Raw genomic sequence first — 57,671 nt, 5'->3', positions numbered from 1 at the left:
CGTGCGCTGATCCCGCGTTGGCGCACCAGCAGCACGGTGACGGCGAGCAGGCCGGCGGCCAGGCACCAGGACACGGCCTCCGGTATCCGATCGGTCATGGTCCTCAAGTCCTTTTGCGCGACGACGCATTACTGGGGCAGGAGCAGGAAAAGTGAGGGATGGGGCGCGAGTTGGCGGGGCGGATGACGGTAGCCGCGCACCGGCCTTCACGCTTTCCCTCGCGCGCAAGGAAATTGCCCCCATGCGCACCGGCTGTGTGCACTAGGCTGACACCGCGTAACTGCCCTCACCCGTACGGGAGTCGATGGTGGCCTTGCCCACGGGGAACTACCTGGTGGAAGTCCGGTCGACGGGCGCGGTGGAGCCGTCCGAGCGCGCCGACTTCTGGAGCGAGCACATCGGGTCGTACCAGTCCCGGATGGGCTACCGGTACGGACGCGCCGAGGACTTCCACGGGCGGACGGTCCGCCAGCGTACCGATGCGTACCAGCTCGTCAGGTTCCGGTCGGACGAGATCGAGTACAGCAGGACCGCGCGGCAGATCCGCGAGGACCCCGACGGGGACTACCGGTTACTGCTTCCGCTGACCGGACAGATCGTCCTGCGCCAGGACGGCCGAGAGGCACGGCTGACGCCGGGGACGGGCACCCTCGTCTCGTTCGGATCGCCCTTCCAGTGCCTCCAGGACGCCTCCACGCAGGCGTTCGTCCTCACGATCCCGGCCCGCGAACTGGACGGGCCGCTGAACCGCAAGTCGCCGCTGGCCGTCGGCCTCGACCTGAGCAGGGGCCTCGGCCGGGTCGTCCGCTCGATGCTCGACGGTCTGCACGCCGAGCGCGACGACCTCACCGACTCCCAGTTCAACGCCGTCGCCGACCGGGTGGTGGAGCTGCTGTGCATGCTCACCACCGGCGACGACCGTCCCGACGGCGGCCGTCATCTGACCGACGTGGAGGCGGTGGTGCGCCGCCACGTCCGCGAGCACGCCGCCGACCCCGGCCTCACCGGTACGTCCATGGCCCGCGCCCTCGGCTGGTCGCTGCGCCAGATCCAGCTGGCCCTTCAGCGCGCGGGCACCACCCCCCGTGACCTGATCCGCGAGGAGCGGCTGCGACTGGTCCGCGAACGGCTCCGGTGCGGGGACTGCGAGCACCTGACGATCACCGACCTCGCCTACGCCTCGGGGTTCTCGTCGGCGAGCACCCTGAGCACCGCCTTCCGGCAGCGCTTCGGGGTGAGCCCCCGCGAGATGCGCAACGGCGTCCGCGGAACGTGACCCGGGGGCTCCGTCCTCCGGGCGCCGACGGCCCGATCAGGCCGGGGCCGCGGGACGGCCGGCCGGGTGGGCCGGCGGCTGGGGGGTCAGCCGGTCCAGGCCCTTGCGGTCGTAGTAGCGGGTCATCGCGAAGCCGAAGACGAGGGCGAGCACGGCACCGACGCCGATCATGAGCCAGGCGCGGCCGAGCCCGGCGTCCGCCCGGGCGTCGAAGAAGAGGATGGCGCGCACCCCGTCGCTGAGCTGGCGCATGGGCTCGAAGACGGACAGGAAGCGGTAGAAGCCGGGGACGGCCTGGAGCGGGACGGTGGCGCCCGAGGACGGCAGGCCCAGCACGATGAACACGAACATGGACACGAGCTGCCCGATCCCGCCGAACGCCGCGTTGATCGCCTGGACGCCCAGTCCGACGGCGAGGCTCGCACAGTAGGAGTAGATCCACAGCAACGGCAGGTGGGTGGCGTCCATGCCGAGGATCGCGACGGTGGCCACCATGACCAGGGAGACCGTGAGCACGGTGATCCCGGCGGTCATGGCCATTTTCAGGAGCAGGGTCTGGGTGCGGCTGATCGGGACGGTCGGGCGGCGGGTGTGCCAGGGGCCGATCTCGTTGTCGGCGTAGCCGAGGGCCGTGTCGACGCCGGTGCTGATCAGGTTGCCGCCGAGGAAGCCGGCCAGCACCAGGAGCAGGGTGTAGTAGAACGCGCTGAGGCCGAGACCGCTGTGCGCGCCGATGGGGTGCCCGATACGGGTGACGACCTGGACGGGGTCGGCGAGGAGCAGCCGGGTGGTGGAGTCCGCCCGCGCGGTCACGGGCGACGCGGTCAGCTGCTTGCCGATGGTCGCGGAGGTCTGCTGGGCCGCGGCCGTGGTGATCCGGCCGGCCAGCGACGAACCCAGGCTGCCCATACCCGGGTTGGTGAGTACGGTCATGGTGGGCCGGACCGTGGCGTTCGCCGTGGTCAGCGCGGTCAGGGAGGCCGTGAAGTCCGCGGGCACGACGAGGGCGCCGTAGATCTTGCCGGAGGACAGCTCGTCCTGGGCCTGCGCGCGGGTGAGTCTGCGCCAGCTCGCCGTACCACCCGTGTCGTTCGCGACGATGGCCGCCGTGACCTGCGTGCCCGCGTTCTGCCGCTGTCCGGGCGGCGGTTTCCCGGTGTCCTCGTTGACCAGCCCGATCGGCAGATGGCGCAGATGGCCGTTCGGGTTGACGATGCCGCCCATGTAGAGCAGCGACAGCAGCAGCGCGAGCAGGCCGGTCAGCACGGTGGGCACCAGCCACAGCTTCGGACGGCGCAGGAGCACGGCGGCGCGGGCCTGGGCGGGGGGACCGGAGAGGCCGCCGCCGGCGCCCGCTGCGCCCACGGGCTTCTCGGCGCCGTCGTCCGCGGGGTGATTGCTGTCGGCGTCCATGGTTCTCCGTAGGTTCCGGGATGGCACGGGGCGGCGGTGGTCGCGCGGCCCCCGGCCGGGGAGTCCGGGGCCGCACGTCAGGTCAGGATCGGGGGTGCGCGCGGGTCACGGACGACGACTCGCCGTACCCGGGGCGGCGGCCCACGGCTTCACCCCCGGCGGCGGTGCACGACCCCGCTCCGGGCGGCGGTCGACGGCCTCAGCTGAAGCGGCGGCCCGCGGAATCGCACAGGGCCGAGGACGAGGACGCGATCTCCACGCCCACCGGCGCCCCGACCGGACTCCCCCGGGCGTGCCCCTCGGCCCCGGGTCCGGATTCTGCGGTCGCGGGGGCGCCCTGCGGGTCGTACGTTCGTCAGCGCGGTCGGCGTCTCCGGCCGTGTCGCCCACACGGTGGTCCCGCTTCCACTCCCGGACACCGTGGCGTCACACCGAACGGGAACGTTCTCCCCGTCCCCGTTGCATCGCCTCGGATCCGTCCGTCCGTACCCGGGCGTGACGCGGAAGGACGACGTGCGCCGTGTCCCTGCCCCCGCTCGAGAGCCTCCCCACACCCGCCCCGGCCACCGCCACGGCGACAGCCGCACCCGTACCCCCACCCGCACCCGGTCACGGGCCGTGCGTCACCCGGTCGGGCGCCGCCACCCGCCTGACCTCCCTCACCCGTGTCACGTCGCTCAACCGCCCCGCCCGTCTGGTGCTCGCGCTGCTGCCCCTGCTGGTCATCGGGACCTGGGCGGCGCTGGACCGGAGCGCCTGGCGCGGCGGCGCCGCACGACTGGCAGGCGCCGACCCCTGGTGGCTGCTCTCCGGGGTCTTCTTCACCCTGCTGGGCTGGGTGGTGGCCGCGTGCATCCGGCAGGGCGCCCTGCCCGAGAGACTGCCGCCCGGGCTGCTCCTGGCGTCACAACTGGCCGCGGGGGCCGCCAACCTGGTGCTCCCGTCGAGCATCGGCGCCCACGCGGTCACCCTGCGCTTCCTTCAGGGCCGAGGCATCCCGCTGGCGCGCGCCACCGCGTCGCTCGCCCTGTACTCGCTGGTCAAGCCGGTGGCGAGGATCCCGGTGCTGATCCTCTTCCTGGTGGCGCTCGAAGACACCCGCAGACTCGGCGGACTCGTCCCGGACAGCCGGACACTGCTGCCGGTGGCGGGGGGCGTGGCACTCGCCCTCGCGGCCGCCTGCCTGCTCCTGACCCTCGTCCGCCCGCTGCGCCGCCCGTCCCTCGGCTTCCTGCGCACCGCGCTGACCGACGTACGGATCCTGCACACCCGGCCCAGCCGTGTCCTCGCCCTCTGGGGCGGCTCGGCCGCGGCCCCGGTGCTCCAGGGGACCGTGATCGCCTCGGTCGGCTTCTCGCTCGGGCTGCCGTTGTCGTGGGCGCAGGTGGTGTTCGCGCTGCTGGTCGCCAGTACGGCCGCCGGTGCCGTACCCGCGCCGGGCGGCATCGGCCCGGTGGACGCGGCCATGGTCTTCACCATGGCCGCGCTGGGTGCCCCGATGGGTCTCTCGACGGCCACCGTCATCACCTACCGCGTGCTGACGGTCTGGATCCCCCTGATCCCGGGCACCCTCGTCCTGTCGGCCCTGGTGCACCGCAAGGTGCTGTGAACGGGGAAGGGGCCCGGGGGCCCCTCCCCGCGGTCAGCCCTCGTCCGGCGTCAGCCGCAGCGAGATGCTGTTGATGCAGTACCGCTGGTCCGTCGGCGTCGCGTAGCCCTCGCCCTCGAAGACATGGCCGAGGTGCGAGCCGCAGCGGGAGCAGCGCACCTCCGTGCGCACCATGCCGTGCGAGCGGTCCTGGATCAGCTCGACGGCGTCGGAGTCCTTCGGGTCGTAGAAGGACGGCCAGCCGCAGTGCGACTCGAACTTCTCCGTGGAGGTGAAGAGTTCGGCGCCGCAGGCGCGACAGGAGTAGACGCCCTTCGCCTTGGTGTCGGTGTACTCGCCGGTGAAGGCGGGCTCGGTGCCCGCCTTGCGCAGCACCGTGTACTCGGCCGGGGTCAGCTCCGCGCGCCACTGCTCGTCCGGCTTTTCGATGTCGTACGACATGAAGCTCAACCCCTCACGTTCAAGGAGGCCCGCTGGGGGCCACGGTTCACTCGGTCACTCGGCCAGGCGGGCGAGGATCTCGGGTCCGAGATCGGTCACGTCGCCTGCGCCCATGGTGAGAACGAGATCACCGGCCTTCGTCATTCCCGCGACGACGGACGGGACCTCGGTCTTGTCGTGGACCGGCGTCACCTCGGCGCCCGCGGTCCGGGCGGCCTGGATGATCAGCTCGCTGGTGACACCGGGGATCGGGTCCTCGCGGGCCGGGTAGATGTCCAGGACGACCGAGGCGTCCGCCAGTGACAGGGCCTCGCCCATCTCCTTGGCCAGCTCCTGGGTGCGGGAGAACAGGTGCGGCTGGAAGACCACGAGGATGCGGCCCGAGGCCCCGGCGCGCATGGCCTCCAGGTCGGCCGTCATCTCGGTCGGGTGGTGCGCGTAGGAGTCGACGACCTGGACGCCGGCCGCCTCGCCCTTGAGTTGGAGGCGGCGCTTGACACCGGTGTAGGAGGCGAGTGCGGGGGCCAGCTCGGCGGCCGGGATGCCCAGGGCGGCGCCCGCGGCCAGCGCGGCCACCGCGTTGTGCGCGTAGTGGCGGCCGGGGACGGAGACCGTGAAGGTCAGCTCGGCGCCGTCCAGCAGGACCGTCACCTCGCTCTTGAGGCCGTGCGGGACCACGGACAGCACCCGGACGTCCGCGTCGGCGGCGTCGCCGTACGTCACCACGCGCACGGAGCGGCCGGCGAGGCGCCGGGTCAGCTCGCGGGCGCCCTCGTGGTCCGCCGAGATCACCAGCGTGCCGCCCTCGGTGACACGGTCCACGAACGTCTCGAAGGACTCGTAGATCTCTTCCATGGACGCGTAGTTGGCGTGGTGGTCGAGCTCGACGTTGAGGATGATCGCGACTTCGGGCGCGTACTTGTGGAAGCTGCGGTCCGACTCGTCGGCCTCGGCGACGAAGATCTCGCCCTCGCCGTGCAGGGCGTTCGAACCGGGGGCGTCGAGGTCGCCGCCGATGGCGTACGACGGGGCGAGGCCGAGCGTCGACAGGGACACGGCCAGCATCGAGGTGGTGGTCGTCTTGCCGTGGGTGCCGGCGACCGCGATCGGGCGCAGTCCGTCCATCAGGCGGGCGAGGGCGTCCGAGCGGTGGACGACCGGGATGCCGAGCTCGGCCGCGCGGGCGAGCTCCGGGTTGTCCGCCCGGATCGCGGAGGAGACCACGACGCAGGTGGCGTCCGGGGCGAGGTGGCCGGCCGCGTGGCCGATGTGGACCGTCGCGCCCAGCGCGCGCAGCGCCTCGGCGGTGGCGGACTCCTTCGCGTCACTGCCCGCCACGACGGCTCCGCGCTGGGCGAGGATCTTCGCGATGCCCGACATCCCGGCGCCGCCGATGCCGATGAAGTGCGGTCGGTCCATCGCGGTAGGAAGGCCGGGTGCCATGCGTGTTTCTCCCCAAGATCCGGTACGAAGGTGGGCGCGTTCTCCCGAAGGGAACGCGGGCCCAGCCTATTGGGTACGCGGGACGGCGCCTCACAAGGGACACCGGGGCGCCGTGCGCGGGGCCGGGGACCGGGTCACGCCTTGCTGTGCGAGAACAGCTTCAGGACCGGAACGCCCACCTTGTGCCGGGCCCGGGAGGCCCAGTCGCGGTGGAAGAACTCCTCCACGTAGTGCGGGTCGGTCAGCACGATGACCTCGTCGGCCTCCACCTGGTCGACCAGGCTCTTGAGCGCGTCCAGGGGATGGTCCTCGATCAGCCGGCCCTCGGCGGTGCTGCCGGACGCCCGCAGCGCCACCAGCGACACCTCCAGCGCCCGCTCGCCCTGGCCCGCGGCCTCCTCGCCCTCGGGTGTCTCGCCCTCGCGGGCGGCCTCGTCGATCTCGCCCATCGCGACGTCGTCGATGGCCCGCAGCAGCCGGTCCGCCTGGTCGCCCCGGGGCTGGAGCAGCACGTGGAAGGCGACCGTCTCGTCACCGTGCAAGGTGGTGACGAACTCCACGTCGGCGGACGTCAGGGCCTTCTCGATCATCAATACGCTCGTGAACACGACAGGCGCCCTTCTCGTCCGTGGGCCGTCACGGCCCCCTGCGGAAACCATCCTGCCCCGTAACAACACGGGTACTGCGCGAATTAGTGTGCCCGGGCGAAGAGAAACGGAATCTAGGATTCCGACTGCCGGTCAGGTCGACGGTAGCGGCTGTAGAGGAACCCGGCCTCTTCCAGCAAGGACGTCAGTTCGAACCGCTGGGGAACCGGCACCGAGGGCCCTCCGGCGATCCGCTGCGCGCCGCCCGCCACGAGCATCGGGGACAGCGTCACGCACATCTCGTCCAGGACGCCCGCCGCGATGAACTGGCCGAGCAGTCTGGGCCCGCCCTCGGTCAGCAGCCGGGTGTGCCCGAGGCCGCCCAGGGCCCGTACGGCACGGGCGGGATCGATCCCCGCGCCGTCCCCCGCGACCACCACCCGCGCCCCCGCCCGCTCGGCCGCGGCGACCCGCTCCGGGGCGGCCGCCGCGCCGGTCAGCACCAGCGTGGGCACCAGGGGCGAGGTGAACAGCGGCAGCGAGAAGTCCAGGTCGAGGCTCGCGGTGACCACCGCGATCGCGGCCGCGGGACCCTGCCCGGCGGCCTCCCGCCGGGCCGCGAAGGCTTCCCGCGCACGGGCCGGACGGTAGCCCTCCTGCCGGACGGTCTCCGCCCCGACGACCACGACGTCCGCGAGCCCCCTGAGGACTCCGAAGATCCTCATGTCGGCGGCGTTCGAGATGGGCTGCGAGCGCCCCTCGTGCTGGGCCGCACCGTCGAGCGTGGACACCATGTTGGCCCGCAGCCAGGGCGAGCGGACGTCCGGGTAGGCGTAGGCCTCGGCCAGTTCCCCGAGCTCCCACTCCCGCTCCGTCCCATCCGTCCCGGAAGCCTCGGCGGAGGCCTGGGCTGCTGTTTCATAGGTCACAGGGAACAGGCGTCGCATGACGTGCAGTGTGGCACGGCGCATAGAGTGGGTAACCGTGTCGTCCACCTCCACCGCCTCCGCGATCGACCCGATAGCCGAAGCGGCCCCGCTGTCCCTGTGCGCCCGCGAGCCGCACGTCCCCGCCGACCGGCTCGTCGCCGAGATGGTGCCGCCGCCACGCTTCGACTCGGTCCGCTTCGCCACGTACATCCCGGACCCGAACCAGCCCAGCCAGACCGAGGCCGTCGGTGTCCTGGAAGGGTTCGCGGCCGGGCTCGGCGGAGCGCACGCCGTGGGCGCGCCCAGGCGCAGGCTCTTCGGCTTCGGCAAGGCCGCGAAGACACCGGCCGGCCCCCGGGGCGTCTACCTGGACGGCGGCTACGGCGTCGGCAAGACCCACCTCCTCGCCTCCCTGTGGCACGCGACCCCGGCGGAGCCCTCGCTCAAGGCGTTCGGCACCTTCGTGGAGCTGACCAACCTGGTCGGCGCGCTCGGCTTCCAGAAGACCGTGCAGACCCTCTCCGAGCACCGTCTCCTGTGCATCGACGAGTTCGAGCTCGACGACCCGGGCGACACGGTCCTCGTCTCGACCCTGCTCGGCAAGCTGGTCGACGCGGGCGTGGCACTCGCCGCCACCTCGAACACCCTTCCGGGCAAGCTCGGCGAGGGCCGGTTCGCCGCCGCCGACTTCCTGCGGGAGATCCAGGGCCTGTCCGCGCGGTTCCGTCCGCTGCGCATCGACGGCGACGACTACCGCCACCGCGGCCTGCCCGAGGCGCCCGCCCCGTTCTCCGACGAGCAGGTCACCAAGGCCGCGTACGCCACCGACGGCGCGTCCCTCGACGACTTCCCGCATCTGCTCGGACACCTGGCACGCGTCCACCCCAGCCGGTACGGCGCCCTGACCGACGGGGTCGAGGCGGTCTGCCTCACCGACGTCCAGGCCGTCCCCGACCAGTCGACGGCGCTGCGGCTCGTCGTGCTCGCCGACCGGCTGTACGACCGCGAGGTGCCCGTCCTCGCCTCCGGAATGCCGTTCGACCGGCTGTTCAGCGAGGAGATGCTGAACGGCGGCTACCGCAAGAAGTACTTCCGCGCGATCTCCCGGCTGACCGCGCTCGCCCGCGACGCGAAGGGGCTCGTGGAGGGCCGGGAAGCCCAGTAGGCGCGCCTGGCACCGCGCACCGCCATCGGCCTCGGGAACCCTTCCGCACCGGCCGGTAACAACCGCGCCCCCGCGACGTAGAGTGGAATGGCCAGACTTGTCAGGCGGCTCGGAAGGGGGTCGTCATGGTCCAGGAACTCATCGTGGCGATCACGGCGGCCTGTTCCGCCTCGGTGATCTACGTCGCGGCCGGCGCCAAGGTCGTCAAGCAGTACGAACGCGGGGTCGTCTTCCGCCTCGGACGGCTGGCCGGCGAGGTCCGCTCTCCCGGCTTCACCATGGTCGTGCCCTTCGTGGACCGGCTGCGCAAGGTCAACATGCAGATCGTGACGCTGCCCATCCCGGCCCAGGAGGGCATCACCCGGGACAACGTCACCGTCCGCGTCGACGCCGTCGTCTACTTCCGGGTCGTCGACGCGGCGAACGCCATCGTCCAGGTCGAGGACTACCGCTTCGCCGTCTCGCAGATGGCGCAGACCTCGCTGCGGTCGATCATCGGCAAGAGCGACCTGGACGACCTGCTCTCCAACCGCGAAAAGCTCAACCAGGGGCTGGAGTTGATGATCGACAGCCCGGCGATCGGCTGGGGCGTGCAGATCGACCGGGTGGAGATCAAGGACGTGTCCCTGCCCGAGACGATGAAGCGGTCCATGGCCCGGCAGGCCGAGGCCGACCGCGAGCGCAGGGCCCGGATCATCAACGCCGACGCGGAACTTCAGGCCTCCAAGAAGCTGGCGCAGGCCGCCGAGGTGATGTCGGAACAGCCGGCCGCGCTCCAACTGCGCCTGCTCCAGACCGTGGTGGCCGTGGCCGCCGAGAAGAACTCCACCCTCGTCCTGCCCTTCCCGGTCGAGCTCCTGCGCTTCCTGGAACGCGCCCAGTCCGGACAGCAGCCGGTCCAGCCGCAGCCCGAGCGGCCGCAGGCCGCACCGCCCGCCGTCGACCGGCAACCCGGGGTCGACCCCGTCGAGCCTCCCGTCGCACCCGACCGGCTCGGCAGGACGCTGGAGGCGCTGGGCCTCCCTGAGGCGCTCGCCGACACGGACGGGCTCGGGATCCCGGACACGTTCGGGATCCTCGGTGAGCCCAGGGTCCCGATGGAGCCGGACGGGCCGGAGAGCCCGGCGGACTCCCGGAACCCCGACGGATTCGGGAACGGCGCGGACCCGTCCGGGAACGGAGCGGCCCGGTCCGGGACCGGGAACGCGGAGGAACGCGCGAAGCCGGAGTCACCCGCGGGCTAGACCCCGCGCACCTCACCGCAGGCCTCGCGCCCCGCCCCGCCCCGCACGACATCGCACGCCTCGCGCCCGCGGCGCACGACACCCCGCACCCCGCACCCCGCACCGCGTCAGCCCGTCACCGGCCCCGTGCGGGTGACGTCGGGGCCGTGTGTGGGCGGCACACCCGGCAGAAGCCCGAATCATCACACTTATTTACCTATCGTCACACGATGACCCTCTCTGTACGGAGCATCGTCGCGACCTGCGCCGTGGGAGCCCTCGGCGCCGCGCTCGCCGCCTGTGGCGGCCCGGCCGGCCCGGACCTGGCCCGTCGCGGGCACCATGCGCCCGCCACCGCCTCGGCCAGCTCGACCACGGGCACCGGCACCGCACCCTCGCGGCCGCCCACCCTCGCACCCGGCCCGGCGGGCCTGACGCCTGTCTTCGCGAACGGACCCCGCACCCGGGACAGGACGGTCGCCCTGACGTTCGACGCCGACATGACCGCGGACGAGGGGGCGCGGGCGGCGGGCGGCGAGCACTTCGACAACCCGCAGCTCATCGCCACGCTGAGAAGGCTCAAGGTGCCCGCGACCGTCTTCATGACCGGCCGGTGGGCGGACGAGTACCCGCGGGAGGCCGGGGACATCGGACGGGACCCGCTGTTCGAGATCGCCAACCACTCGTACAGCCACTACGCCTTCACGAGCGACTGCTACGGGCTGCCGACGGTGCCCGAGGACCGGATGCGCGCCGACGTGGAACGGGCGTACGCCGCGTTCAGGAACGCGGGGGTGCGGGACGCCATGCCCTACTTCCGTTTCCCCGGCGGGTGTTACGACCGGCGCTCGCTGCGGGCGCTGAGCGCGGCCGGGATCACCGCTGTGCAGTGGGACGTGGTCAGCGGGGACGCGTTCGCCACGGACGCGGACGCCGTCGCGCGACAGGTCCTGGACGGTGTCCGGTCCGGGTCCGTCGTCGTCATGCACTGCACGCGCAGCGCGGCGCCGGTGACGGAGCGGGCGCTGCGGACGATCGTTCCCGAACTACGCCGCAGGGGCTTCCGTCTCGTGAAGGTGTCCCAGCTGATCGGCGCCGCCGACCGGCTGCACGGGCCGTCCCCGCGGCCCGCCGGCGCCTCCCTGTCTCCGGGCCCCCGCTCCTCGTAGGCTGGTGGCATGAGCGAGGACGACCGCGCGAGCGATACGGACGGGCCGGCCGGGGAGTCCGGGGCGGACCCGGCGGGGCTGGGCGGGCCTCCGTACGCGGAGTGCGTGCTGTGCCGTGAACCGACGGAGTACCCGGAGTCGCACAAGGGGATCACGCTGTGCCCCGTCTGCGCCTGGCAGGAGGCACAGCGCACCGCGTGTTCGGGCTGACCGGCCCGGGCCTCCGTCCGCCCGGCCGCCCCCGTCCACCCGCCGCCCGTCCGTCAGGACCGGATCTTCCGCCTGGCAGACTGGGGGCGTGAGCAGCGACGACCCGCCCCCCGCCGACGGCAGCCCCTTCCGTGACGAGCCCACCGCACGCGACGAGGCACCGCAGTTCGTGCTGCCGCTGGTGGTGCACATCGAGAAGGCCGCGCCCCCGGAGCGCACCGACGCGCTGGAGACCTCGGCCCGGGCCGTGCTGACCATCCTGAGCGACGAGCGTTCCCTCGGGGACGGTGTCTGGGCGCAGGCGATGCGGGACTGGCAGGACGCCCGGATCCGCAAGGTCGTCCGGCGGGCGCGGGGCGCCGAGTGGCGGCGGGCCGAGGCGCTGCCCGGCATCACCGTGACCGGACGGTCGGCGGAGGTGCGGGTCTTCCTGCCGGTTCCGCTGGACGGCTGGCCCAAGGACCTGGCACGGCTCCAGGTGTCCGGGACGGACCTCGACGATCCGCGGCCGCCCGCTCCGGCCGATCCGCGGGCGCCCGTGCTGTGGCTCAACCCGGAACTCGACATGTCGGCCGGGAAGACGATGGCGCAGACGGGCCATGGCGCCCAACTGGCCTGGTGGGAGATGTCGGAGAAGGAGCGGATCGCGTGGCGCGAGTCGGGCTTCGCCCTGTCCGTGCGGACGGCCGATCCGGACCACTGGCGTGAACTCAGCGTCTCGGACGTGCCGTTGGTCCGTGACGCGGGATTCACGGAGATCGCCCCCGGACTGACGGTCGCCGTCGAGGGGCACGACCGCGTCGGCGCCCTGGCGCGGCGCGTCGCGGATGCGGCGGGCTGACGGAGGTCTCAGTCGGCCAGGGTGGTGGCGAGTTCCGCCGTGACGCGGACGAGTTCGGTGTCCGGCTCGGCGAGCAGATGCTGGAGGGTGCCGCGCTGGGCGCGTACGGCCTGGCGGGCCTCGCGCTCCCAGCCCACCCAGTTCTCACGGCGGTTGAGGAGTTTGGGGTAGGCGGCGGCCGTGCGTTCCCACTGCCGGGCCTCCGCGATGTCGCGCAGCAGCTGGATTATCTGAACACGGCAGGTGACCTGCGGGAGTTCGGCGAGTTCCCACAGGAAGGGGACGGTCGCGGCCGTCGCCTGCTCCACCACGAATCCGAACTGGCAGATTCGTTCCCTCAGGTCCTGAAGCGCCGCCCGAGCCGTCGCGGCGTCACCCCAGGCGACGGTGTTGAGCAGGAAGGGGATGGCTTCCGCCGATCCCTTGGAGTCCTTGATCTCGTCCCATGAGACGCGTTCCAGGTTCCTGAGTGGTGTTGCCATTTCCGCTCCCTCCGCAGGCGTCGGACAGTGCAGGTGCGCGGGCGGGCCACCGGCCCCTCCCGGACGATCACGCTCCTCGCGGGAGCGGCTGAATCGACGTCAGAACGGGCCTCTGGTAACGAGGTTGACGCCACGGCTATTATCCACGCTGACAGCGTCTTCGTGCAATTGCACGAGAAATTGCATGAAGCCGGAGAGAGTCATGGGCCGCGTGAGGTCCGGCCGGGACCGCGACCGGGGCGGCAGGCCGGGCGCGCACCTGGTGGAACGTCAGCAAGGAGAGTGCGTTGGTGCCATCAGTGCCGAACGGAGTGCGGGCCAGCTCGCTGGGCGCCTCCTGGATCAAGAGCAGGCACAGCAATGCCGAGGGCAACTGCGTGGAGGTGGCCTCCCTGGGCGAGGGAGGCATCGCGGTGCGCAACTCCCGTGATCCCGACGGTCCGGCCCTCGTCTACACCCCGGCGGAAGTGGCCGCGTTCCTGGCCGGGGCGAAGGACGGGGAGTTCGACCACCTGCTCTGAGCACGTCCTTCGCGGCCCCGAACTCCGTTGAAACGGAAGGACAGTTGCCCACTTCTGTCTCCCGCTGCGGCAGAGTGCGGAGCAGTGCGATAATTTTGGCTGCCTTCTGCCGTTCGACAGGGAGTCAGGATGTCCGTCGAGTCACCCCGCACCTCCCGCCTCGAACCGTATCTGAGCCGGGAGGAGCCCGCTCCCACTCTGCTGAAGATGCTGGTCGGCGTGCAGCTGGCCGGTGCCCGCGAGGACGCGGGTCTCTCCCAGGAACAGGCTGCGCGCTCCCTGGGGTTCAGCGGGGCGAAGCTCTCGCGCATAGAGGCCGGCAAGGGCCGCAGGCCGCCCACGGAGGCCGACGTCCGCGCCCTGCTCGGCCTGTACGGCACCGAGGACTACGAGGTGTCGGTCCTGCTCAGACTGCTCAAGCGCGCGGGCGAGCCGGGGTGGTGGCAGCGCTACGACAAGCGGCTGATGCCCGAGTGGTTCGACCGGCTGGTCGGGCTCCAGGAGGCGGCCACCACCATCCGTACCTTCGAGATCCAGTACGTTCCCGGCCTGTTGCAGACTCCCGAGTACACCCGTGCCGTGGTGGAACGCGGACTGCCGACGGCACCCGCCACCGAGGTGCAGCGCCGGGTCGAGCTGCGGATGCGCCGGGCCGAGCTGCTGAACCGGGCGGATCCCCCGCATCTGTGGGCCGTCGTCGACGAGTCCGTCCTGCTGCGTGTCCTCGGCAGCCGTGAGGTGATGCGCGCCCAGCTCGAACACCTGATCGCGATGGCGCAGCGTCCCCATGTGGTCGTGCAGATCGTGCCGTTGGACGTCACCAACGCCTCGGCGCCGGCGATCCCCGTCACCTATCTGCGCTTCGGCGGCGTCGAACTGCCCGACATCGTCTATCTGGAGCACATCAGGAGCGCCAACTTCCTGGAGGACCGCGACGAGACGGAGGAGTACCGCGTGGTGCTCGACCGCCTCGCCGACGAGGCCCTCAGCCCGCGCGCGTCCCTGGCACTGCTGCGCGACACGGTGGAGCAGCGCTACAGCGCATCCCGCTGACGGAGCCGGCGCCGCGCGGAGGGGGAAACCGGCGGACGCGGTCTAACGGATCCGGCCGACCCCGCCGAACTCGATCCACTCCTGGGTGAGCTGGCGCGGCACGACGTCGCTGTCCGGACGCCAGGTGGACACCTCGACCAGTCCGGGTTCGAGGACGTCCATGCCGTCGAAGAACGCCTCCACGTCCTTCTCCTGGCGGACCCTGCCCCAGTGCCCCTGCGTGGCCTTGTCCATGAAGCCGGTGACGAAGTCGCGGACCTCGGCGTCCTCGCTGACCAGCTGGCACATCACCATGAAGCTGCCGGGCGCGAGCCGTTCGGCCACACGGCGGATCACGGGGAGGGGACCGTCGGTCCCGCTGTCCGGGATGCAGTGGAACACCGAGTTGAACAGCACGGCCACGGGCTGCGAGAGGTCGATCAGCCGCCGGGTGTCGGGGTGGGCGAAGATCTCGTCCGTCTGCCGCAGGTCGGCATGGATGACGGCGGTCCGCTCGTTCTGGTCCAGCAGGGCCCTGCCGTGCACCAGCACCATCGGGTCGCTGTCGACGTAGACCACCCGGGACGCCTCGTCGACCGCCTGGGCGACCTGGTGGACGTTGTTCTGGGTGGGCAGGCCGGATCCGTGGTCGAGGAACTGCCTGATCCCGTACCCGTCCGCCAGCGTCCGGACCACCCGCTGGAGGAACCGGCGGTTGTTCAGGGCGAGCGCGCGCGTGCTGGGGACGACCTTGTCCAGCTCCTCGCAGGCCGCCCGGTCGGCCGCGTAGTTGTCCTTGCCGCCGAGGTAGTGGTCGTACATGCGCGCGGCCGTGGGCACCGTGGCATCGATCGACGTGGACAGCTGCTCACCTGGCTGCATCGTTCCCCCATGATCCGTGTCGGCCGGCCTGACCGGCCCGACCGGCAATCCATCTTAGGGAAACGGAAGTTGGCGTTGCCAGCCCCGAACGAGGGACGTGGCAGGGCTTTCGGGCCAAGTTGCGGCCCGCCCGCGGCCGGATGGCGCGAATCGTCCGGTCGGTGGGCCCGGCCGGAACCTCAAATGTTCCTCTGAAGGTCCGCCCCGGTGGGTTCGGTCCCGGCCCCCGGGGCCATCACCTGGTCACGCCGGTGCTCCGGCCGTCGTGGGGAGCGACGTGAGGCAGGCGCGCCTCGGGCGTGACGGAGGAGGGGACATGCGGGAAACGGGACGGCTGGGTACGGGGATCGGGTGGCGGCCGGAGATCGCCGAGGCCGTGGAGAACATGCCCGGCGTCGACTGGGTCGAGGCCGTGGCGGAGAACCTCTGCCCCGGGCATCTCCCCGAGTCGCTGCTGAGGCTGCGCGCGCGGGGAGTCACGGTGGTGCCGCACGGGGTGTCCCTGGGCCTCGGCGGGGCGGACCGGCCCGACGAGGCACGGCTGACCGCGCTCGCCGAACGCGTCGAGGCGCTGGGGTCCCCGCTCGTCACGGAGCACATCGCGTTCGTCAGGGCGGGCGGCCCGATCACCGCGTCGCCGCTCCTTGAGGCCGGGCACCTGCTGCCGGTCCCGCGCACCCGGGACGCGTTGCGCGTCCTGTGCGAGAACGTCCGCGCGGCCCAGGCCGCGCTGCCCGTCCCCCTCGCCGTGGAGAACATCGCCGCGCTGATCTCCTGGCCCGGTGAGGAGATGACGGAGGGACAGTTCCTCTACGAACTGGCCGACCGCACCGGCGTACGGCTGCTCATCGACGTGGCCAACCTCCACACCAATCACGTCAACCGCGGCGAGGACCCCGCCAAGGCCCTCGACGAACTGCCCGTCGAGGCCATCGCCTACGTCCATGTCGCCGGGGGATTCGAGCGGGACGGCGTGTGGCACGACAGCCACGCCCATCCCGTCGCGCGGCCGGTGCTCGACATCCTGGCCGACCTCGCGTCCCGGACGGCCCTGCCGGGCGTGCTGCTCGAACGCGACGAGAACTTCCCCGAACCAGCCGAACTGGAAAGGGAGGTGACCGCGATCCGCGAGACGGTGGAGAAGGCGGCGGCCGGCACGCCTGCGACCCCTCCCGCGACCGTCACGCCGGGGCCCCCGGCGTCCGACGGCCCCGAGTCCGCACGGGGCGTGGCCGCCGAGCCGGTCCCGGACGACGCCCCCCGTCAGCGGGTGGCGCTGGCGCAGGCCGCTCTGCTGTCCGCGCTCGTCGCCGGCACCCCCGCGCCCGAGGGCTTCGACCGCGTCCGCCTCGGGGTACAGGCGCGCGCCCTCGCCGCCAAGCGGGCGGACGTCGTGGCGAAGGTGGCCCCGGAGCTGCCCGAGATCCTCGGCGACCACTACCGGCCGGCGTTCCTCGCGTACGCGCAGCGGCGTTCGATGACCGGCGGCTACCGTCGCGACGCCCTGGACTTCGCCGCACATCTGTTGCTCGCGGGGCTCCCGGAGGACGCCGGGACACGGCGGCTGCGCGCGTGGTGGCTCGAACGCTCGGGTCCCGCCCCGCTCTCCGGGCGCCCCGTGGCCCGTCTTGCCCGCGCCACCCGCCGGGCACTGCTGCGCCGTTGACGGCACGAGCGGGACTTGGCGGAAGACATGCCGAGCGCGGCTCACACGGGTCCCGATGCGGTGGCCCGATACGGAACGTCACCTACCGGCAACGGCTCCGTCCCACATAGTGAGTGGAGCATGGCGCCCGCCCGGCCCATCGCATAGAAAAACGCCATGCTCTGGGTCCTTCTCCTGCTCATGGCCTGGGTGGCGGCCAGCGTCTCCTGCACCCGGCTGTGCCTGGCCGCGCTCCGCGCCGCCTCGCTCGACACCGACGCCGGGCGGGGGCACGATCTCACCTTGTACGAGGCCGCGTTCCTGTCCGGCGGTCCGGCCCGGGTGGCCGATCTGACCCTGGTGTCGATGGCCCGTCAGCGCCGTCTGCTGCTCGCGCACACCGGCTGGGCCACGGTCGTCGACCCGCGCGGCCGCGACGACATGGAGCGGTCGGTCATCGGCGCCATCGGGCCCGAGGGCCAGTCCCGGATAGCGCCGCTGCGGGCGGCCACCGCCACCGCCGACTCCGTACGCCGTCTCGCGGACCGCCTGGTCGCGGCCGGCCTCGCCGTCCCCGACGGGGCCCGCACCACCGTCGCGGGGGCCGTCCGCCAGGTCCGGGCCGCCGCGGCCGCGGTGCTCGTGCTGGGCGCGACGGCCCTGCTGCTGCCGGGTCAGGCGCCGGGCAGCGACGTCCCGGTCGCCGTCTGGTTCCTGCTCCCGCTCATCCTGACCGTGAGCTGTCTCGCCATAGCCCGGATCGAGGTGCACCCCTGCACCCGCTGGGCCTCCCCGGCCGGACAGCGCCTCCTCGGCACCCTGGCCCGGCACTCCGACGTGTCCGGTGACGACCGTACGTATCTCACGTCCGTCGCCGTGCGCGGCATCCGCGCCGTCGGCGAACCGGAACTGCGGGCGGCCCTGGCCCACCGCGACCGCGACACCACCTGGCGGCAGGGGGCTCACTAGCCGGCGGAGGGCGCCCCCGGGGGCGCATCGGGGTCATTGGGGCCGACACCGGCGGGCGGTGCTTTACTTCGCCCTCCGCCGAACGAAGCATCCTTCTGTCGCTGCCGCGCGCTGAAGGGATTCGCGATGAGAGCTGCCGTCCTCCACGGAACCGCAGGGTCCTTGCTCCTGACCGGCCTCGTCGCCGCTCCGGCCGGCGGCGCCCCGGCCTGGCCGGGCCCGGTCCGGTCGGCCGAGACGCGCGGCACCGCCGTCGCAGCCGAGCGCGCCGCCGCCGCGGGCGTCCGCTTCGGCAAGTGCCCCAGGGCGGAGCACCTTCCGTCCAACGTCCGGTGCGGCACGGTCACGGTGCCGCTCGACTACGCGCTCCCCGACGGCAAGCGGATCCGGCTGACCGTCAGCCGCGTCCGGGCGACCGGGAAGGACCCCCACGACGCGAAGCGCGCGGTGCCGCGCCAGGGCGCGCTGGTCTACAACCCCGGCGGTCCGGGCGCCTCCGGCATGTACTTCCCGCTGATCGGCTTCCTGCCCGAGTGGAAGCGGATCGGTGCCGCCTACGACCTCGTCGGCTACGCCCCGCGCGGTGTCGGCCGTTCGGCCCCGCTGTCCTGCCGGGACCCCGCGCACCCGCCGAAGCCGCTCCTCCAGTCGCCGACGGCTCCCTCGGCTTCGTACAAGAAGGCACGGATCGCGGAGGCGAAGGCGTACGCCCGCGGCTGCGCCCGGCGTTCGGGCTCCGCCCTGCGCCACTACACCTCGCTGAACAACGCCCGTGACCTGGACGTGCTGCGCGCCGCGCTCGGTGAACGGAAGCTGACCTTCATGGGCGCCTCGTACGGAACGTACTTCGGCGCGCTGTACGCGACCCTGTTCCCCACGCACGTACGCCGGATGGTCTTCGACTCGGCGGTGAACCCCGACCCCGAGAAGGTCTGGTACGAGAACAACCTCGACCAGTCGGCCGCGTTCGAGCTCCGCTGGGCGGACTTCCGTGCGTGGATGGCCCGGTACGACAAGGTGTACGGGCTGGGCCGCACCGCGGAGGAGGTGCGGCGCTCCTACGAGAAGGCGCGGGCCCGGCTCGCCTCCTCGCCCGCGGGCGGCACGGTGGGACCTGCCCAGCTCCAGGGCGCGTTCCTCCAGGCCGGTTACTACGACGACTACTGGCCGCAGCGCGCGCTGGCGCTGTCCGCCTATCTGAAGGGCGACCCCAAGCCGCTGATCCAGGTGGCGGGACCGCATCCGGAGGCGGCCGCCGAGCAGGAGAACGGCAGCGCGGTCTACACCGCCGTGGAGTGCAACGACGCGCCCTGGCCGACCGACTGGCGCGTGTGGGACCGCGACAACACCCGTCTCGCGCGGATCGCCCCGTTCGAGACCTGGGACAACGTCTGGATGAACCTGCCGTGCGCGTACTGGCAGGCGCCCCGGCAGCGGCCGCTCGACGTACGGACGCTGCCCGGAGAGCTGCCGCCGACGCTGATCCTGGCCGCCGAACGGGACGCGGCGACGCCGCACGAGGGTGCCGAGGAGCTCCAGCGGCGGCTGTGGGGCTCGGTGCTGGTGACCGAGAACGGCGCGGGCACCCACGGGATCGCGGGCGGCCCCAACAAGTGCGTCAACGGCTATCTGGACGCCTACCTCCTGGAGGGCGGGCTGCCCGAGCGGAACGCGGCCTGCGCGCCGCACCGGGAGCCGGTGCCGCCGGCTTCCGCGAGGACGGCACGGCGACGGGCCTGACGGGGGCCGGGAAACGTGAAGGCGGGCGTCCCCCGAAGGGGCGCCCGCCCTGCGTGCCGGGACCGCCGGCCACGTACGTGCCGGGAAGGTCAGGCGAGGCCCGCGACGAGGTCGGCGACGTCCTTGCGGCGGCCGGTGTAGAACGGGACCTCTTCGCGGACGTGCATCCGGGCCTCGGAGGCACGCAGATGGCGCATCAGGTCGACGATGCGGTACAGCTCGTCGGCCTCGAAGGCGAGGATCCACTCGTAGTCGCCGAGCGAGAACGAAGCGACGGTGTTCGCGCGGACGTCGGGGTAGCCGCGGGCCATCTTGCCGTGGTCGGCGAGCATCCGGCGGCGGTCCTCGTCGGCCAGCAGGTACCAGTCGTAGGAGCGCACGAAGGGGTAGACGCTGACGTAGTCGCGGGGCGTCTCGTCGGCGAGGAACGCCGGGATGTGCGAGCGGTTGAACTCGGCGGGCCGGTGCAGCGCCATGTTCGACCAGACGGGCTCCAGGGCGCGGCCCAGCTTCGTACGGCGGAAGAGGTTGTACGCCTCCTGGAGCTGGTCGCTGGTCTCCGCGTGCCACCAGATCATGACGTCGGCGTCGGCGCGCAGCCCCGAGACGTCGTAGGTGCCGCGGATCGTCACGTCCTTGGCGGCCAGCTGGTCGAACAGCTCCTGGACCTCGTCGGCGTAGCCGGAACGGTCCTCGGGGAGCACGTCCTTCAGCCTGAAGACCGACCACAGGGTGTAGCGGATGACCTCGTTCAGGTCCTTGGCCAGCTTGCCCTTGTTGGGGATCCTGCCGGCCTCGGTGGTGGGGGCGTCGTCACTCATGGTCCCTATTCTCCCGCTCCGCCGTGCAGACTCTGCACCGGGTTCGCGGTGAGCTCCTGCACACCGCGTACGTCACCGCCCAGCTGGTCCACCGCGGCGTACGCGCTCGCGATGCACGCCGGGATGCCGACGCCGTCGTACTGCGCGCCGCACACCGCGAGGCCCGGCAGCTTGGCGACCTCCTCGCGGATGCGGGCCACGCGCGCGTGGTGGCCGACCGGGTACTGCGGCAGACCGTCGTCCCAACGGGTGACGAGGGTCCGGAGCGGCTCCGCGTCCAGGCCGGTGGCCTCGCGCAGGTCGTGCCGGGAGACGTCGACGAGGTGGGCGTCGTCCCGCTCCAGGATCTCCGTCTCGCCGTGGCGCCCCACGGAGGTGCGCAGGACCAGCACGTCCGGATCCTCGTCGGCGATCCAGCCCCATTTACGGGAGGCGAAGGTCGACGCCTTGATCGTGCGGCCGTCGACCGGCGGCACCAGGAAGCCGCTTCCCTCGGGGAGACGGGCGCCGGAACGGCGGTAGGCGAGGGTGACCAGGGCCATGGAGGCGTACTCGACCGTGCGCAGTCCCGCGGCGGCCGCCGGCGACTCGGCGCCCAGCAGCGCGGCCGCGGCCGGGGCGGGGACGGCGACGACCACCGCGTCGGCGTGCAGGACGCGCTCCCCCGCGACCACCTGCCAGCCCGTCGGCGCCGTCCGGCGCAGTTCCGTCACCGGGGTGCCGGTGAGGATCTCGCCGCCGCGGTCCGTGACCGAACGCGCCACGGCGAGCGGCAGGCGGCCGACGCCGCCCTCGACGCCCATGAAGACGGGCCCGGTCTGCCCGCTCGCGGCGGCCTTGGCCTGGATCTCCCGGACGGCCTCCGTCAGCGAGTCGTGGGACCGCGCGGCCTGGTAGAGCTGCGGGACGGCGGAGCGCATCGAGATGCGGTACGCGTCACCGGCGTAGACACCGCCCAGGAGCGGCTCGACCAGACGGTCGACGACCTCGCGGCCGAGGCGGGCCGCCACGTACTCCCCGACGGCCACGTCGTCGCCGACCTCGGTGCGGGGCAGTTCGGCGTCGCGCTCGATACGGGCGAGGCCCTCGTCCGACAGCACACCGGCCAGAGCGGCGGCAGTGCCCGGTACGCCCATCACATGGCCCTTGGGCATCGGGCGCAGGGCGCCCCGGGTCCAGATCGAGGCCGTGGCGGTGGCCGGCGGCCGCAGCCTGTCGCCCAGGCCCACCTCGCGGGCCAGGTCCACCGCCTCCGGGCGGCGCGCCAGCATGGACTCGGCGCCCAGGTCCACCCGGACACCCGCGATCTCCCCGGGAAGCAGCTTGCCGCCGACCCGGTCCGAGGCCTCGACGACGGTCACGCGCGCGCCGCGCCCGAGCAATCGGTGCGCGGCCGCCAGTCCGGCGATGCCCGCTCCGATGACGACGACGTGCCGCGTGTCCGTGTCCGTTGCGCTCATGGCTCCACCCTCTCAGACGGCACGGACGCTCCCGCCAGGGCCATGCGGCCTCTTCGAGTCCCGACCGTGACCGCATCGGGACCGGAAGGCGCCAACGTCCCGTACCCCCGCGGCGTCGAAGGACCGTCAGTCGTCACCGCCCTGGGGGGTATCCCGCATGCGCACACACAGTCCCGCACGTCCGGTCCGGTCCATGCCACCCGCCCGGTCCGGCCTCCCCGCCGCACCGGCACGTCCCGGCCGCCGGGTCCGGGTCCTGTCGGGGGTGCTCCTCGTCACCGCGCTCGCGCTCACGGGGTGCGGCGCCGGCGCCACGGGAAGCTCGAACGACAAGTCGGCCGCGGGCAGCGCCGGGGACGCGAAGGCCGCCCCGGCGGAGCGGGCGGACTCGGGGGCGGCGGGCAGCGCCGCGTCGAGCGACCGCCGGACCGCCGCCCCGCCCAAGGTGACCGTGAACAGCATCATCCGCACCGCCTCCCTGACCGTCGTGGTCAAGGACGTCCCCGGGGCGCTGGACGGCGCCCGTACGGCGGCCGAGAACGCCGGCGGCTACGTCGGCGACGAGACCACCACCCGCGACGGGCACGACCACGAGCACACCCGGGTGGTCCTGCGGGTGCCCTCCGAGCGCTACGACCAGGTGCTCGCCGATCTGGAGGGCGCCGGGAAGGTCGTCGCGCGGACGGCCAAGGCGCAGGACGTCACCGACCAGGTCGTGGACGTGGACAGCCGCGTGAAGTCGCAGCGCGCCAGTGTGGCCCGGGTCCGCGAACTGATGGACCGGGCGACCAGACTCAGTGATGTGGTGGCGCTGGAAGGGGAGTTGAGCAGCCGGGAGTCCGACCTGGAGGCGCTGCTCGCGCAGCAGGCGTCGCTGAAGGACCGTACGAGCCTGGCCACGATCACGCTCACGCTGTCCGAGACCCCGGTGAAGAAGACGGCGAAGGAGGAGGCGGACCCGGGCTTCCTGGACGCGCTCTCGGGCGGCTGGAACGTCCTGGTCACGGTGGTGCGCTGGCTGGCGCTGGCGCTCGGGGCGGTGCTGCCCTTCGCGGTGGTGCTCGGTCTGATCGCCCTGGCGTGGACGCGTGGGGTGAGCCCGCGGCTGCGGCGCCGCCAGGACCCGGCGGCGGCTTCGGGACCGGCTCCCGGTCCGGCTTCGGGATCGGCCTCGGGGGACACGGCCTCGTCTCCGGAGGGCGGCGAGGAGGACTGAAGTGCCGTGCCCCCGTAGCGTGTTCGCATGAGCATGAGCGGTGCGGGCAGTAGGGGCGGGGCACGGGAGCGGCTGGTCGTGATCGGGGGTGACGCGGCGGGGATGTCCGCCGCGTCCCAGGCGCGGCGGCTGCGCGGTCCGGGCGAACTGGAGATCGTGGCGTTCGAGCGGGGGCACTTCACCTCGTACTCGGCGTGCGGCATCCCGTACTGGGTGGGCGGCGACGTGCCCGAGCGCGACCGGTTGATCGCGCGGACCCCCGAGGAACACCGCGCGCGCGACATCGACCTGCGGATGCGTACGGAGGTCACCGGGATCGACGTCGAGGGTGCCCGGGTGCGCTCGCGGGACCTCGAAACCGGGGCCGAGGCGTGGACGTCGTACGACAGGCTGGTCGTCGCGACCGGCGCGCGTCCGGTCCGCCCCGAACTGCCGGGCGCAAACGCGCCGGGCGTGCACGGCGTGCAGACGCTGGACGACGGGCAGGCCCTGCTCGACTCGCTGGCGGTGACCGGGGGCCGCCGCGCGGTGGTCGTCGGCGCGGGCTACATCGGCGTGGAGATGGCCGAGGCCCTCATCAACCGCGGGTACGAGGTGACGGTCCTCAACCGGGGCCGTGAACCGATGTCCACGCTCGACCCGGACATGGGCCGCCTGGTGCACACGGCCATGGAGGGCCTCGGGATCACCATGGTCGGCGGCGCCGAGGTCACCGGATTCCTCACGGGTGACGACGGCCGGGTCCGCGCGGTCGCCACCGAGGACGCCACGTACCCGGCGGACGTGGTGGTGCTCGGCATCGGCGTCCGCCCGGAGACGTCGCTCGCCCGCGCGGCCGGGCTGCCGCTCGGCGACCACGGCGGGCTGCTCACCGATCTGTCCATGCGGGTGCGCGGGCACGAGGACATCTGGGCGGGCGGCGACTGCGTCGAGGTGCTCGACCTGGTCTCGGGGCGCGAGCGGCACATCGCCCTGGGCACCCACGCGAACAAGCACGGCCAGGTGATCGGCTCCAACGTGGCCGGCGGCTACGCCACGTTCCCCGGGGTCGTCGGCACCGCGGTGAGCAAGGTCTGTGATCTGGAGATCGCCCGCACCGGACTGCGCGAGAAGGACGCGCACCGGGCGGGCCTCAGGTTCGAGACCGTCACGATCGAGTCGACGAGCCGGGCGGGCTACTACCCGAACGCCGCCCTGATGACGGTGAAGATGCTCGCGGAGCACCGCACGGGGCGGCTGCTCGGGGTGCAGATCGTCGGCCGGGAGGGTGCGGCGAAGCGCGTGGACATCGCGGCGGTGGCCCTGACCGCGGGCATGACGGTGGAACAGATGACGATGCTGGACCTCGGCTACGCCCCGCCGTTCTCCCCGGTCTGGGACCCCGTCCTGGTGGCGGCGCGCAAGGCGGTGGCGAAGGTCCGCGCGGGAGCCCGGTGAGGGGCGGGCCGGACCGCCGGCCTCACCGCCGGGCCGGACGGAGGGGCCGGCCGCCGCGCGGACGGTGACGGCCCGCCACCTCACGGGCCGTCGGCGGTGCGGCCGCCGACACGCCTGCTACGCCGACTCGTTGCCGGCCGATCCGTTGATCCGGTCGATCGCCTGACGGGCCTGCTCCGCGGGCGGGCGGGGCGGCAGCGAGGAGACCGTCGAGACCGGGGCCGCCGCCGTCACCGCGGGCGTGGTCTGGGCCGGCTTGGCGTGCGCGGCCGGACGGGAGGACCGCAGACGGTGGCTGACGGCCTCGTCCAGGGTCACGGGCCGCTGCATCCGGGCCGCGAGCCGTCCGGCCTCCTGGCCGAGCGCGGCCACGTCCTCCCAGGGGAGGTGCAGCACCAGGGCGATTTCCGCCTCGCCGTCGGGCAGGGCATGCATCGGAGGAGTAACTCGGTCGCTCATGGCCTGTGTCCTCACGTCTTCACGTCGTCGCGTCGTCGTACCCCGCCGCGCCGTGGGCGCGGTGCGGGGGGCTGAGAAGACATACGGCCGGAGTGGCACATGTGTTCAGTGCGTCCGGCGGGAACCTTCCCGGAGGCCGGGCCGGCCGGGTGCCCGGCCGAGCCCCGTGCGGCGCGGATTCACCCCGCGCCGCGCGGGCAGTAGTTCCTCGTGGTCATTCCCGTCCATGACGTGAACCCGGTGCGGCGCACGCCCTATGTGACGTACGCGCTGATCGCCGCCAATGTGCTCGTCTTCCTCTACACCCCCGGTCTCGCCGGATCGGTGGCGGGCGACAGCGCCCTGTCGCAGCTGTGTCATCTGCACGCGTTCATGGACCACTACGCCGCCGTGCCACAGGAACTGATCCATCATCGGATGCCCCGTCTGGTGCCGACCGGCGAGGTCGGCGCCGGCCCGCACGGGTCGGGCTGTGTGCTGGGCCCGCCCGGCTACCACAAGTCGCCGCCGCTGTCGGTGCTCACGGCGATGTTCCTGCACGGCAGCTGGCTGCACCTGCTGGGCAACACGCTCTTCCTGCTGATCTTCGGCAACAACATCGAGGACCGGCTCGGACATGTGCGCTTCGCACTGTTCTACGGGGCCTGCGGCTTCGCGGCGGCGTACGGCTTCGCCCTGGTGAACGAGGACTCGGGCGACCCGCTGATCGGCGCCTCGGGGGCGATCGCCGGGGTCCTCGGGGCGTATCTCGTGCTGTATCCGAGAGCCAGGGTCTGGGTGCTCGTCCCGTTCCTGGTGTTCCTGCCGCTCAGGCTGCCCGCGTGGCTCGTGCTGGGCTTCTGGTTCGTGCTCCAGGCGGCGTACTCGTCCGGCGCCGCCGTGCCCGCGGCGGGCACCGTGGCCTACGCGGCGCACGTCGTCGGATTCCTGGCCGGGATGCTCCTGGCCTGGCCGCTGCGTCCGGGCACCCCGCCACCGCCCGAACCGCGCCGTCTGCTGTGGGGCAGACAGGCGCGGCACGGCTGGTGAACCGCGGACGGGCCGACCGCGGCTTCTAGCGGGCCGTCTGCGTGTGGACGTACTCCACCAGACGGCTCAGCACGTCGGGGTCCATGCTCGGCATGACGCCGTGCCCGAGGTTGAAGACGTGGCCCTCGAGACCGGCGGCGGCGTCGAGCACCTCGCGGGTCTTGGCCTCGACGGCCTCGGTGGAGGCGAACAGGACCGCGGGGTCGAGGTTGCCCTGGAACGCCTTGCCGGGACCGACGCGGCGGGCGGCCTCGTCGAGCGGGACGCGCCAGTCGACGCCGACGACGTCCGCGCCGGCCTCGCCCATGAGGCCCAGCAGCTCACCGGTGCCGACACCGAAGTGGATGCGCGGCACGCCGTAGGAGGCGACGGAGTCGAAGACCTTGGCGGAGGCGGGCATCACCGAGCGGCGGTAGTCGGCGGGGGCCAGGGCGCCGACCCAGGAGTCGAAGAGCTGGACGGCGCTCGCGCCGGCCTCGATCTGCACCTTCAGGAAGGCGGAGGTGATCTCGGCGAGACGGTCGAGCAGATCGGCCCACAGCTGCGGGTCGCTGTACATCAGCGCCTTGGTGTGCTCGTGGTTCTTGGACGGACCGCCCTCCACGAGGTAACTCGCGAGGGTGAAAGGCGCGCCCGCGAAACCGATGAGCGGGGTCTCGCCGAGTTCGGCCGTCAGGAGCCCGATCGCCTCGGTGACGTACCAGACGTCCTCGGGGGTCAGATCACGCAGCTGGGCCAGGTCGGCGCGGGTGCGGATCGGGTTCTGGACGACGGGGCCGACGCCCGGCTTGATGTCCAGGTCGACGCCGATGGCCTTCAGCGGGACCACGATGTCGCTGTAGTAGATCGCGGCGTCCACGCGGTGCCTGCGGACCGGCTGGAGCGTGATCTCGGCGACCAGGTCGGGCCGCGTGCAGGACTCCAGCATGGGGATGCCCTCGCGCACCTTGAGGTACTCGGGCAGCGAGCGGCCCGCCTGCCGCATGAACCACACGGGCGTGTGCGGCACGGGCTCGCGCCTGCACGCCTTGAGGAAGGCGGACTCGTACGTGGCTGTCGGCTGCTGCCCGGCGGGGCTGTGGTTGGCGCTCACGACGGAAAGTCTCCCACGCCTCGCGGGCGCCCCCCTTCCCGGGCTCCGGTGCGCCCGCCGCCCCGGCCGGGGCGGCGTGGACGCCCTGTCCGCGAAGCGGTGTCCGCGTGGCGCGATCCGGACAGGGGTCCCACGCACGGGTGTCTCTCCCTGCGCGCGGGCTCCGTTCCCCTTAATCTTCCCGGCATGGCTGCGGCTCAGGGACGACTGTCGGACGGCGCTGGCGGAATGGACGACGCGAGGGAGAAGAAGGAGGGGGACAGGAATGCGGCGGAGACGGCCCCGTTGCCCTTCCGGGCGGCCGTGGACGCACTGCGGGCCGCCCGGCTGCGACCGGACATCGAGATCGACCCGACACGACCACCGCAGCGCCTGGCTCCGTACGCGTACGCGCTGGAGGCCGCGGTCGTCGCCGACGACGAGGACCTGGCCGACGGCCGCCTCGTCCTGCTGCACGATCCGGCCGGGCACGACGCCTGGCAGGGCTCCTTCCGTCTGGTGACCCTGGTCCGCGCGGAGCTGGAGGCGGAGATGGCCGCCGACCCCCTGCTCCCCGAGGTCTGCTGGTCGTGGCTGACCGGCGCGCTCCAGGCGCGGGGTCTGTCGTACGGCGAGCCGAGCGGCACCGTGACGCGCGCGAGCTCGCACTATTTCGGCGGGCTCGCGGAACGCCCGGCCGCCTCTCAGATCGAGATCCGCGCGTCGTGGACGCCCCGGGAGGGACTCGGCGGCGTACCGGACACCGCCGCGCACCTCGCCGGCTGGTGCGACCTGCTGTGCCAGATCGCCGGGCTGCCGCCGGTGACCCCGGGCGACGCCTCGGTGGTCACCCTGCCGCAGCGCCGGGGACCACAGTCCCGCTGACCCCCGTGAGGGCGCGCGCCGACGCGCGCGCCCTTTCCTTTTCCTTACCGGCCGACTGTCGATACGACCACTTTCGGCCGCGTATTGACTCCGAACGACCCGGAACGACTCGGAACGACTCGGTTCGATCTTCGGATGATCGATCGCCTGTCCGAATTGAACCGATTGTTACTCACCCCATCGTGATCATTCTCTAAAGGTCCACAGGTTTGATGCCGAAGACGTCAGTGACCTTGAAAGCACGGTTCGTCCTGGCTCGCCCCCCAGAGCCGGTCCCGTCCCGCCCCCCAGGAGGCCTGGTGTCCGTTCTCCTCGAGCAGCCCGCAAGCCTGGTCGCCTACCGCCCGAACAAGCCGACCGCCATGGTGGTCGTGGCCGACCCCCGGGTCCGTTCCACCGTCACCCGCCATCTGTGGGCGCTCGGAGTGCGCGACGTCATCGAGGCGTCGTCCGTCGCGGAGGCCCGTCCCCGAATCGGCAACCCGCGTGACATCTGCGTCGCCGACGTCCACCTGCCGGACGGTTCCGGCCTCACCCTCCTTTCCGAAACCCGAGCCGCGGGCTGGCCCAACGGCCTCGCCCTCTCCGCCGCCGACGACATCGGCGCCGTACGCAACGCCCTCGCGGGCGGTGTCAAGGGCTACGTCGTCACCGGCACCCGCACGAACGTCGGGCTCCCCACCCGGCCCGGCGCCGCGCCCATCGGCTCGGCAGCCGCCCGCATGCACCGCCGCCCCCCGGGTGCCCCGAGCCACCCGGGCGGCTACCGCGAACTGTCCGGACGAGAGGTCGAGGTCCTCCGACTGGTCGCGGAGGGCCAGTCGAACAAGGCCATCGGCGTCTCCATGGGCCTGTCCGCGCTGACCGTCAAGAGCCACCTGGCCCGCATCGCGCGCAAGCTCGGCACGGGCGACCGCGCCGGAATGGTCGCGGTGGCCCTGCGGACCGGCATCATCCACTGACCCCCGCCCCGCACCACTCCCCCGACGCCCTGCCCGCGGCACCCGGCGGCCCCCGGGCCTCCTGACCGCTTCCCCGCGCGAGTGAACCGCGTCTTGCCCTCACCTGACTGGTTTACGACCATCCGACGCCCGTCGACGGAACGTTCCGTCGACGGGCGTTGTCCATACACGGATACCCTTGACAGGTGACCGACGCCCAAGAGACCGCAGCAGACAGCTCACTGCGAACCACCGGAGGCGGCCCTCCGGACGACGTCGAATCGGCGCCGACCCCTTTGCTGGAGCCCCGAGAAGGCATCCCGCCGGTGATCGCCGACGACGCCGCCCTCGCCGAGGTGATCGCCGCCTTCGCAGCCGGCACCGGCCCGGTGGCCGTCGACGCCGAGCGCGCGTCCGGGTACCGCTACGGCCAGCGCGCCTATCTGGTGCAGCTGCGCCGCGAGGGCGCGGGCAGCGCGCTCATCGACCCCGTCGCCTGCCCCGACCTCTCCGGTCTCGGCGAGGCCGTCTCCGGGGCCGAATGGGTCCTGCACGCCGCCACCCAGGACCTGCCCTGCCTCCGCGGCATAGGCATGATCCCCACCACCCTCTTCGACACGGAGCTGGCCGGACGCCTGGCCGGGTTCCCCCGGGTGGGCCTCGGCGCCATGGTCGAGAGCGTGCTCGGCTTCGTCCTGGAGAAGGGGCACTCCGCCGTCGACTGGTCGACCCGCCCGCTGCCCGAGCCCTGGCTGCGCTACGCCGCCCTCGACGTGGAGCTGCTCGTCGACCTGCGCGACGCCCTGGAGAAGGAGCTGGACCGGCAGGGCAAGCTGGAGTGGGCCCGGCAGGAGTTCGACGCCATCGCCCAGGCCGAGCCCGCGCCGCCGCGCAAGGACCCCTGGCGCCGTACGTCCGGGATGCACAAGGTGCGCCGGCGCCGCCAGATGGCCGTCGTCCGGGAGCTGTGGGAGACCCGGGACCGGATCGCCCAGCGCCGGGACATCTCGCCGGGCAAGGTGCTCGGGGACGCGGCGATCGTCGAGGCGGCACTCGCCGTGCCCGCCAACCTGCACGCCCTGGCCGCCCTGAACGGCTTCGGGCACCGCATGGGCCGGCGCCAGCTGGAGCAGTGGCAGTCCGCCGTCGACCGCGCGAAGGAGCTGCCGGACGCCGAGCTGCCGCAGCCCGGACAGCCGGTGACCGGGCCGCCCCCGCCGCGGGCCTGGGCCGACAAGGACCCGGCCGCCGCCGCCCGGCTCTCCGCCGCGCGCACCGCGGTGTCGGCGCTGGCCGAGCGGTTGAACATGCCGCAGGAGAACCTGATCACCCCGGACACCGTGCGGCGCGTGTGCTGGGAGCCGCCCAAGACACCGGACACGGAGTCCGTGGGCGCGGCGCTCACCGCCTGCGGGGCACGCCCCTGGCAGGTCGAGCTGGTCACACCGGCACTGGTGACAGCGCTGGCGGCGAAGGCGCCGTAAGCCGCCCGGCCGGTCCGGGGTTCGGCGCCGGGGTCGTACGGCCACCTCGGTGTACGGCCCCGCCCGGCGGCATCCGGCGCACAGCCCCTCGGCGGCGTGCGCCGGTGCGGGACCGGGCGCTCCGGTCGGCGTACCGATGCGCCGGTCGTGCGCCCGTACGCGACGCGCGTCGCGCGTTCGGCCCACTCCGAGTGCTCCGCGCACTCCGGCTGTTCCGAGCACTCCGGTCGCCCCGAACGCTCCCGTCGCTCCGATTCCTCGGCCTCCCGTTACTCCGAACGGCCCCCCGACACGGAACCGACCCGTCGAATGGGCGTCGAGATCACGCCAAGATCCTGGGCCGCTCGGAGAGCGCCGGCCGGAGAGAGCGCCACCGGCCCACGGACCTCCCACCTGCCCTCCCCCGTTCACCCGGCCCGCCCCCGTCCGCGCGGCCGGGCCGCAACGCGTAGGCCTTCCGGATGTGACCTTCGCCGCTCCCGCGCCCGGGACTGGGCAGGTTGGTTACTCGTAAGTAGCATGGGTGCTGAGCGCGCGCTCAGGCGTGTGTCGCGCAGCAGTGCCATCCCGCATCTGGAGGAGAGCCATCGTGCCTCGTACCGTCAGGGACGTCGTCTTCGTCGACGGCGTCCGCACCCCGTTCGGCAAGGCGGGCCCGAAGGGCATCTACCACGAGACCCGCGCCGACGACCTCGTCGTGAAGGCCATCCGGGAGCTGCTGCGCCGCAACCCCGGTCTTGACCCCAAGAAGATCGACGAGGTCGCCATCGCCGCGACCACGCAGATCGGTGACCAGGGTCTGACCCTGGGCCGCACGGCCGGCCTCCTCGCCGGACTGCCGCAGTCGGTCCCGGGCTACTCCATCGACCGTATGTGCGCGGGCGCGCTGACCGCCGTCACCAGCGTCGCGGGCTCCATCGGCTTCGGCGCGTACGACGTCGTCGTCGCCGGCGGTGTCGAGCACATGGGCCGTCACCCCATGGGCGAGGGCGTGGACCCGAACCCGCGCTTCGTCAGCGAGAAGCTGGTCGACGAGTCCGCCCTGTTCATGGGCATGACCGCCGAGAACCTGCACGACCGCTACCCGACCATCACCAAGCAGCGCGCCGACGAGTACGCCGTGCGCTCGCAGGAGAAGGCCGCCAAGGCGTACGCCAACGGCAAGATCCAGCAGGACCTGGTGCCGATCTCGGTGCGCAACACCAACCCGGCCGCCGGTGAGACGGGCTGGGGCCTGGTCACCGCCGACGAGCCGATGCGCCCGGGCACCACGCTGGAGAACCTGGCCGGTCTGAAGACCCCGTTCCGTGTGCACGGCCGGGTCACCGCGGGCAACGCGGCCGGTCTCAACGACGGTGCGACCGCGTCGATCATCGCGTCCGAGGACTTCGCCCGCGAGAACGGCCTGCCGGTCAAGATGCGCCTGGTCTCGTACGCCTTCGCGGGCGTCGAGCCGGAGGTCATGGGCTACGGCCCGATCCCCGCCACCGAGAAGGCCCTCGCCCAGGCCGGTCTGTCGATCGAGGACATCAACCTCTTCGAGATCAACGAGGCCTTCGCCGTCCAGGTGCTCGCCTTCCTCGAGCACTACGGCATCGCCGACGACGACGCGCGCGTCAACCAGTACGGCGGCGCCATCGCGTACGGCCACCCGCTCGCCTCCTCCGGCGTCCGTCTGATGACGCAGCTGGCCCGCCAGTTCGAGGAGCAGCCGGAGGTCCGTTACGGCCTCACCACCATGTGCGTCGGCTTCGGCATGGGCGCCACGGTGATCTGGGAGAACCCGCACCACAAGGACGCCGGAGGCGACAAGTGAGCACCGCTGAACTCCTCAAGGGAGCGGCCGAGCTGTTCCCCGACGAGGTCGTGACCTCGGCGAACGTACGCCACCTCGACCTGCCGTTCGGTGCCGGGCGCTTCGCGCTCATCACCCTCGACAACGGCTTCGACCACACCAAGCCGACCACCTTCGGCCCGGCGTCGCTGGCGAACCTGGACACCGCCATCGACCAGGTCGAGCGGGAGGCCGCGGCCGGCGAGATCGTCGGTATCGGTGTCACCGGCAAGCCGTTCATCTTCGCGGTCGGCGCCGACCTCAAGGGCGTCGAGCTGCTGAAGCGGCACGAGGACGCGCTCGCCATCGGCAAGGGCGGCCACGAGGTCTTCAAGCGTCTGTCGGGCCTCGCGGTCCCGACGTTCGCGTACTACAACGGCGCGGCGATGGGCGGTGGCGTCGAGGTCGGTCTGCACTGCTCGTACCGCACCGTCTCCGCGGCCCTGCCGGCCTTCTCGCTGCCCGAGGTCTTCCTCGGTCTGGTCCCCGGCTGGGGCGGCTGCACGATCCTGCCGAACCTGATCGGCGCGGACAAGGCCGTCTCGGTGATCATCGAGAACTCGCTCAACCAGAACAAGCAGCTCAAGGGCGGTCAGGTCTACGACCTCGGCATCGCCGACGCGCTCTTCGAGGGTGCGGACTTCCTGGAGCAGTCGCTGCTGTGGACGGCCGCCGTCCTCAAGGGCGAGATCGCCGTCGAGCGCCCGGAGATCGACCGCGGCGAGGCCTGGGACCAGGCCGTCGCGCGTGGCCGCTTCATCGCCGACAGCAAGGTGCACGGGGCCGCCCCGGCCGCCTACCGCGCGCTGGACATCATCGCCGCGGCCAAGGACGGCGACCTCCAGAAGGGCTACGACGCCGAGGACGTGGCGCTCGCCGACCTGATCATGGGTGGCGAACTCCGCTCCGGCATCTACGCCTTCAACCTGGTCCAGAAGCGCGGCAAGCGCCCGGCCGGCGCGCCGGACAAGTCGCTCGCGCGTCCGGTCACCAAGGTCGGCGTCGTCGGCGCGGGCCTGATGGCCAGCCAGCTCGCCCTGCTCTTCCTGCGCCGCCTGGAGGTGCCGGTCGTCCTGACCGACATCGACCAGGAGCGTGTCGACAAGGGTGTGGGCTACGTCCACGCCGAGATCGACAAGCTGCTGCTCAAGGGCCGCGTCAACAAGGACAAGGCCAACCGCCTCAAGGCCCTGGTCTCCGGTGTGCTGGACAAGGCCGAGGGCTTCTCCGACGCGGACTTCGTCATCGAGGCCGTCTTCGAGGAGATCGGCGTCAAGCAGCAGGTGTTCGCCGAGGTCGAGGCGGTCGCCCCGGCGCACGCGATCTTCGCCACGAACACCTCGTCCCTCTCCGTTTCGGAGATGGCGTCGAAGCTGAAGAACCCCGAGCGGGTCGTCGGCTTCCACTTCTTCAACCCGGTCGCGATCCTCCCGCTCCTGGAGATCGTGCGCGGCGAGCAGACGGACGACGCCTCGCTGGCCACGGCGTTCGCCGTCGCCAAGAAGCTGAAGAAGACCGCGGTCCTCACCAAGGACGCCCCGGCGTTCGTCGTGAACCGCATCCTGACCCGCTTCATGGGCGAGATCCAGAACGTCATCGACGAGGGCACCCCGGTCGAGGTGGCGGAGAAGGCGGTGGAGCCGCTCGGCCTGCCGATGTCTCCTCTCGTCCTCCTTGAGCTGGTCGGTCCCGCAATCGGTCTGCACGTCTCGGAGACCCTCAACCGGGCCTTCCCGGACCGCTTCACGGTCTCCCCGAACCTCGCGGCCGTCGTCAAGGCGGGCAAGCGCGGCTTCTACATCTACGACTCCGGCAAGCCGGAGCTCGACCCCGAGGTCGCCGCTCTCCTCAAGCAGGGCGACGTCGTCCTGACCGAGGAGCAGGTGCGGGACCGGGTCCTGGACGCGGTCGCCCAGGAGATCCGCCTCATGCTCGACGAGGGCGTCGTGGCCGAGGCCCAGGACATCGACCTGTGCCTGATCACGGGCGCGGGCTGGCCCTTCCACCTGGGCGGGATCACCCCGTACCTGGACCGCGAGGGCGTCTCGGAACGCGCTACGGGCAAGCGTTTCCTGGAGCAGGGCGTGGCGTCGGTTCCGGCGTAACGGCTTCACGGCACAAGTGAGGAGGGCCTCCGCGCACCGCGCGGAGGCCCTCCTTCGTTTCAACACCCTTGAGCCGGGCGCCGGTTCACCAGGCCGGCATGGCCGGGTAGTGCTCGCATCCGCCCGCGCAGCCTTCGCGCGACTCCAGCGAGGTGTTCAGCCAGCTGTCCTCGGGGATGCCGCGCACGCGCAGGGTCCGCGAGGCGGACGCCGAACGGACGGCGCCGAAGACCGAGACGAACTCGACCGTGCGGGTGCCCGGCCGCCAGTCGTGGGCGTGCGTGACCTGCCAGGTCCCGTCCCGCTTGACGGGTGCCTCCGCGATGACCCTGCCCTGTTCGAGGACCATGACCTTCGACGTGCCGAGGGACGCCCTGCCGGAGAAGCTCGGGCGCGACCCGGTCCAGGCATCCGGCTCGGGGCTCACGATCCGCGGTGCCGCCAGGCGCTCGATGACCTCGAACTCCAGCTCGCTCCTGCGCGAGACGGCGTTGCCCGCGACCGCGAGCGCCTCCACCCGGTGCGGGCCGTCCGACCAGCCGGCGACCCGGCGCCACTGCCACGTCCCGGAGGCGGAGACGGCCGTGCCACCGAGGTAGCGGCCCTCCTCGTAGAAGAGGACGTAGTCGGATCCGGCGGGCGCCTTGCCGGCGAACTCGCGCTGCGCGCCCACGAACTGACCGGGGTCGGGCGAGGTGAAGACCGGCCTGTCAGGCAGAGTCGGGAGGATGTCGAGAGCCGCCTCGGGGTGGCTCACCGCGAACTCGGTGAGCGGCTCCGGGCTCTCACCGGGAGTCAGCAGCAGCTGATCGACCAGGTCGCCCGGCAGACCGGGGATCTCCCGGAGTGCGGCGGCCGTGCGCCGGGCCACCTCGCGTGCGCCCAGCTCGCCGAAGTGCCGGGCGTCGATGATGCCGTCGGGGTGGTTCGGGTGCTCACCCGGGTCCAGCCAGCGGTACATACGGCGCGCTCGCGTCGACCCGAGTTCGGTGAGCATCGACGTCGTGAACGCGGCCATGTCGAGCAGTGCGGCGCCCGTCTCGGCCGCGGCCTCCCGGGTGAGTTCGGTGTACCCGCCATGGGTGTCCACGACGTTCCCGGCCTCGTCGAAGGAGCAGCGGGCCGCGGGGGTGACCAGTACGGGGACGGCCCCCGCGGACTCGATCGCGTCGACGTACAGGCGCAGGTACTCCTGGTACTCGCGCGGCGCGTGGTACCGGTTGAGCTGGTTGACGCGCTGTTCGTCGTGGCCGAAGGCGATCAGCACCAGATCACCGGGGCTGAGGAGGTTGAGAAGCGTGGTGAGGCGCTTGCCGAAGTAGCCGCGCAGGGTCATGGCATCGCGGGCGTAGTTGCGCACCTCATGGCCCTCGCCCAGGAATTCGCCGAGGTACTGACCCCAGCCGGCGAGCGGTGCCTCCTTGTCGGTCCGCGGCGCGGCCACGGAATTGCCCAGGATGCAGATCTTGCTCATGTCTTGCTCGTGCCTTCCTCAGTCTTCTCTGTCTGTCTTTCGGTCCCGCGCCCCCGGGACGGGTGTCACACAAGCGCCGGCGGCCCGAACCCGTCGGCGATGTCCTGCTTGGCCTGCCGCATGACGCGCAGCCGCGCGTCCGTGCCGATCGTCGCCACGACGATCCGGCCCGCGTGGTCGCGGGCCAGGGTGGGCGGACGCGCCATCAGCACGTCGTGGTCGGTCCATCGCGGTGCCTCGTCCTGGCCCTGGGTGGCGAGGAAAGCCGTGCTCAGCCGGTTCCGGGCGTTCCGGCGCGCGAGGACCACGAGGTCCCGCCCGCCGGTCTGCTGCCGCAGCGCCGCGATCCGCCCCGTCCCGCCGTCTCCGCCCAGCCGGTCGGCCTCCCTGCTCCACCGGCCGTCGGGCCTCTGCCGCAGGCACAGCACCTCGCCGGACTCTTCCTCGCGGTAGAAGATCGCGGACCTCGAACGGCCGGCCTGCACGGGGGTGATGCCTCCGGTGGGCCGCCAGGCGTCGACGTCGACCGAGGTCACGTTGTCCTGCATCTTGTACGGGCCGTACATGCCGTCCTGGTACCAGCGCACCCCGCCGGACCGGTTGGTGGCGTACACCTCGATGCGGCCTGTGGACAGCAGGACCGCGTTCAGGCAGTCCTGGAGGTTGCGGCCCTGGAGGTCCTCCCACTCGCCCCAGCCGTGGTCGGCAAGGCGGCGGGCGCTGGCGCCGGAGCCGAAGTTGCGCATGAAGACGTGCAGGATTCCCGAGCTGCCGACGACGGCCACCGGAGTGCCGACCTCCCGGCGACGCCTCCAGTCCTCCGTGTGGTCGCCGGGGTTGCCGATGCTCTCCCAGGGCACCACCGCCCCGGTGTGTGCCTGCCGCCACATCCGGACCACGTCGACTTCCACCGTGCCGCCCGGACAGGGTGTGCGGTGGATACCGACGAGGTGTACCCCGCCCTCGCGGTCCGGTGCCACGGACAGGGCGGGGGTCAGCCCCCCGCCGGGCAGCGGCACCGGTCCGCTCCAGTGGTCGCTGCCCGGCTCGCTCTCGGTCCACACGGCGACCTGACCGCCGAGTACGGCGTAGGCGGCGAGCCGGCCGTCGGCCTGGAGGTGGAGCCAGTCGGTACCGCCCTCGTAGCGGGTCCTGGTGCTCCACCCGTAGCGACGGGTGTCCGCTCCGTCGGCCAGCTGGAGGTCACCGCAGTAGCGGTGGCGGCAGTCGTGTCCGTCGGCGGAGGTGTACACCTCCAGCACCCGCTTCTTCTCGGCCCAGACATCCTCCGAGAGGTTGCTCGGCCACATCCTGTTGCTGTAGCCGACGCAGTGATCGACGAGCGGTGGCCTGCCGCCCTCCGCCATGTAGCCGTCCAGGGCGGCCAGCGCGAACTGCGCCGCGGCGGTGTGGTCCTGGTGGTCGCTGGAGACCGGTCCGCGCTCCTCGTCCCAGTCCTTGTGCCAGGGGTCCGGATCCATCGTCCAGAACTGGTCGGGAAGGGTGCGCTGGAGCAACTCGGTCAGGGAACGCACCAGGGCGTCCTTCGTGATCTCCTGAGGCCCGGGGACCGGTGACTCCGCGGCGATCAGGGTGAGCTGGGCGGCGGAGTCCCCGCTCCACAGCGTGGCCAGTCGGACGGGCGGCACGTCGGCCGGGAAGCCGTGCCCGACGTTGACGATCCGCAGCCCGAAGAAGAACAGCTGGACATGAGGGGCCGCCAGCAGAGTGGAACGGTCCACCGTCACGCCGGTCGAGGACGTGAAGACGTCCCGCGCCCACGCGCTCTCGCGGTCGCCGGTCACCATGGTGGCGTACGCACCGCGCAGCCCCTGCTGGCGTGCCTCCGCGTAGCCCTCGTAGTCCGGCGGGCTGTCCATCCGGCGGGGGTCGCGGGTGTCGATGTTGCGCCCGTCGGCCTCCGCGGCCGTCAGGTAGATGCTGGTGACCCGGTGACCCGCCTCGAGCGCCCGCTGGAGATCGGGGTTGATGAAGTACAGGTCGTCGTCCGGGTGGGCCAGTATCTGGACCAGGGACGTCCGTGCCGGGGCCGGCGGGGCGGGCGGTGCGACGGATTCTCCGCGCTCCGGCGAGTGGCGGGGGATTTCCGGCATTCCGAAGGTCATAGCGGCCACTCCGGCAGGTCTTGCGCGTGGAATCTCTGGTTGCGGGGCGAGCCCGTCTCGAACTGGCTCGCGATGGGGAAATAGCTCGGCAGGAACGCGGCCAGCGTCGCGTCCTGTTCGTCCTCCGAGACGTCGCCGTCGTGGAAGTCGTTGAGGCAGAAGACGTCGTTGGACCGGGTGGCGAGCATCCGGTTGAGCTTCTTCACCTGTTCGCTCAGCCCGACGTTGACGAAACCGCCCGCGATGCGGCCCGGCACGCTGCGGCCGGTGTAGTAGCCGAAGTAGTGGTGCAGCGACGAGGCGACCGAGACGTCGGAGGCATTGCGCAACTGGTTGCCCGCGGTGTTGGACAGCGCGTCCGCGAACTCCGTCTCCAGGTCGCGCATGACGCTCCGGCGCAGCGGATGCGGAGCGTGGATGAAGGAGTTGACCAGCACCCTGCCGAACTTCTCCGACAGCAGCCGCCGGTTGTTCTTCGCCGCCATGCGGCTGAACTCGTCCTTGTCGTTGATCGGGTTCATGGGGATGGCGTTCGACGACATGAAGTGCTTCGACATCCCGTTGCCGAGGAAGAAGAGGCTCGGCTGGATCGGCCGTGCCGCGAACACGTCGTCGTTGAAGTACAGGAAGTGCTCGGAGAGGCCGTCGATGTGGTGGAGCCGGCTCTCGATGGCGTGCGAGTTGTAGGTGGGCAGCTGTCCCTGGCCGGCGAAGATCTCCGTGTGGTCCACCACGCGCACCCGGGGGTGGGTGGTGTCCAGCCACGACGGGACCTGGCGGTCCGTCACCAGATAGATGTTCCTGATCCAGGGCGCGTACATGTCGAGGGACCTGAGGGAGTAGCGCAGCTCGTCCCGGTTGCGGAACCGCGCGGCGCTGGTCGCCGCGTCCTCCGTCTCGATGCCCTTGGCCGCGAGCACCGCGTTCTTGCGCTCGAGCCACTCGACGTCGGAACCGTCGACCCAGGTGTACACGGCGTCGACGGGGAACGTGATGTCGTGGTGGAGCTCCTGGTTGAAGGCCTGGATCGTCGGGTACCGGCGTCCGCCCAGAACCATCGTGTCCAGGCGCAGCGCCTCCGTCGGGATCCGGGCGCCGATGAGCGTGCGGAAGGGGGAGGCGATGTAGTCGGAGTCGTTCTCGTCGTCGTCCCAGAAGGCGACGGTGCAGCCGTAGGTTGCCCCGAGGCGCAGGGTGCGGGAGGGAGTGACCACGCTCTGGTACACCCGGACTCCCGCACAGGGGGTCTGCGCGTGACCGGTCGTCAGGCCGCCGAGCGTGGTGACGACGGCGTCGTCCCGCTCGTTGAGCAGCGCCACGTACACAGGCTGCCGTGTGAAGCTGCGGCCGAACGCCCGCAGGACCGCCTCCCGCTGATTGGCGTGCACGGCGACGGTGTGCCGCACCTTGGTCGTCCGGGTGATGAAGTACGGGATGTCGGCCGACTCCAGGGCGGTCGCGACCATCGCCAGGTTGGCCTGGCCGATCTCGTGGGGGGTCTCCGCCTCGATCACGCGGCACACCTGCCCGCCGTCGCGCACGAGTCCGCCGCCGCGGCGCAGCATGCGCTCCTCGGCTGTCGCGAGCTCTTCGGAATGCTGCGTACTGCGCGGAGCGCTGGCCGCCGCCCTCGCCTGGCCCTCGGGGCCCGAGGTCAGCGAGTGTGCAGCGATCCGGGCGGCCTTGCGTCTGTCACGGCGCCCGGAGACGCGGTCCGCCTCCAGGTTCACGAAGAGCCGGTCGAAGTTGCGGTTGTACCGGAACCCGGTCGCGGCCAGGGCCGCCTCGGCACCCGTCGACCAGCGCAGATCCGTGTTCTCGATCATCTTGAGCAGCGCGTCGGCCAGGGCGTCGGTGTCGCCGGGGGTGACCAGCAGACCGGTTTGCCCGTGCTGCACGACCTCGCTCGGAGCGGTCGGGCAGTCGTAGGCCACCACGGGGACGCCGGCGGCGTGGGCCTCCATCAGGAACACCCCCAGCGCGTCCTCGGTCGCCGCGCTGAGAGCGATGCTCGTCTTGGCCCATTCCTCGGAGAGGTCCGCCGGCGCCTCGCCGACGAACTGGACGCTGCTGTGCAGGCCGAGCTCGTCGCGCTGGGCGCGCAGTGCCTTGCCGAGCGGGCCGTCGCCGATGATCCGCAGGGTCCAGGTGGGGTGCTGCGGGCTGACCTTGGCCCACGCGGTCAGCGCCTGCCCCACGCCGGAACGTGCCTCCAGGCGGGCGACGAGCGTGACCATACGGGTTTCGAGCGTCGACCGGGGCCGGAACCTGCGCGCGAGCGCGGGCCGTGTGACGGCGACCGGCGGCACCGCCTGCCCGAACGTCTCGGTGAACCACTGGCGCGAACGGGCCCGCGGCAGGGCGAGCGCGTCGCAGCGCACGAGGTGCCGCAGCAGCGGCTCGGCGGCCGGGCGGGCGGCCTCGGGGGCGCCGAGCTCGTAGTGGACGGCGATGATGTGCGGCGGCAGGAACCGCGCGACGTACGCGAGGAGCGCGGGCGACGTGGTGATCAGGACATCCGTGTCGAGGTGGCGCAGGGCGTGCTCCAACTCGATGTCGGCGAGCCGGTGGAAACGGTCGTCCCACCGACGCTCGACGATGTCGCTGGGCAGGGCGGCCAGGGCCTCCTGGGCCTCGTCGGCGAGTCCGGACCGGCGCACGGCGCGGGACTTGACGGAATCGATGAGGAACGCGACGTCGACACGCGGGTCCGGGGACTCGAAGCGCCGGCGGCGCTCCTTGAACACACTGATGACCCGGACTTCCTCGTGCCGGCCCGCGAGCGCGGTGGCATGTCCGAACACGGCGCGCTCCGCGTCACCCAGCACATCCGCCTGGGTCAGCAGAAAGGCGACTCTCAAATCTCGTTCCTCACTCAGCCCGGTCGCCGTCGGCGCAGGCGAACCTGAAGTTCCCTGCCGCCGTGTACCGGGGTTCGATCCTCATCAGCACGCCGCGGCGAGGTGACACGAGTATCTTGCGCATCGTGAACACCCGCCGCGGTGCCTGTACGTCGTGGAGCCGCCTGGCGAGACGCAGGGGCGCGCCCCGGCCCGGGTGGACCATGACGTCCCAGTGCTCGCGCCCGCCGCCGGCCGGAACCATCTCCGACAGCGGCACCTCCAGCCGCCAGACGCCGGGCTGCACCTCGGCGAGCGGGCACCTCACCCGCCGTTCCGCGGCCACGACCTCGGCCCAGGGAGCGGTCGCCCGGACTCCGAGCACCCGCAGATCGACGTCGATACGCGCGTGCTGGACGTGCACAGCGGCCACTTCCGCCGCGGGCCTGATCCTGGTGCACACGACGCGCGCGTCACCGCGCACGGTACGTCCGAGGCGGTAGCGCTGTGCGGTGAGGGGCGAGCGTGCCATCGGGCCCGTGGCACCCTTGCGCGGCGTCGTCGGCTCGGTCAGCGTGAGCGGCAGCCGCACGCTCCGGCGCCCGGAACGCACTTCGAGACTGAGCTTCCAGCGGCCCCGGCGGACCGGCACTCCGCCCGCTTCGGCGCCGAGCAGCACCGCGGCATCCATGAGCCAGGGCCCCTCGAGGTCGGGATACACGCGCGCCGGGCGGCGATGCCGCCGCAGCCCGCGGCGCAGGACGATCTCGGCCGTTTCCGCCTCGGTGACGAACGCCGGCAGCTCGGCGTGCAGGTTCACGGTCTGCCCGTCGAGCAGCGCGGCATAGCGCAGCAACGCCGTCCGCCCCATGCGGCGGGGCAGGAAGAACCCGTTCATCAGCGACGCGCGGTACACCGAGAGCCGTCGGAGGGCCCATCGGCGCGCGGCACGCATTCCTCGCCCCGGTCTCATTCCGCACCTCGCGCCAACTGCGAGAGACGGCGCGTCGGCGCGTTCCGGGTCTGCTCCAGCTCACAGGGGCTCGGAACGGGAAAGTACGAGTCAAGGAAACGGGTCACCATCTGTGCCTGTGCCTCTCTGTCCTCCGGCACCACGGTGTCGTTGATGCAGAACGTGTCGAAGTCCCGCTTGGCGAGCAGCCGGTTCATCCGCTGCTCCGCCTTGCTGTCGCCGATGTCGATGTAGACGTAGCGCAGGTCCCCCACCGTGGAACGCGCCGAGTTGTAGGCGTAGTAGTGGTGCAGCGACGACGCGACGGGGATGTCGCTCGGGGAGCGGAACTGCGCGTGCTGGGTCACCCAGTGCGCCCGCGCGTAGACGTCCTCGATCTCGGCGAGGACGCTGCGCCGCAGGGCGTGCGGGGTGTGCTTCATCTTCTGGGAGATCACGGTGCCGAACTGCTGGGCGATGAGGCCGCGGCTGTTCTTGCCCGCGGCGTCCACGGGCAGGTCCTGCGGCTTGATCTGACCGGGCGGGATCAGCGCCTTGGACATGAAGAACTTGGCCAGGCCGTTCGGATGGAAGAACCGGTCGGGCCGCACCGGACGCCCGAAGAAGACGTCGTCGTTCAGGTACAGGAAATGCTCGGCGAGCTCCGGGATGTGATGCAACTGGCTTTCGATCGCGTGCGAGTTGAAGGTGGGCAGGGCTCGCGGATCGCTGAATATCTCCCGGTGGTCGATCACCTTCAGGCCCGGGTACTCGGTGTCGAGCCAGCCCGGCACCTGTCCCGCGGTCACCAGGAAGATGTTCCGCACCCAGGGCGCGTACTGATGCAGCGACCGCAGGGAGTAGCGGAGTTCGTCGCGGCTCGTGTACCGCGCGTCGTTCGTGGCCTGCTCGTGCAGCGCCGCCGGGCCGGAGGCCAGCGTCCGCTCGACCGCGTTCTTGGTCGCGCGCCACACCGGGTCGGCGTCGTCGACCCAGGTGTAGACGACGTCGATCGGGAAGAGGTGGTCGCCGATCAGTGACGCGGTGAATTCGGCCAGGGTGCGGACCTGTCCCGTTCGGTAGAGGGACGGGACGGGGCTGAAGAGCCTCTGTTCGGCCTGACGGCGTTCGGCGCCCAGGGGCGTGCTCACCACCACCGGGTTGGGGCGCGGCGCCACCAGGTCTCCGTCGGCCTCCTCCCAGAACTCCAGGTCGCAGCCCGACTCGTGGGCGAAGACGAGGTTCTCCGTCGGGTCGCAGACGTTCCAGGACAGCCGGAGTACCTGCTGCGAACGGATCCTGCGCCAGCTCTTGGCCGACGCTCCGGTCAGCGGCGTTCCCCCCGGCACCGCGCAGACATAGCCGGGGTTGCGGCCGAAGACGAGCTGGAGGACCTCTTCCACCTCGTCGCGGAGCGCCGCGGGGACGGCCACGCAGGGCACCGCCCTGGTCGTGCCGCGTACGGCGAAGTGGTCGATCTCGGCGTCCTCGAGGAGCGTCACCAGCAGGTGGAAGTTCCTGGCGCGCGCGGCCCACTCGGTGGCTCCGGGGACGACCGCGGCCAGAACGTGCCTGCCGTCGGACTCCACGACACGCATCAGATCGCTGCTGCCCCGCAGAACCGGGCCGCTTCGTCCGGTCAGCACCGTCTTCGCCAGGGCCGAGCGGAACGAGTCGAAGGCCGCGAGGGCCCAGATGACGGCGGTACGCAGCGGGCGCGGCACCCGGCGGACGACACGACGCCGTGCCCGCACAGGAACCAAGGATCGATATGTCGATACCAGGGCACTGCTTTCGGGGTTACCCGGGCTCACACGACTCCTCAGCGTCCTACAGAAAAGGGCTGAGGCCCCCCTCACACCCGAACTGATCACATAGGCGTGAGCGTCCGGCCCCGAACCGAGAAGATCACGTCACGGAATATTCACATCCAAGCCATTCGTTGTCCACTTTTTGTCTTCTACAGACATGAATCTGAGACGTTCCCCGTTTGACTTTCACCCGACTCGGGCACTAGGTCCGGTTTGCGCCTCGCCCGGAGTCCTCACCGGCACCTGTCGGGGAATCCGTCACCGCAGGTGCCGCACCCCGGCAGCGATTCGGCTCCGGGGCGGCCGCACGCGACCGGCACCCTGGCCCCCCATGCACCCGAACACGTGTCTATAGTGCAGCTCAGCCCGGCACTGCACGGACCGGCCCTTCCCCCCACCCGAGTCCTCAGCCATCGACATCCGCCCGTATCAGGGCACGACAAGCGAGGACCCGCACCAGGATGAGTCACGTCCCGACGCCCCAGCACACCGCATCCGACGCGTCGTCAAAGGACGGTGCCGTGAGGCGGGAAGCGAAGAGCGGGCGCACCGGCGGCCGTCGGATCGGCAGGAAGATCCTGCTGGGCCTGGCCGTCCTCGTCGTCGCGGCCGGCGGCACCGGCTACTGGCTCTACAGCGACCTCGACAGCAACATCAAGGGCATCGACCTCGACAAGGCCATCGGTGACGACCGGCCGGCGAAGCTGCCCACCTCCGGGCAGAACATCCTCGTCCTCGGGTCGGACTCGCGCGCCGGTGCCAACGCCGCGCTCAAGACGGGCCATGTCTCCGGGGCGCGTTCCGACACCGCGCTGGTGATGCACATACCCGAGGGCCGCAAGAAGGCCGTCGCCGTCAGCATCCCGCGCGACACCCTGGTCACCAGGCCCACGTGCGCCAGGGCCGACGGCACCACGGTCCCCTCCGCGCGGCGCGTCATGTTCAACTCCATCTACTCCCAGGTCGGTTCGGCCTGTGTGGTGAAGACGGTGGAGAAGATCACCGGCATCCGCATGGACCACTACATGGAGATCGACTTCGCCGGCTTCAAGGGCCTGGTCGACGCGATAGGCGGTGTGACCGTCACCGTCGACAAGAGCATCCACGACAGCTCCAGCGGCCTCGACCTCACCGCCGGAACGCACCGGCTCGACGGCACGCGGTCCCTGGAGTTCGTACGGACCCGGCACGGCATCGGAGACGGCAGCGACCTCGGACGCATCGGCCTCCAGCAGCAGTTCATGACCGCGCTGCTCTCCGAGATCAAGAAGCAGGACCTGCTGGGCAGCCCCACGAAGACGTACAGGATCGCCGACAGCCTGACCCAGGCACTCACCACCGACTCCGACCTCGCCTCGCTCTCGGCGCTGGCGGAGTTCGGGAGGAGCATGAACGGCGTCGACCCGTCCACCATGGAGACGATCATGCTCCCGGTGGCGTACGACAGGGTCGACCCGAACCGGGTGGTGGCGGCCGAGCCGCAGGCCTCGACGCTGTGGAAGGCGCTGCGGACCGACTCCGTGATCCCCGAGTCGGCCAAGAAGTCGCCCGCCACGGGCGGGAGTTCCTGACGCGACGCGAGCGCGAGACCGGGCGGCCGAATGTCGACTCCTCGGTTCCGCACGGCCGTTGGTCCGTTCCACCGCCGTACCGCGAGCCGGTACGGCGGTGTCGGCCTGCCCGGCGGGGCGAAAGCCGGGGCGCGCGGCCGTCGGTGTCAGACCGCCTGCCACGCCTCCAGGGCGATCCCCGGCTCGTCCTTGCGTCGCGTGACGTGGAGTTCGCCGGTCTCCGGTGAGAACGTCGCGGCGACCACGCGGCCCTTCTCGTCCTCCGCCAGCGACAGCAGCGCGTCGGCGGGGAGTTCGGGTCCCGACTCCGTCCACCACGCGCCCGCCGCCTCGTCCTCGGTCGGATAGGCCGCGAAGGCCACCCGGCCGCTCGCCGCGCGCTGGGCGAGCAACGTGCAGTCGTGGCCGTCGAGTTCACAGCGGATGACCCGGACGGGACCCGGGCCGGCCGAGGCCAGCAGCGCCACGGGCCTGGCGCCGGGACGCCAGGCGCACACGTCTCCCGAGTCATCGGTGAAGAAGAGCGTCGTGGAGTCCGCGGAGGTGGCGAGCGCCTGAAGGGTGTCGGGGCGCACCCGGGCCTCCAGCGCCTCGTCCAGCGCGGGCACCTCGCCCGCCTCCTCCTGGCTCCAGTGCATGACGCCGCCGGCCACCGCCGCGTACAGCTCGACGCGTCCTGACATCCCGGTCACGGCCGCCAGGTCACCGCGGACGTCATGCCCCGCGAGGTCGTGCCAGGGTCCCCAGCCGCCCTTCTCCTTCTGGGCGATCATGCTGACCCCGCCGCCGTTGTTGCGTACGAAGACATGGGCGCGCCCCTCCGCGTCGACCGCGACGGCGGGGTTGCCCGTCCGGTCCCCGGAACGGTCGGGGTGTCCGATCGGGTTCCAGTCGAGGGCGGCGAGGTCCGGCCGGAAGTGGGTCGAGTGGACGAGACCCGCCTGCTCCCGGACGGTCGGGCGCCAGGAGACCAGATGGGTGTAGCGGTCGGGTCCCTGACCGAGGGCCAGTACGGAGTGCAGGCGCTGGTCGCCCCCCACCGTGCGGGGAGCGTCCCAGGGGCCGCCGGGTCCGTGCTCCGCCCGGCAGCGGACGGTGGCCTCCGACAGCAGGTACACACTGAGCCTGCCGTCGCGACCGCGTATGAGCCAGTCGACGTTCACCGTTTCACCTTAATCGCGGGCGGCCCGTGCGGTGACCTGGGGCATGCCCGCCGCCGGGGACCGCCCCGCCTTCGCCGTCCCCGGCGGGCCTCCGCGGTCGCCGGGCCGCCCGGTCGTCACCCGGCACTGGGCGGGCGGCACTCACGGCAGGATGGGGTCATGACGACTCCTCAGGACCTGCCGACGCTGATCGTCGTGGACGGCGCCAACGTGGTGGGGTCCGTCCCTGACGGCTGGTGGCGGGACCGGCGCGGCGCCGCCGAGCGGCTCAGGGACCGGCTGGCCGACCTCGCCGGAACGGGGCTGCCCGGTCACCCCGGCCCGCTGGAGATCGTCCTGGTGGTGGAGGGCGCGGCACGCGGGGTGGACTCCGTCCCGGGGGTCCGTGTGGACGAGGCCCCGGGCAGCGGCGACGACCGCATGGTGGAACTGGTGGCCGGGGCACGCGGCCGCCCCTGCCTCGTGGTCACCGCCGACCGCGAACTGCGGCGCCGGGTCGGCGAACTGGGCGCCGGGGTCACGGGCCCGCGCACCGTACGCCCCCGGGACTGACGCCGGCCCCGTGCTCCGCGGTGGGCGCCGGGAGCACGGGGCCGGTGAGGCGGGGTCGGACGGCCGTGCCACCGGGCCGGGGGCTAGGGAGCACGGGAGCACGGGACGGGGGGCAGTCGGCCGTGCCGCCGGGCCGGGTGGCCGGGAGCACGGGACCGGCGGTCGGGCGGCCGGGCCGCCGGGGTGGGTGCCGGAAACACGAGCCGCCGGGCGGGGTCAGCCGGGCCGGGTGGCCGGGAGCACGGGGCCGGGGGTCAGCCGGCCGTGCCGCCGGGCGGGGTGGCCGGGAGCGCGGGGCTGCCCGGCGGGGTCAGCCGGGCCGGCCGGCCGGGAGCACGGGGCCGGGGGTCAGCCGGCCGTGCCGCCGGGCGGGGTGGCCGGGAGCGCGGGGCTGCCCGGCGGGGTCAGCCGGGCCGGGTGGCCGGGAGCACGGGGCCGGGGTCAGCCGGCCGTGCCGCCGGGCGGGGTCCGGGTGCTCCCCGAACCCGTCTCGGGGTTGCGGGCCAGACGGCTGTGCGAGCGCCCGTACATGAAATACACGGCGACGCCGATCACCATCCAGATCACGAACCGCAGCCAGGTCTCCGCCGGCAGGTTCAGCATCAGCCACAGCGTCGCGAGCACCGACAGGATCGGCACCCACGGCACCCACGGGGTCCGGAAGGCGCGGGGCAGGTCGGGGCGGGTGTGGCGCAGGACGACGACGCCGACCGCGACCACGATGAAGGCGAAGAGCGTGCCGATGTTGACCAGTTCGGCCAGTGCGCTGAGGCTGGTGAAGCCCGCGACGATCGCGATGATCACGCCGAGCAGGATGGTCGGCCGGTGCGGGGTGCGGAACCTCGGGTGGACGCGGGAGAAGAAGCGCGGCAGCAGTCCGTCGCGGCTCATCGCGAAGAAGACACGGGTCTGGCCGAGCAGCAGGATCATGCACACGGTGGTGAGTCCGACGGCGGCGCCGAAGCTGATGACGCCCGCGTACCAGGGGTGCCCGGTGGCCTTGAACGCGTCCGCGAGCGGTGCGTCGACGGACAGTTCGGTGTACTTCTGCATGCCGGTGACCACGATCGACACCAGGACGTAGAGCGTGGTGCAGATCACGAGCGAACCGAGGATGCCGCGGGGCATGTCCCGCTGCGGGTTCTTCGTCTCCTCCGCGGCCGTGGCGACCACGTCGAAGCCGATGAAGGCGAAGAACACGACGGAGGCCGCGGTGAAGATGCCCATCACGCCGAAGTTGGTCGGCGCCCAGCCGAACATGATCTGGATCAGCGGCGACTTGATGCCGCTGCCCGCCGTCACGGCCTGCGCCGGCGGGATGAACGGCTTGTAGTTCTTGCCCTCGATGAAGAAGGCGCCCGCGATGATCACGATCAGGACGACGGTGACCTTGATCGCGACGACCAGGGTGGTGATCCGGGCGGAGAGCTTCACGCCGACGACGAGGATGGCGGTGAGCACCAGCACCAGCGCGGCGGCGAGGATGTCGAAGCCGAACCCGTGCGCCCCGTCGCGCCCGCCGAGCGAGTCGGGAAGGTGCCAGCCCGCGTTGTCGAGCAGCGAACGCACGTAGCCGGACCAGCCGACGGCCACCACCGCCGTGCCGAGCGCGAACTCCAGGACCAGGTCCCAGCCGATGATCCAGGCGGGCAGCTCGCCGAGGGAGGCGTAGGAGAAGGTGTACGCGGAGCCCGCGACCGGGACCGTGGAGGCGAACTCCGCGTAGCACAGGGCCGCCAGCGCGCAGGCGACACCCGCGGCGACGAAGGCCAGCGAGACGCCGGGCCCCGCGTTCTCCTTGGCCACCTTGCCGGTGAGGACGAAGATGCCGGTGCCGATGATGACGCCGACGCCGAACACGGTGAGGTCCAGAGCGGACAGCGACTTCTTGAGCGCGTGCTCCGGCTCCTCTGTGTCCAAGATCGACTGTTCGACCCTTTTCGTCCTGAAGAGGGTGTTGCTCACGGACGTACCTCCCACGCTTGTCGTCCTCGACATGATCGAGAGGGCAGGTAGCACGTATCCCCCGACGCGGCCCCTTTCACGCGGATGGGCCGGTTTCACCACCCGTACAGGGTGCTGAAACCGGCCCGTCGGCCGTGTGCGGAGGCGTCAGTCGCGCGCGGGCTGTACCGCGTCGACCGCCTGGGCCGTGGTGCCGTCGAAGCGGCCGTCGAGCTTGGAGACGAGGCCGGTGACCTGCCGGGCGATGTCCGGCGCGGTCAGCCCGATCTCGGCCATGACCTCGGCACGGGAGGCGTGGTCGAGGAAGCGCGGCGGGATGCCGAAGTCGCGCAGCGGCATGTCGACGCCCGCGTCGCGCAGGGCCTGGGCGACGGCGGAGCCGACACCGCCGACCCGGGAGTTGTCCTCGACGGTGACGACCACGCGGTGCTGCTCGGCGAGCGGCGCCATGGCCTCGTCCACCGGCTTGACCCAGCGCGGGTCGACGACGGTGGTGGAGATGCCCTGCCGGTCGAGCAGGGCGGCGATCTCCAGGCACATCGGGGCCAGCGCGCCGACGGAGACGAGCAGCACGTCGGGCGCGTCGGTGCCGGGCTCCCGCAGGACGTCCATGCCGCCGATCCGGCCCACCGCGGGGACGGCCGGACCGACCGCGCCCTTGGAGAAGCGCACCACGGTGGGCGCGTCCTTCACCTCGACGGCCTCGCGCAGCTGGGCGCGGACCTGGTCGGCGTCGCGGGGGGCCGCGAGCCTGAGGCCCGGGACGACCTGGAGGATCGACATGTCCCACATGCCGTTGTGCGAGGCGCCGTCGGTGCCGGTGACGCCCGCGCGGTCCAGGACGAAGGTGACGCCGCACTTGTGCAGGGCCACGTCCATCAGGACCTGGTCGAAGGCGCGGTTGAGGAAGGTCGCGTAGACGGCGAAGACGGGGTGCAGTCCGCCGGTGGCGAGGCCGGCCGCGGAGACGGCGGCGTGCTGCTCGGCGATGCCGACGTCGTAGACCCGCTTGGGGAACGCCTTGGCGAAGCGGTCGAGGCCGACAGGCTGGAGCATCGCGGCGGTGATCGCGACGATGTCCTCGCGCTCCTTGCCGAGCGCGACCATCTCCTCGCCGAAGACGGAGGTCCAGTCGGCGCCGGAGGAGGCGATCGGCAGGCCCGTGTCCGGGTGGATCTTGCCGACGGCGTGGAAGCGGTCGGCCTCGTCCTGGAGGGCCGGCTGGTAGCCGCGGCCCTTCTCGGTGAGGCAGTGCACGATGACCGGGCCGCCGAAGCGCTTGGCGCGGGCGAGCGCCGACTCCAGTGCCTCGATGTCGTGGCCGTCGATCGGGCCGACGTACTTCAGGCCGAGGTCCTCGAACATGCCCTGCGGGGCGATGAAGTCCTTCAGGCCCTTCTTGGCTCCGTGCAGGGTCTCGTAGAGCGGCTTGCCGACGACCGGCGTGCGCTCCAGGAGGTCCTTGCCCCGGGCCAGGAAGCGCTCGTAGCCGTCGGTGGTGCGCAGGGTCGCCAGGTGGTTCGCGAGGCCGCCGATGGTCGGCGCGTACGACCGCTCGTTGTCGTTGACGACGATGATCAGCGGCCGGTCCTTGGCGTCGGCGATGTTGTTCAGCGCCTCCCAGGCCATACCGCCGGTGAGCGCGCCGTCACCGATGACGGCGACCACGTGGTCGTTTTTGCCGAGGACCTCGTTCGCCTTCGCCAGTCCGTCGGCCCAGCCGAGGACCGTGGAGGCGTGCGAGTTCTCGATGACGTCGTGCTCGGACTCGGCCTGCGCGGGGTAGCCGGACAGACCGCCCTTCATCTTCAGGCGGGAGAAGTCCTGGCGGCCGGTGAGCAGCTTGTGGACGTAGGACTGGTGGCCCGTGTCCCACAGCACCCTGTCCCTGGGCGACTCGAAGACGCGGTGCAGGGCGATGGTCAGCTCCACCACACCGAGGTTGGGGCCGAGGTGGCCGCCGGTCTTGGAGACCGCGTCGACGAGGAAGGTCCTGATCTCGCCGGCCAGCTGGTCCAGCTGCTCCAGGCTGAGCCGGTCCAGATCGCGCGGTCCCGTGATGCGGGTCAGCAGCGGCACCCGTGCCTCCTTGCAGTAGAGCTGTTGCCGGGCTTGGTCGAGTCTAATGTTCCGCCTTTTCGGGCGCGGGCCGGGCCTGGCGATCCACGCCACACGATCGGCCCAACCGGACGGGAACACGTGTTCTCGTCCGGACATGGCTGCGCCCGGCACCACGCGGGGTGCCGGACGTGACTGTGCCCGGCGCCGCCATTGGCGCCGGGCACAGGGTCCTTCGCGGGGGTCGTACCGCGGTGTTCTACGGAGCCCCCCGCGCGGTGTTACGCGCGGCCCGCGGCCTTCTGGCTCTTGCGCGAGACGGAGTCGATCACGACCGCGCCCAGGAGCACCGCACCAGTGATCATGTACTGGATGGAGGTGTTCATGTTGAGCAGGTCGAGACCGGTCTGGATCGACTGGATGACCAGCATGCCCAGGAGGGCCGACCAAACGTTTCCGCGGCCACCGAAGAGGCTCGTACCACCGATGACGGCCGCCGCGATGGCGAGCATCAGGGTGTTGCCGCCGCCGGCGTTCAGCGTGGCGCTCGCGGTCTGTCCGGCGAAGAACATACCGCCGATGGCAGCGAAGGCGCCCGAGATGGCGAAGACGCTGATGCGGACCATGGAGACGCTGATACCGGAGCGGCGAGCCGCCTCGATGCCACCGCCGACCGCGAAGATCTTGCGGCCGTAGGTGGTGCGGCGCAGCACGAAGTCGACGATCACCAGGGAGATCAGGAAGATCACCAGGGCGTTGGAGACACCGGAGGCGTTGTTGAGCACGGCCGCGGAAACGAAGGCCGCCACGGCGAGCGCGGTGACGCGCAGCAGGATCTCGCTGGTGGGCCGGAAGGGCACACCGGCGGCCTTGCGGCGGCGCTGGTCCATGAACGAACCCACGAGCATCGACAGGACGGCGAGGCCGGCCAGCAGGTAGGCGCCGACGACGGCCTGGTCCATGAAGAACGAGCTCTGGCCGAGCAGGTGCACCGGGCCGCTGTCGGACGGGATGTTGATGGTGCCGCTCGAACCGAGCAGCCACAGCATCAGGCCGCTCCAGCCGAGGAAGCCGGCCAGCGTCACGACGAACGCGGGAACGCCGATCTTGGCGAAGAACCAGCCCTGGAGCGCGCCGATGGCGGCACCGACGGCGATGGTCAGGACCAGGGCCAGCCAGGGGTTCATGCTGTGGTTGACCACGAACACGGCGAAGACCGTGGAGGCGAGGCCGCTGACCGAGCCGACGGAGAGGTCGATCTCACCGAGCAGCAGGACGAACACCAGGCCGATGGCCAGCATGCCGGTGGCCGACATGAAGTAGCTGATGTTCGACAGGTTGTCGGCGCTCAGGAACCGGGAGTTCTGGGTCTGGAAGATCGTCCAGATGACGACCAGGCCGACGAAGACCGGCAGGGAGCCGAGCTCGCCGCCCTTGATCTTGCGCTTGAACTCGGTGATGTAGCCCTTGAAGCCCTCTTCGCGGACCAGCAGACGCGGGTCGACGACGGTGACCGGGGCCGCGGTGGGGTCGCTGGCGGGAGCGACGGTGGTCTGCTCGACCTCCGTCTTGGAAACCTTAGACGTGTCGCTCACTTTGCGGCCTCCGTGCTGCGACGCCCCGCACGACGGGTCACGGCGTTTTCCGTGGCTCCGGTGATCGCGGCGATGATCTCTTCGTGGCTGGTGTCCTTCACGGAGAAGGAGCCGTTGTTCTTGCCCAGGCGCAGGACGGCGACGGTGTCCGCGACGGCCTTCACATCGGCCATGTTGTGGCTGATGAGGATGACGCCGAGACCGCGCTCGCGCAGCCGCTCGACCAGGTCGAGGACCTGCGCGGTCTGCTCGACGCCGAGGGCGGCGGTCGGCTCGTCGAGGATGACGACCTTGGGGTCACCGATGAGGGCGCGGGCGATGGCCACGACCTGGCGCTGACCGCCGGAAAGGCTCGCGATCGGGATGCGCACGCTCGGGATGCGGATGGAGAGCGTGCTCAGCAGCTCGCGCGCCTTCTGCTCCATGGTCACCTCGTCGAGGACGCCGCGGTGCAGCAGCTCCCGACCGAGGTAGAGGTTGCCGACGACATCGAGGTTGTCGCACAGCGCGAGGTCCTGGTAGACCGTCGCGACGCCGAGTCCCTGGGCGTCGTGCGGCTTGTTGATGCTGACCGCCTGGCCGTCCCACTCGATGACGCCCTCATCGATGGGGTGAACGCCCGCGATCGTCTTGACCAGCGTGGACTTTCCTGCACCGTTGTCGCCCACCAGGGCGACCACTTCTCCGGCGTGAACCTCGAGCTCGACATCGGTGAGAGCCTGAACCGCACCGAATCGCTTTGAGACTCCGCGCAACGCCAGCACGGGCGTAGCGGACACGTGAACCATCTCCTTCGCCGCCTGACCGGCGGGGATGCCGCGCTCGAACAAACCGGCGCGGAAGACTGTGCAAAAAAGCACAAGATTACATAATGAACATGCGTGAATCCGCTGCAATCCGCAACGGTTCCATCCGACGCCCGCCCCGCAGCGGGGTTTGAAGGTGGGGCAGGCGTCGGACAGGTTCACGGGACCGCCTGGGCGGTCACGACCACCGTGGGGCGGTCACGAATCGGGCGGCTACTCATGGTGCGAGTAGTCGCCCGACCCGAAGGTGCTTACTGGAGGCCGGCGGCCTTGCAGGCCTTGGCGAAGTCCGCGGTGCAGATGTCGGAGACCTGGTACAGGCCGTCCTTGATCACCGTGTCCTTGATGTTGGCCTTGGTGACCGAGACCGGGACGAGCAGCTGCGAGGGGACCTTGTCGCCGGAGCCGCTGGTCAGCGTCTGGTTGGCGAGGGACTTGATGTCCTTGTTGGTCAGCAGGTTGACCGCGAGCTGGGCAGCGGCGTCCGCCTCCGGCTTGAAGGCCTTGTAGACCGTGGAGGACTGGGTGCCGGCGACGAGGCGCTGGATACCCGCGAGCTCGGCGTCCTGGCCCGTCAGCGGGATGCCGCTGATCTTCGCACCCTTGAGGGTGTTGGCGATGCCACCGGCCATGCCGTCGTTGGCGGAGTAGACGCCCGCGATGTTCTTGGCACCGAGCTGCGTGATGGCAGCGGACATCTTCTGCGCGGCGACGGTGTCCTTCCACAGGCCGGACTGCTCGTAGGCGATGTCGACCTTGCCGTCGAGGGCCTTGTGGGCACCCGCCTTGAACTGACCGGCGTTCGGGTCGGCGTCGTCACCGTTGATCATGACGATCTTCGACTTCTTGGTGGCCTTCGAGCCGAGCGAGGTGAGGAGCGCCTGACCCTGGAGCTCGCCGACCTTCTCGTTGTCGAAGGAGACGTACGCCGAGACCGGACCCTGGGCGAGACGGTCGTACGCGACGACCTTGATGCCCTTGTTGACCGCGGTCTGGATGGAGGACTTGATCGCGGCCGAGTCCTGGGCGCTGATCACGAGGACCTTGACGCCCTGGGTGATCATGGTGCTGACCTGCTGGGCCTGCTTGGCGGCGTCGCCGGCCGCGTTCGCGTACTGGACCTTGCAGTCCGGGCACAGCTCCTTGACCTTGGCCTCGAAGAGCGGGTGGTCGAACTTCTCGTAGCGAGCGGTGACGCTGTCGGGGAGCAGGAGACCGATGGTCTTGCTGCCCGAGGAGGAGGAGCTGCTGCTGCTGTCGCTGGAGCTCTTGTCGCCGGCCTTGCCACAGGCGGCCACCGAGAGGGCCATGGAAACAGCGGCGGTGCCGATGACGACTCTGCGCATCGTGTTGTTCATTGGTGGTGCCTCCCTGACAGGGTCGCAACGCTGCGACCGAGGTGGGTTGGAGTCAACTCGGCCGCCCGTGCGACGTCAAGAAGTAAATACTTAACGGGTTGGCAACGGCGTGTTTCGTTCTCTAAGTGAAGGCAGGCGCAGCGGACGTCAGCGACCCGTCCAAAAGGGTCGAATCACCCATCTCGCTGAGCGCGAGAGCGAGCGCCCCGAGCACCTCCGCACGGCCGCCAAGTGCCCCTGGGAGCACCGAGAGTTGACGTGCGGCACTGGGGATCGCGTAGCGGCCCACGGACTCCCTGATGGGCCCCAGGACGAGCTCCCCGGCCTCGGCGAGATCGCCGCCGAGGACCACCCTGCTCGGGTTCAGCAGGTTGCACAGATTCGCGACTCCACTGCCGATATGTCGGCCGACGTCGGCGATCACGCGACGGCAGCCCGGATCTCCGTCCCGCGCCAGCCTGACCACGCCTTCCATGGTCAGATCGGTGCCGTGACTGGACTGGAGCAGCGGCAGCACATAGCGCGCCGCCGCGAACGTCTCCAGGCAGCCGCGGTTGCCGCACCGGCAGACGGGGCCGGATTCGTCCAGTGTAATATGTCCGATTTCGCCCGCTGTACCACCCGGGCCGCGGTAGATCTTGCCCTCTATCACCAGGCCCGCGCCGACACCGCTGGCGACCTTGATGTACGCGAGATCCCTGACCCCTCGGCCACTGCCCCAGACCATCTCGCCGAGCGCGCCCAGATTCGCGTCGTTGTCCACGTGGACGGGCACGCCGAGCCGCCCCCGCAGCTCCTCGGCGGGCCTGGCGCCGGTCCAGCCCGGCAGGATCGAGGTGGACCCGAGGGTGCCCGATTCCACGTCGATGGGGCCCGGTACACCGAGCCCCACGCCCGCGATCTTGGAACGGTCGACACCTGTCGCGTCGATCAGGCGGCTGACCAGTTCCTCGGCCCGGTCGAAGCCCTGCGCGGCGGAGGCGTCGACGTCCAGCGGCTCGGACTCCTCGGCCAGCACCTGATGGGCCAGATTCCCGACCGCCACACGCAGATGGGTGTGCCCGAAGTCGACGCCGATGACAATGCCGGCGTCCCCGCTCAAGGACACGCTGCGTGCCCTGCGACCGCCGGCCGAAGTGGGCGTGACCTCGACCGTTCCCCCGTCCTTGAGTTCACGGACGATATTGGAAACGGTCGCGGCCGACAGGCCCGTCGCCCTCGCGATCTCCGCCTGCGTGAGCGAGCCGGCCAGCCGCACCGCTCGCACGACGCGCTCCAGATTGGCTCGGTGCAGCGAAGACTGCGACCCCGGAGTCTCCATCGACTCATCCACTCCTGCCCATAGCCGGGCGGCCCCGATGCCGCCCGTGTGACCTGGGTCACGTCAACGGGACCCGGTCACTTACAAGTTGTGAACTCCAAGCTCCGCTGAACGGGTTACCGCAGTCAAGTCCTTGACGGAAATCGGGTCCGCCGGGTCGCGTTCGACCTCGGGCATCACCCGGACGCACCTGCGCCACCCCCGGGACGGGAGTGGCGCATGTGACGGACGGGGTGATTCGTTACTTGAGCGTCGCCGAAGTGAGACCCGCCTGGACCTGGCGCTGGAAGGACAGGTAGACGATCAGCATGGGGACCATGGCGATCGTCACGCCGGCGAACAGGACGGGCAGGTCGGTGGCGTACCCCTGCTGCTGCTGGAGCTGGATGAGTCCCTGGGTCAGGACGTAGCGCTCCGGATCGGAGCTGGTCTGCGGCTGCATCAGCACCGAGGGCAGGATGTACTGGTTCCACTGGCCCAGGACGTTGAAGATGCCGACGCTGAGCAGTCCGGGCTTGGCCATGGGCAGCATGACCTGGAAGAACGCCCGGGTGTGCGAGGCCCCGTCGAGCACCGCCGCCTCGAAGACCGCCGTGGGCAGCGTCCTGAAGAAGGCGTGCATGAAGAACACGGTGAACGGCAGCGAGTAGGCCACGTACACCAGGACCAGGCCTTGATAGGTGTTCAGCATGTCGAGGCGCTTGACCATGAAGAACAGCGGCACCAGGGCCAGGAAGACGGGGAACATGGCCCCGCCGACGAAGAAGAAGTACACGATCCGGTTGCCCGGGAACTCGTAGCGGGCCAGTACGTACGCCGCCATCGCGCCGAGCAGCATCGTCAGCGGGACCGAGAACACGAGGACGATCAGGGTGTTGGCGAAGTAGTCGCCGATGCCCTTGTTCCAGGCCCGGCCGAAGACGTCGAGCTGCCAGTTCGAGGGCCAGCTGAGGGCCGACCCGCCGATCTGCGCGTCGGTCTTGAAGGAGCTCAGGATCAGCCAGAGCAACGGCAGGATGATCAGGATCGCCCACAGGGCGAGGAAGCCGTGCGAGAAGACGTTGAGGGCCAGACCCTCGGTGCGCTTGTCACCCGGCCGGGGCGGGGCCTTCCTGGCGCTGCGTTGCTGGGGTACCGCGGCGCCGTCGACCTTCGCCGGCTCCGTCATGGGTGCGCTCATAGTCGTCTCTCCCGCTCAGAACTCGATGCGCTCGCGGCGGGTGGCGCGCAGCGTGACCACGGACAGGATCAGGGTGAGAAGGAGCATGACGACACCCATCGCGCAGGCGTAGCCGCTCTTTCCGAAGTAGAGGAAGTTGCGCATCATGACGTTCGCCATGACCTCGCTGTGGTGGTCGGGGCCTCCGCCGTAGCCGGTGCCCTGGGTCATGGTCGAGACGAGGACGAACATGTCCATCGCGATGATGCCCAGATAGACCCAGGCGGTCTGCACCGTGTCCCACAGCAGGGGCAGGGTGACCCGGAAGAAGGTGTGCGTGCGGCTCGCGCCGTCCAGCAGCGCGGCCTCGTAGATGTCCCTCGGGATGGACTGCATGGCCGCGGAGAACAGCACGAGATAGAAGCCGACGCCGTGCCAGACGACCACCGCCATCAGGCACCAGAGCACCAGGTCGGGCTCGTTCATCCACTCGATGGGGTTGTTGCCGTCGACCAGGTGGAGCTTGATCAGCAGGCCGTTGAGCAGACCGCCGCTGTCACTGCGGTACAGGGCTCCGAAGAGCACCGCGACGATCGCGAG

General features: G+C 71.4%; 48 protein-coding genes (2 of these 48 only partly in view). 22 read left to right on the top strand and 26 right to left on the bottom strand.

Annotated features, from left to right (window positions below):
• Positions 1-98 carry the 5' end (the start) of an ATP-binding protein gene (locus WJM95_RS25605; RefSeq protein ID WP_339132141.1) on the bottom strand. The gene continues 1,282 nt to the left of window position 1, outside the view, so only the first 98 of its 1,380 coding nucleotides appear in the window; its start codon is at positions 96-98; the stop codon falls past the left edge of the window.
• Positions 99-313: 215 nt separating this feature from the next.
• Between WJM95_RS25605 and WJM95_RS25600 the strand changes: the two genes are divergently transcribed.
• A complete protein-coding gene (locus WJM95_RS25600; RefSeq protein ID WP_339135840.1) occupies positions 314-1,276 on the top strand; it encodes a helix-turn-helix domain-containing protein in 963 nt (320 codons plus the stop codon).
• 36 nt (positions 1,277-1,312) lie between these two features.
• Here the strand turns inward: WJM95_RS25600 and WJM95_RS25595 are convergent, their stop codons facing one another.
• Positions 1,313-2,689, bottom strand: a complete 1,377-nt coding sequence (locus tag WJM95_RS25595; RefSeq protein ID WP_339132140.1) for a DUF3533 domain-containing protein — start codon at positions 2,687-2,689, stop codon at positions 1,313-1,315.
• Positions 2,690-3,209: 520 nt separating this feature from the next.
• On the opposite strand from WJM95_RS25595, the gene WJM95_RS25590 reads away from it, so the two are divergent.
• Positions 3,210-4,298: a lysylphosphatidylglycerol synthase transmembrane domain-containing protein gene (locus tag WJM95_RS25590; RefSeq protein ID WP_339132139.1), complete on the top strand. Its 1,089-nt coding sequence runs from the start codon at positions 3,210-3,212 to the stop codon at positions 4,296-4,298.
• Between the two features lie 33 nt (positions 4,299-4,331).
• Here the strand turns inward: WJM95_RS25590 and msrB are convergent, their stop codons facing one another.
• From msrB to WJM95_RS25570, 4 genes are all read right to left on the bottom strand, one after another.
• The gene (msrB, locus tag WJM95_RS25585) at positions 4,332-4,739 is read right to left on the bottom strand and encodes a peptide-methionine (R)-S-oxide reductase MsrB (protein WP_339132138.1); all 408 of its coding nucleotides are present in this window, start codon (positions 4,737-4,739) and stop codon (positions 4,332-4,334) included.
• 54 nt (positions 4,740-4,793) lie between these two features.
• Positions 4,794-6,182, bottom strand: a complete 1,389-nt coding sequence (gene murC, locus WJM95_RS25580) for a UDP-N-acetylmuramate--L-alanine ligase (protein ID WP_339132137.1) — start codon at positions 6,180-6,182, stop codon at positions 4,794-4,796.
• A gap of 134 nt (positions 6,183-6,316) precedes the next feature.
• The gene (locus WJM95_RS25575; RefSeq protein ID WP_339132136.1) at positions 6,317-6,790 is read right to left on the bottom strand and encodes an indole-3-glycerol phosphate synthase; all 474 of its coding nucleotides are present in this window, start codon (positions 6,788-6,790) and stop codon (positions 6,317-6,319) included.
• Positions 6,791-6,903: 113 nt separating this feature from the next.
• The gene (locus tag WJM95_RS25570; RefSeq protein WP_339132135.1) at positions 6,904-7,716 is read right to left on the bottom strand and encodes a pyrimidine reductase family protein; all 813 of its coding nucleotides are present in this window, start codon (positions 7,714-7,716) and stop codon (positions 6,904-6,906) included.
• A 37-nt stretch (positions 7,717-7,753) separates the two neighbouring features.
• Here WJM95_RS25570 and zapE point away from each other — a divergent pair, with 37 nt between their 5' ends.
• From zapE to WJM95_RS25545, 5 genes are all read left to right on the top strand, one after another.
• Entirely contained in the window at positions 7,754-8,863 is a 1,110-nt protein-coding gene (gene zapE, locus WJM95_RS25565) for a cell division protein ZapE (protein WP_339132134.1), read from the top strand.
• Between the two features lie 125 nt (positions 8,864-8,988).
• Positions 8,989-10,107, top strand: a complete 1,119-nt coding sequence (locus WJM95_RS25560; RefSeq protein ID WP_339132133.1) for an SPFH domain-containing protein — start codon at positions 8,989-8,991, stop codon at positions 10,105-10,107.
• Positions 10,108-10,316: 209 nt separating this feature from the next.
• Positions 10,317-11,255 (top strand): polysaccharide deacetylase family protein, encoded by a 939-nt coding sequence (locus tag WJM95_RS25555; RefSeq protein WP_339132132.1) that lies wholly within the window; start codon positions 10,317-10,319, stop codon positions 11,253-11,255.
• A gap of 9 nt (positions 11,256-11,264) precedes the next feature.
• A complete protein-coding gene (locus tag WJM95_RS25550; protein WP_339132131.1) occupies positions 11,265-11,465 on the top strand; it encodes a hypothetical protein in 201 nt (66 codons plus the stop codon).
• Between the two features lie 88 nt (positions 11,466-11,553).
• The gene (locus tag WJM95_RS25545; RefSeq protein WP_339132130.1) at positions 11,554-12,306 is read left to right on the top strand and encodes a peptidyl-tRNA hydrolase; all 753 of its coding nucleotides are present in this window, start codon (positions 11,554-11,556) and stop codon (positions 12,304-12,306) included.
• An 8-nt stretch (positions 12,307-12,314) separates the two neighbouring features.
• Here the strand turns inward: WJM95_RS25545 and WJM95_RS25540 are convergent, their stop codons facing one another.
• Positions 12,315-12,788, bottom strand: a complete 474-nt coding sequence (locus tag WJM95_RS25540) for a hypothetical protein (RefSeq protein ID WP_339132129.1) — start codon at positions 12,786-12,788, stop codon at positions 12,315-12,317.
• Between the two features lie 290 nt (positions 12,789-13,078).
• On the opposite strand from WJM95_RS25540, the gene WJM95_RS25535 reads away from it, so the two are divergent.
• On the top strand, positions 13,079-13,309 hold the full coding sequence (locus WJM95_RS25535; RefSeq protein WP_339132128.1) for a DUF397 domain-containing protein: 231 nt from the start codon (positions 13,079-13,081) through the stop codon (positions 13,307-13,309).
• Positions 13,310-13,438: 129 nt separating this feature from the next.
• Positions 13,439-14,362 (top strand): helix-turn-helix transcriptional regulator, encoded by a 924-nt coding sequence (locus WJM95_RS25530; protein ID WP_339132127.1) that lies wholly within the window; start codon positions 13,439-13,441, stop codon positions 14,360-14,362.
• 42 nt (positions 14,363-14,404) lie between these two features.
• Here WJM95_RS25530 and WJM95_RS25525 read toward each other — a convergent pair whose 3' ends face one another.
• Positions 14,405-15,223: an SAM-dependent methyltransferase gene (locus tag WJM95_RS25525; protein ID WP_339132126.1), complete on the bottom strand. Its 819-nt coding sequence runs from the start codon at positions 15,221-15,223 to the stop codon at positions 14,405-14,407.
• Positions 15,224-15,539: 316 nt separating this feature from the next.
• Between WJM95_RS25525 and WJM95_RS25520 the strand changes: the two genes are divergently transcribed.
• The 3 genes from WJM95_RS25520 to WJM95_RS25510 all read left to right on the top strand — a co-directional run bounded on the left by WJM95_RS25520 (position 15,540) and on the right by WJM95_RS25510 (position 19,577).
• Positions 15,540-16,889 carry a DUF692 domain-containing protein gene (locus WJM95_RS25520; protein WP_339132125.1) on the top strand — a complete coding sequence of 450 codons (1,350 nt, stop codon included), beginning with the start codon at positions 15,540-15,542 and terminating at the stop codon, positions 16,887-16,889.
• A gap of 156 nt (positions 16,890-17,045) precedes the next feature.
• Positions 17,046-17,837 (top strand): TIGR04222 domain-containing membrane protein, encoded by a 792-nt coding sequence (locus tag WJM95_RS25515; RefSeq protein ID WP_339132124.1) that lies wholly within the window; start codon positions 17,046-17,048, stop codon positions 17,835-17,837.
• A gap of 126 nt (positions 17,838-17,963) precedes the next feature.
• On the top strand, positions 17,964-19,577 hold the full coding sequence (locus WJM95_RS25510) for an alpha/beta hydrolase (protein WP_339132123.1): 1,614 nt from the start codon (positions 17,964-17,966) through the stop codon (positions 19,575-19,577).
• An 89-nt stretch (positions 19,578-19,666) separates the two neighbouring features.
• Here WJM95_RS25510 and hemQ read toward each other — a convergent pair whose 3' ends face one another.
• Together hemQ and hemG are read right to left on the bottom strand one after the other, a co-directional pair.
• Positions 19,667-20,398: a hydrogen peroxide-dependent heme synthase gene (hemQ, locus tag WJM95_RS25505; RefSeq protein WP_339132122.1), complete on the bottom strand. Its 732-nt coding sequence runs from the start codon at positions 20,396-20,398 to the stop codon at positions 19,667-19,669.
• Positions 20,399-20,403: 5 nt separating this feature from the next.
• The gene (hemG, locus tag WJM95_RS25500) at positions 20,404-21,858 is read right to left on the bottom strand and encodes a protoporphyrinogen oxidase (protein WP_339132121.1); all 1,455 of its coding nucleotides are present in this window, start codon (positions 21,856-21,858) and stop codon (positions 20,404-20,406) included.
• Between the two features lie 193 nt (positions 21,859-22,051).
• Here hemG and WJM95_RS25495 point away from each other — a divergent pair, with 193 nt between their 5' ends.
• On the top strand, positions 22,052-23,074 hold the full coding sequence (locus WJM95_RS25495; RefSeq protein WP_339132120.1) for a DUF4349 domain-containing protein: 1,023 nt from the start codon (positions 22,052-22,054) through the stop codon (positions 23,072-23,074).
• A 27-nt stretch (positions 23,075-23,101) separates the two neighbouring features.
• Positions 23,102-24,511 carry an FAD-dependent oxidoreductase gene (locus WJM95_RS25490; RefSeq protein WP_339132119.1) on the top strand — a complete coding sequence of 470 codons (1,410 nt, stop codon included), beginning with the start codon at positions 23,102-23,104 and terminating at the stop codon, positions 24,509-24,511.
• A gap of 117 nt (positions 24,512-24,628) precedes the next feature.
• Here WJM95_RS25490 and WJM95_RS25485 read toward each other — a convergent pair whose 3' ends face one another.
• Complete coding sequence (locus WJM95_RS25485) at positions 24,629-24,970, bottom strand: hypothetical protein (protein WP_339132118.1); 342 nt, start codon at positions 24,968-24,970, stop codon at positions 24,629-24,631.
• 210 nt (positions 24,971-25,180) lie between these two features.
• Here WJM95_RS25485 and WJM95_RS25480 point away from each other — a divergent pair, with 210 nt between their 5' ends.
• Positions 25,181-25,999, top strand: a complete 819-nt coding sequence (locus WJM95_RS25480; protein ID WP_339132117.1) for a rhomboid family intramembrane serine protease — start codon at positions 25,181-25,183, stop codon at positions 25,997-25,999.
• A gap of 25 nt (positions 26,000-26,024) precedes the next feature.
• On the opposite strand, the gene hemE is transcribed toward WJM95_RS25480, so the two are convergent.
• On the bottom strand, positions 26,025-27,092 hold the full coding sequence (gene hemE, locus WJM95_RS25475; protein WP_339132116.1) for a uroporphyrinogen decarboxylase: 1,068 nt from the start codon (positions 27,090-27,092) through the stop codon (positions 26,025-26,027).
• A 186-nt stretch (positions 27,093-27,278) separates the two neighbouring features.
• Here hemE and WJM95_RS25470 point away from each other — a divergent pair, with 186 nt between their 5' ends.
• The 5 genes from WJM95_RS25470 to WJM95_RS25450 all read left to right on the top strand — a co-directional run bounded on the left by WJM95_RS25470 (position 27,279) and on the right by WJM95_RS25450 (position 34,320).
• On the top strand, positions 27,279-27,956 hold the full coding sequence (locus tag WJM95_RS25470) for a DUF3000 domain-containing protein (RefSeq protein ID WP_339132115.1): 678 nt from the start codon (positions 27,279-27,281) through the stop codon (positions 27,954-27,956).
• Positions 27,957-28,255: 299 nt separating this feature from the next.
• Positions 28,256-28,918: a response regulator transcription factor gene (locus tag WJM95_RS25465; RefSeq protein ID WP_019073943.1), complete on the top strand. Its 663-nt coding sequence runs from the start codon at positions 28,256-28,258 to the stop codon at positions 28,916-28,918.
• A 185-nt stretch (positions 28,919-29,103) separates the two neighbouring features.
• Positions 29,104-30,381 carry a ribonuclease D gene (locus WJM95_RS25460; protein WP_339132114.1) on the top strand — a complete coding sequence of 426 codons (1,278 nt, stop codon included), beginning with the start codon at positions 29,104-29,106 and terminating at the stop codon, positions 30,379-30,381.
• 589 nt (positions 30,382-30,970) lie between these two features.
• On the top strand, positions 30,971-32,197 hold the full coding sequence (locus WJM95_RS25455; protein WP_339132113.1) for an acetyl-CoA C-acyltransferase: 1,227 nt from the start codon (positions 30,971-30,973) through the stop codon (positions 32,195-32,197).
• Positions 32,194-34,320, top strand: coding sequence for a 3-hydroxyacyl-CoA dehydrogenase NAD-binding domain-containing protein (locus tag WJM95_RS25450; RefSeq protein ID WP_339132112.1), 2,127 nt, complete (start codon positions 32,194-32,196; stop codon positions 34,318-34,320). Before WJM95_RS25455 ends, WJM95_RS25450 begins: the two co-directional genes overlap by 4 nt.
• An 85-nt stretch (positions 34,321-34,405) precedes the next feature.
• On the opposite strand, the gene WJM95_RS25445 is transcribed toward WJM95_RS25450, so the two are convergent.
• The 5 genes from WJM95_RS25445 to WJM95_RS25425 form a co-directional block, all read right to left on the bottom strand.
• Positions 34,406-35,794, bottom strand: a complete 1,389-nt coding sequence (locus WJM95_RS25445; protein ID WP_339132111.1) for a GDSL-type esterase/lipase family protein — start codon at positions 35,792-35,794, stop codon at positions 34,406-34,408.
• 65 nt (positions 35,795-35,859) lie between these two features.
• A complete protein-coding gene (locus WJM95_RS25440) occupies positions 35,860-37,908 on the bottom strand; it encodes a PIG-L family deacetylase (RefSeq protein WP_339132110.1) in 2,049 nt (682 codons plus the stop codon).
• Positions 37,909-37,916: 8 nt separating this feature from the next.
• Positions 37,917-40,781 carry a stealth conserved region 3 domain-containing protein gene (locus tag WJM95_RS25435; RefSeq protein ID WP_339132109.1) on the bottom strand — a complete coding sequence of 955 codons (2,865 nt, stop codon included), beginning with the start codon at positions 40,779-40,781 and terminating at the stop codon, positions 37,917-37,919.
• 10 nt (positions 40,782-40,791) lie between these two features.
• The gene (locus WJM95_RS25430) at positions 40,792-41,658 is read right to left on the bottom strand and encodes a hypothetical protein (RefSeq protein ID WP_339132108.1); all 867 of its coding nucleotides are present in this window, start codon (positions 41,656-41,658) and stop codon (positions 40,792-40,794) included.
• Positions 41,659-41,729: 71 nt separating this feature from the next.
• Positions 41,730-43,466, bottom strand: a complete 1,737-nt coding sequence (locus tag WJM95_RS25425; protein WP_339132107.1) for a stealth family protein — start codon at positions 43,464-43,466, stop codon at positions 41,730-41,732.
• Between the two features lie 518 nt (positions 43,467-43,984).
• On the opposite strand from WJM95_RS25425, the gene WJM95_RS25420 reads away from it, so the two are divergent.
• Positions 43,985-45,094 (top strand): LCP family protein, encoded by a 1,110-nt coding sequence (locus WJM95_RS25420; RefSeq protein ID WP_339132106.1) that lies wholly within the window; start codon positions 43,985-43,987, stop codon positions 45,092-45,094.
• Positions 45,095-45,240: 146 nt separating this feature from the next.
• Here WJM95_RS25420 and WJM95_RS25415 read toward each other — a convergent pair whose 3' ends face one another.
• Complete coding sequence (locus WJM95_RS25415) at positions 45,241-46,257, bottom strand: hypothetical protein (protein WP_339132105.1); 1,017 nt, start codon at positions 46,255-46,257, stop codon at positions 45,241-45,243.
• A gap of 159 nt (positions 46,258-46,416) precedes the next feature.
• Between WJM95_RS25415 and WJM95_RS25410 the strand changes: the two genes are divergently transcribed.
• Positions 46,417-46,809 carry an NTP pyrophosphohydrolase gene (locus WJM95_RS25410; protein WP_339132104.1) on the top strand — a complete coding sequence of 131 codons (393 nt, stop codon included), beginning with the start codon at positions 46,417-46,419 and terminating at the stop codon, positions 46,807-46,809.
• A 441-nt stretch (positions 46,810-47,250) separates the two neighbouring features.
• On the opposite strand, the gene WJM95_RS25405 is transcribed toward WJM95_RS25410, so the two are convergent.
• The 8 genes from WJM95_RS25405 to WJM95_RS25370 all read right to left on the bottom strand — a co-directional run.
• Positions 47,251-48,774: an amino acid permease gene (locus WJM95_RS25405; RefSeq protein ID WP_339132103.1), complete on the bottom strand. Its 1,524-nt coding sequence runs from the start codon at positions 48,772-48,774 to the stop codon at positions 47,251-47,253.
• 147 nt (positions 48,775-48,921) lie between these two features.
• Positions 48,922-50,853 carry a 1-deoxy-D-xylulose-5-phosphate synthase gene (dxs, locus tag WJM95_RS25400; protein ID WP_339132102.1) on the bottom strand — a complete coding sequence of 644 codons (1,932 nt, stop codon included), beginning with the start codon at positions 50,851-50,853 and terminating at the stop codon, positions 48,922-48,924.
• Positions 50,854-51,113: 260 nt separating this feature from the next.
• Complete coding sequence (locus tag WJM95_RS25395; protein WP_339132101.1) at positions 51,114-52,427, bottom strand: sugar ABC transporter permease; 1,314 nt, start codon at positions 52,425-52,427, stop codon at positions 51,114-51,116.
• The gene (locus tag WJM95_RS25390; RefSeq protein WP_339135838.1) at positions 52,424-53,215 is read right to left on the bottom strand and encodes an ATP-binding cassette domain-containing protein; all 792 of its coding nucleotides are present in this window, start codon (positions 53,213-53,215) and stop codon (positions 52,424-52,426) included. Before WJM95_RS25390 ends, WJM95_RS25395 begins: the two co-directional genes overlap by 4 nt.
• A gap of 269 nt (positions 53,216-53,484) precedes the next feature.
• Positions 53,485-54,591, bottom strand: a complete 1,107-nt coding sequence (locus tag WJM95_RS25385; protein WP_339132100.1) for a substrate-binding domain-containing protein — start codon at positions 54,589-54,591, stop codon at positions 53,485-53,487.
• A 121-nt stretch (positions 54,592-54,712) separates the two neighbouring features.
• On the bottom strand, positions 54,713-55,912 hold the full coding sequence (locus WJM95_RS25380) for an ROK family transcriptional regulator (protein ID WP_339132099.1): 1,200 nt from the start codon (positions 55,910-55,912) through the stop codon (positions 54,713-54,715).
• 241 nt (positions 55,913-56,153) lie between these two features.
• Positions 56,154-57,092 carry a carbohydrate ABC transporter permease gene (locus WJM95_RS25375; protein ID WP_339132098.1) on the bottom strand — a complete coding sequence of 313 codons (939 nt, stop codon included), beginning with the start codon at positions 57,090-57,092 and terminating at the stop codon, positions 56,154-56,156.
• Between the two features lie 15 nt (positions 57,093-57,107).
• Positions 57,108-57,671, bottom strand: the 3' portion of a protein-coding gene (locus WJM95_RS25370; RefSeq protein ID WP_339132097.1) for a sugar ABC transporter permease. Its footprint extends 369 nt past the window's final position; the window shows 564 of its 933 coding nt (coding positions 370-933); its start codon lies beyond the right edge, outside the window; it ends in the stop codon at positions 57,108-57,110.

Origin of the sequence: Streptomyces sp. f51, from assembly GCF_037940415.1 — a bacterium.
Lineage (GTDB): Bacteria > Actinomycetota > Actinomycetes > Streptomycetales > Streptomycetaceae > Streptomyces.
This window is presented reverse-complemented; position numbering and strand designations above follow the sequence as displayed.

Excerpts from the sequence above, each read along its gene's own strand:
- hemQ (WP_339132122.1), bottom strand. The coding sequence starts at position 20,398 with ATGAGTGACGACGCCCCCACCACCGAGGCCGGCAGGATCCCCAACAAG.
- WJM95_RS25385 (WP_339132100.1), bottom strand. The coding sequence starts at position 54,591 with ATGAACAACACGATGCGCAGAGTCGTCATCGGCACCGCCGCTGTTTCC.
- WJM95_RS25375 (WP_339132098.1), bottom strand. The coding sequence starts at position 57,092 with ATGAGCGCACCCATGACGGAGCCGGCGAAGGTCGACGGCGCCGCGGTA.
- WJM95_RS25390 (WP_339135838.1), bottom strand. The coding sequence starts at position 53,215 with ATGGTTCACGTGTCCGCTACGCCCGTGCTGGCGTTGCGCGGAGTCTCA.
- msrB (WP_339132138.1), bottom strand. The coding sequence starts at position 4,739 with ATGTCGTACGACATCGAAAAGCCGGACGAGCAGTGGCGCGCGGAGCTG.
- WJM95_RS25515 (WP_339132124.1), top strand. The coding sequence starts at position 17,046 with ATGCTCTGGGTCCTTCTCCTGCTCATGGCCTGGGTGGCGGCCAGCGTC.
- WJM95_RS25530 (WP_339132127.1), top strand. The coding sequence starts at position 13,439 with ATGTCCGTCGAGTCACCCCGCACCTCCCGCCTCGAACCGTATCTGAGC.
- WJM95_RS25380 (WP_339132099.1), bottom strand. The coding sequence starts at position 55,912 with ATGGAGACTCCGGGGTCGCAGTCTTCGCTGCACCGAGCCAATCTGGAG.
- WJM95_RS25430 (WP_339132108.1), bottom strand. The coding sequence starts at position 41,658 with ATGAACGGGTTCTTCCTGCCCCGCCGCATGGGGCGGACGGCGTTGCTG.
- hemG (WP_339132121.1), bottom strand. The coding sequence starts at position 21,858 with ATGAGCGCAACGGACACGGACACGCGGCACGTCGTCGTCATCGGAGCG.
- WJM95_RS25410 (WP_339132104.1), top strand. The coding sequence starts at position 46,417 with ATGACGACTCCTCAGGACCTGCCGACGCTGATCGTCGTGGACGGCGCC.
- WJM95_RS25490 (WP_339132119.1), top strand. The coding sequence starts at position 23,102 with ATGAGCATGAGCGGTGCGGGCAGTAGGGGCGGGGCACGGGAGCGGCTG.
- WJM95_RS25510 (WP_339132123.1), top strand. The coding sequence starts at position 17,964 with ATGAGAGCTGCCGTCCTCCACGGAACCGCAGGGTCCTTGCTCCTGACC.
- WJM95_RS25550 (WP_339132131.1), top strand. The coding sequence starts at position 11,265 with ATGAGCGAGGACGACCGCGCGAGCGATACGGACGGGCCGGCCGGGGAG.
- WJM95_RS25560 (WP_339132133.1), top strand. The coding sequence starts at position 8,989 with ATGGTCCAGGAACTCATCGTGGCGATCACGGCGGCCTGTTCCGCCTCG.
- WJM95_RS25485 (WP_339132118.1), bottom strand. The coding sequence starts at position 24,970 with ATGAGCGACCGAGTTACTCCTCCGATGCATGCCCTGCCCGACGGCGAG.
- WJM95_RS25440 (WP_339132110.1), bottom strand. The coding sequence starts at position 37,908 with ATGCCGGAAATCCCCCGCCACTCGCCGGAGCGCGGAGAATCCGTCGCA.
- WJM95_RS25520 (WP_339132125.1), top strand. The coding sequence starts at position 15,540 with ATGCGGGAAACGGGACGGCTGGGTACGGGGATCGGGTGGCGGCCGGAG.
- WJM95_RS25525 (WP_339132126.1), bottom strand. The coding sequence starts at position 15,223 with ATGCAGCCAGGTGAGCAGCTGTCCACGTCGATCGATGCCACGGTGCCC.
- WJM95_RS25470 (WP_339132115.1), top strand. The coding sequence starts at position 27,279 with ATGGCTGCGGCTCAGGGACGACTGTCGGACGGCGCTGGCGGAATGGAC.
- WJM95_RS25540 (WP_339132129.1), bottom strand. The coding sequence starts at position 12,788 with ATGGCAACACCACTCAGGAACCTGGAACGCGTCTCATGGGACGAGATC.
- WJM95_RS25570 (WP_339132135.1), bottom strand. The coding sequence starts at position 7,716 with ATGCGACGCCTGTTCCCTGTGACCTATGAAACAGCAGCCCAGGCCTCC.
- murC (WP_339132137.1), bottom strand. The coding sequence starts at position 6,182 with ATGGCACCCGGCCTTCCTACCGCGATGGACCGACCGCACTTCATCGGC.
- WJM95_RS25555 (WP_339132132.1), top strand. The coding sequence starts at position 10,317 with ATGACCCTCTCTGTACGGAGCATCGTCGCGACCTGCGCCGTGGGAGCC.
- WJM95_RS25420 (WP_339132106.1), top strand. The coding sequence starts at position 43,985 with ATGAGTCACGTCCCGACGCCCCAGCACACCGCATCCGACGCGTCGTCA.
- WJM95_RS25595 (WP_339132140.1), bottom strand. The coding sequence starts at position 2,689 with ATGGACGCCGACAGCAATCACCCCGCGGACGACGGCGCCGAGAAGCCC.
- WJM95_RS25495 (WP_339132120.1), top strand. The coding sequence starts at position 22,052 with ATGCCACCCGCCCGGTCCGGCCTCCCCGCCGCACCGGCACGTCCCGGC.
- WJM95_RS25445 (WP_339132111.1), bottom strand. The coding sequence starts at position 35,794 with ATGAGCAAGATCTGCATCCTGGGCAATTCCGTGGCCGCGCCGCGGACC.